Below are 54146 nucleotides of genomic sequence, written 5' to 3'. Positions count from 1 at the left end.
AGACTCTTTCGTGTCCGATTCCCGGTCGAAGCGGGTTTCGCTTTCCAGTTCTTCGCTTTCGCGTTTCCCTTTCCGGCGATTCCGACTCTATCAGATCCTTTCGGGCCTGACTCCCAGTCAGCGGGATGTGCTGCTTGGGCTGTTGGGCCCTTGCGGCGAGTGAGACAGTAGCGGATTCCTTGCCCCCGAACCTAATCGGCGGCTGCGTCCGTGGACGCGGATTCCTCATTCGCAAATACGCATGAAAACGAGACGACACAGTGCGTCGTTCGTTCGAAGTGAGTAGTGCGGGATGGTTGTCCGGGGACCGACCGGGGTCGGCGCTCACTTCGGACAACTCGAAGAACCTTACGGATCGGGCACAGGTGTGTCAACCCCTGCCTCGGCGTCACCCGGGAGTGCACACGCAGCCGGTCTACCTGCTGGAGTGCACGGCCTCGGCGGCCCCGGACGGGCCGGGTGTCAGCTGTTGCCGGAGGCGAGTTCGCGGCTGCGGTCGCGGGCCGCTTCGAGCGCGGCGATCAGGGCGGCGCGGACGCCGTGCTTCTCCAGCTCCACGATCGCGTTGATGGTGGTGCCGGCCGGGGAGGTGACGGCCTCGCGGAGCTTGACCGGGTGTTCGCCGCTGTCGCGGAGCATCACGGCGGCGCCGATGGCGGCCTGGACGATGAGGTCGTGGGCTTGGGCGCGGGGCAGGCCGAGGAGGATGCCGGCGTCGGTCATGGCTTCGACGAGGAAGTAGAAGTAGGCCGGGCCCGAGCCGGACAGGGCGGTCGCCGCGTCCTGCTGGGACTCGGGGACGCGCAGGGTCTTGCCGACGCCGCCGAAGATCTCCTCGGTGTGGGCGAGGTGCTCGGCGGTGGCGTGGCTGCCGGCCGAGATGACGGACATGGCCTCGTCGACGAGCGCGGGGGTGTTCGTCATGACGCGGACCACGGGCGTGCCGGGAGCGAGCCGTTCCTCGAAGAAGGAGGTCGGGACGCCGGCCGCGCCGCTGATGACCAGGCGGTCCGCGGGGACGTGCGGGGCGAGCTCTTCGAGGAGCTTGCCCATGTCCTGGGGCTTCACCGTGAGGATGAGGGTGTCGGCGCGCTTGGCGGCCTCGGCGTTGGAGACGGCCTCGACGCCGTAGCGGGCGACGAGCTCCGCCGCGCGCTCGGGGCGGCGGGCGGTGACCAGGAGTTTCGAGGCGGGCCGGCCGCCGCGGATCATCCCGCTGAGGAGGGCCTCGCCGATCTTGCCGGTACCGAGGACTGCGACTGTCTGGGTCATGCCCGATTCACCTCGCCGAACTGTTGGTGCGTGTACGCGTACCGCGTGTGCGTCTCATCCTTGCACCCGGGCGGGGCCCGGCGGCGTGGTGTCCACGGGCCGGTCAGGGGTGGGGTCAAGGGGTGCGGCGGCGGAGGGTGGCGGCGCCCAGGGCCAGGACGAGGAGCGCGCAGCCGGCGACGACGACGACGTCGCGGACGAAGTCGGCGGTCATGTCGGTGTGGGTGAGGACCTGGGACATGCCGTCGACCGCGTAGGACATGGGCAGGACGTCGGAGATGCCTTCGAGGACCGGCTGCATGGTGTCGCGTGCGGCGAAGAGCCCGCACAGCAGGAGCTGGGGGAAGATCACGGCCGGCATGAACTGGACGGCCTGGAACTCGGACGCGGCGAAGGCGGAGACGAAGAGGCCCAGCGCGGTGCCGAGGAGCGCGTCGAGCAGGGCGACGAGCATGAGCAGCCACGGGGACCCGACGACGTCGAGGCCCAGGACCCAGAGGGCGACGCCGGTGGCGAGCACGGACTGGATGACCGCCATGGCTCCGAAGGCGAGGGCGTAGCCGGCGATGAGGTCGCCCTTGCCGAGGGGCATGGCGAGGAGGCGTTCGAGCGTGCCGGAGGTTCGCTCGCGCAGGGTTGCGATGGAGGTGATGAGGAACATCGTGATCAGCGGGAAGATGCCGAGGAGGCTGGCGCCGATGCTGTCGAAGGTCTGCGGGCTGCCGTCGAAGACGTAGCGGAGCAGGATCAGCATCAGTACGGGGACCAGCAGCATCAGGGCGATCGAGCGGGGGTCGTGGCGGAGCTGGCGCAGGACGCGGGCCGCGGTGGCGGTGGTGCGGGCGGTGTTCATCGGGTGCTCCCCTGGTCGGCGGCGGCCTCGGCGTGGGCGGATGCGTGGGCGTCGGCTTCGTCGACGAGGCGCAGGAAGCCCTCCTCGACGGTGTCGGCGTGGGTTCGGTCGCGCAGGGCGTCGGGAGTGTCCTGGGCGAGGATGCGGCCCTCGCGCATGAGGAGCAGGTCGTGGCAGCGCTCGGCTTCGTCCATGACGTGGGAGGAGACGAGGAGGGTGGCGCCGCGGGTGGCCGCGATGTCGTGGAAGAGGGTCCACAGGTCGCGGCGCAGGACGGGGTCGAGGCCGACGGTGGGCTCGTCGAGGACGAGGAGTTCGGGGCTGCCGAGGAGGGCGACGGCGAGGGAGACGCGGCTGCGCTGGCCGCCGGAGAGGTTTCCGGCGAGGGCGGTGGCGTGGGTGGCGAGGTCGACGTCGGCAATGGTGCGGGTGACGGTCTCGCGGCGGCGGTCGGCGGCGGCCCGGCCGGGGTCGAGGATCGCGGCGAAGTAGTCGAGGTTCTGCCGGACGGTGAGGTCGTCGTAGACGGAGGGTGCCTGGGTGACGTAGCCGATGCGGGAGCGGAGCTCGGGGTGGCCGGCGGGGCGGCCGAGGACGTCGAGGGTGCCGGTGACGTGGGCCTGGGTGGCGACGATGGAGCGCATGAGGGTGGATTTTCCGCAGCCGGAGGGGCCGAGGAGGCCGGTGATGCGGGCGCGGGGGACGTCGAAGGCGAGGGCGTCGAGGACGGTTCGGGGGTTGCGGCCCGTGCCGCGGCGGACGGTCAGGCCGTGGGCGTGCACGGCGGGTGCCGCCGCGGCCGCTCGATTATTCATCATGTGATGAATAATGCTCCCGGGGGTGCCGGAGCGCAAGCGTCGGACGGTCGGAGAGGGTGCCGGTCCTCGGCTACTTCTTGCGCTTGGGGCGGCGGGTCGCCGGGTTGCCCGTACGGGTGCTGCGCCGGCGGGCGAACTCGGCCGAGGCGCGCTCGTACTCGGCGCGGCGCAGCTTCTCGCCGGGGGCCTCGATGAGGCAGCGCAGGAAGTAGGCGATGAGGCCGCCGATGAAACCGATCGCCTTCAGGCCCTTGAGGGCCGCTTCGTCGGAGGACGGGGCCGGGCGGCGACTGAAGGAGTCCCAGGCCTTGACGAAGGCGATCGAGCTCGCGATGGCGAAGAGGACGACGACCGAGATGCTGAGGAACGGGCCGACGTCGCCGAGCTGCAGACCCTCGTAGGAGAAGCGGAGCAGGAAGGCGCTGACGACCGCGGCGGCCAGCGCGCCGACGGCGACCGCGACGCGGCGCAGGGCGTACGTACCGTCGTGGTTGACCCAGGTGGTGCCGAAGAACCTGATCGGTTCGGGCTCGGGGCCGACGGGCACCGGGGCCTGGGCCGCCGCGGGGGCCGGGGGCCGGGCCTGGGCGGCCGGCTCGGCGGGGGTCTGGTCTCGCTGGTCGTCGCTCACACTAGCGAGTATCCCCCGCCGGCCGGTGCGGGCCCGGGGTGTCTCACGGGTCAGACCGCGCGGACGGTCCGGACGGGCTTGGACTCAGGCGCAGTGGTTGGCGACGTAGCCGTCGCTGCCCGTCCTCACGTAGGCGTCCGAGACGAAGAGGCCGTTGCCGATGCAGTCCCAGATGTCCGTGGTGCCGTACGGCCCGCTGACCCACTCGCCGGGGGTCTGGCAGCGGATGGTCACGCTCGCGCCGTAGGGCAGCACCTTCTCGACGGAGAAGTTGGTGCCGGGGCCGCTGCGGACGTTCACCCGGTAGCCCGGGGCGACCGGGAACGTCTGGTAGCCGGAGCCTGCGGTGAGGCCGGCCACCGGGCTTGATTCGTGCTCGACGGACATGTCTGATTTCCCCCCCATGGGTGCTGCCCTGCGCAACTCGCGCAGGGTAGCAGGACCTTGGAGATTCGCACGGGCCATCGACTAGGCTCCGGCGGGGGTGGTGAGCGGTGCATTCGCTGCGCGCGGACTACGTGGGGTTTCCGGAGTATGCCGGGCAGTACCGGCTCGAATCCGTGCTCGGCTCGGGCGGCATGGGCGTCGTCCACCTGGCCACCTCCGAGTCGGGGCTGAAACTCGCCGTCAAGATCGTGCACGCCGAGCACGCCGTGGATCCGGAGTTCCGGGCGCGGTTCCGGCAGGAGGTCGCGGCCGCCCGCCGTGTGAGCGGGGCCTTCACCGCGCCCGTCGTGGACGCGGACCCCGACGCCGAGCGCCCCTGGATGGCGACCTCGTTCATCGATGCCCCGACGCTCGCCGAGCGGGTGCGCGAACGGGTGCTGGAGCCGAGGGAGCTGGCCCGGCTCGCCGCCGGACTGGCGGAGGCGCTGCGGGACATCCACCGGGCGGGCGTGGTGCACCGGGACCTGAAGCCCAGCAACGTGCTGATGGCTCCGGACGGTGTCCGGGTCATCGACTTCGGCATCTCGCGGCCGGCCGACAGCGATCTGCGGACCGAGACCGGGAAGCTGATCGGGACCCCGCCGTTCATGGCGCCGGAGCAGTTCCAGCGGCCCCGCGAGGTCGGGACCGCGGCCGACGTGTTCGCCCTGGGAGCGGTGCTGGTGCACGCGGCGACCGGGCGGGGCCCCTTCGACTCCGACAGCCACTACCTCGTGGCCTATCAGGTGGTCCACAGCGAGCCCGACCTGACCGGCCTGCCGGAGCGGCTCGTACCGCTCGTCGCGCAGTGCCTGGCGAAGGATCCGGCGCAGCGGCCGAGCGCCGGCGCGCTGATCGCGGCGCTGCGGGCAGTGGCGTACCCGACGGACCTGGACACCCAGACCTTCGTCCCGAGGCCGAGGCTGCCGTCCGAGGCGGAGGAGGTCACGCACCGGCGGGACCGCGTCACGGGGCCGGACCCGGCGCCCGCGCCCCGGCGCGGACGGCTGACGCGGGTGGCCGCCCTGGCGGGGATCGGGCTGCTCCTCGCGGGCGGGGCCGCCGGTACGTACCTGCTGACCGGCTCGGACGGTGGTCCGCCCGCGCCCGCGCGGCGGACGGACCCGCCGGTGGCGGTCCCGGTCGCCGCTCCGTGGCAGATGTCGCTGGGCGACCGGGCCGCGGCGTGCTCCTGGCAGGCGGCGGCGCTGTACTGCTCGGGGGCCGGTCTCACGGCGGCCCGGATCGACCCGGCGAACGGGGCGGTCCTGTGGTCGGTGAACTCCGCGCAGGGCGCCGCGAGGACCGCGGCTCCGCTGTACGGCGGCGGGCTCGTCCTCACGGCGCCCGCGGGCGGCCGGCTGCTCCAGGCGCTGGATCCGGGGACGGGCGCGGAGCGGTGGCGGCGGAACCTGCCGTCGGGGGCGAAGGCCGTGTCCGCCGGGACCCTGGTCGTCGTCGCGGGGGCGGACGGGAAGGCGACCGCGCTGGACGCGGCCACCGGGACGGTGCGGTGGGCCAAGGACATCGGCGGGCTCGGTTCCGTCTGGTGCGCGGGACCCCAGGAGGCGGACGGTGCGGTCGGCGCGCTGTACGTCTCCACCCCGGCCGGGGACGGGAAGTCCACGCAGGTGGTGGAGGTCGACCCGGCGAGCGGGGCGCCGCGCGGGCAGGTGCGGGTGGCCGGGACGGTGGAGCCGTTCGCGGTGGCGGGCGGCAGCCTGCACCTGCTGGACAGCGACGCTGAGCTGATGACGCACGCGGTCGTACGCGTCGACCTGCGCTCCCGGGCGGTACGGACGACCCGGCTGCTGGCTCCGCTGCTCCAGGCGCAGGCGGCGGCGGGACCCGACGGGGAGGTGTACGTCTTCGGCACGTCGGGCGCGCTGGCCGCCGTGGGCGTCGAGCGGGAGGAGTGGCGGCTGGAGACCGGGGTCAGTGCGGCCTCGCGTCCCGTGCCGGGCGAGGGCCGGGTCTACCTCACCGCGCTGGACGGACGGCTGCTGGCCGTGGACACGGCGACCAAGCGGCTCGCCGGGCAGACGAAGCCCCGTATGGGCAGCGACAAGCAGGCGGCGAACCTGCCCGCGCCCGTGGTCGGGGGCGGGCGGGTGTACGCGTCGGCGCCGGACGGCAGCGTCTTCGCCGCACCGGCCGGGGATCCGGCCGGCTGGTGAAACGCGGCCGCCCCGCCCGAGAGGTCGGGCGGGGCGGCTGTCGTACGGGGGCGGGCCCGCCGGTCGGCGTCCGGCGCGGGCGGCGGGAGGCCCGCCGGGCCGGCGCGGGCGCGGGTGTCAGCCCAGGCGGGAGACGTCGCGGACCGCGCCCTTGTCGGCGCTCGTCGCCATCGCGGCGTAGGCGCGCAGGGCCGCCGAGACCGTGCGCTCGCGGTTCTTCGGGGCGTAGACGCCGCCGAGGGCCGCGTGCCGGGCCGCCAGCGTGGCGTCGTCGACGAGGAGCTCGATGGAGCGGTTCGGGATGTCGATGCGGATCCGGTCGCCGTCCTCGACGACCGCGATGTCACCGCCCGAGGCCGCCTCCGGGGAGGCGTGGCCGATGGACAGGCCGGAGGTGCCGCCGGAGAAGCGGCCGTCCGTGACCAGGGCGCAGACCTTGCCGAGGCCGCGGCCCTTGAGGAAGGACGTCGGGTAGAGCATCTCCTGCATGCCGGGGCCGCCGCGCGGGCCCTCGTAGCGGATGACGACGACGTCGCCCTCCTTGATCTCCTTGCGGAGGATCTTGTCGACGGCCTCGTCCTGCGACTCGCAGACCACGGCCGGGCCCTCGAAGGTCCAGATCGACTCGTCGACGCCCGCGGTCTTCACGACGCACCCGTCGGCCGCGATGTTGCCGCGCAGGACGGCGAGGCCGCCGTCCTTGGAGTACGCGTGCTGGACGGAGCGGATGCAGCCGCCCTCGGCGTCGAGGTCGAGGGTCTCCCAGCGCTCGGACTGGGAGAAGGCGGTGGCGGAGCGCTTGCAGCCGGGGGCCGCGTGCCACAGCTCCATCGCCTTGGCGGAGGCCGTTCCGGAGCGGGCGTCCCACTGGGCCAGCCAGTCCTCCAGGCCGTCGGAGTGGACCGAGGTGACGTCCTTGTTCAGGAGGCCGCCGCGGTGCAGCTCGCCGAGGATGGCGGGGATGCCGCCGGCCCGGTGGATGTCCTCCATGTAGTACGTGCCGCCGGGCGCCACGTTCGGCGCGACCTTGGAGAGGCAGGGGACCCGGCGCGAGACCTCGTCGATGTCGTGGAGGTCGTAGTCGAGGCCGGCTTCCTGCGCGGCGGCGAGGAGGTGCAGGATCGTGTTCGTGGAGCCGCCCATGGCGATGTCGAGGGCCATGGCGTTCTCGAAGGCCTGGCGGGTGGCGATGTTGCGCGGCAGGACCGAGTGGTCGTCCTGCTCGTAGTACCGCTTGGTGATCTCGACGACCGTGCGGCCGGCGTCCTCGTAGAGGGCTCGGCGGGCGGTGTGGGTGGCGAGGACGGAGCCGTTGCCGGGCAGGGCCAGGCCGATGGCCTCGGCCAGGCAGTTCATCGAGTTGGCGGTGAACATGCCGGAACAGGAGCCGCAGGTGGGGCAGGCGTTCTCCTCGATGCGCAGGACGTCCTCGTCGGAGACGTTCTCGTTCGAGGCGTCGACCATCGCGTCGATCAGGTCGAGCTTGCGGACGGTGCCGTCGACGAGGGTGGCCTGGCCGGCCTCCATCGGGCCGCCGGAGACGAAGACCACGGGGATGTTCAGGCGCATCGCGGCCATGAGCATGCCGGGGGTGATCTTGTCGCAGTTGGAGATGCAGATCAGGGCGTCGGCGCAGTGGGCCTCGACCATGTACTCGACCGAGTCCGCGATCAGGTCGCGGGAGGGCAGCGAGTACAGCATTCCGGCGTGGCCCATCGCGATGCCGTCGTCGACGGCGATGGTGTTGAACTCGCGGGGGATCGCGCCGGCGGCGCGGACGGCGTCGGAGACGATGCGGCCGACCGGCGCCAGGTGGGTGTGGCCGGGGACGAACTCGGTGAAGGAGTTGGCGACCGCGATGATCGGCTTCCCGATGTCCTCGCTCGCTACGCCCGACGCACGCATAAGGGCGCGTGCGCCCGCCATGTTGCGGCCGTGGGTGACGGTGCGGGACCTCAGCTCGGGCATCGGGTTCACTCCCCATGAGTGCGGTGGCGGGTGAACGCCTGCCGCGACTGTGGATATGGCTCGGTTACGAGGCTACGCCCCTCGCCCGCGATACGGACACCGTGTCCGCATGACGGGACGGTCGGCTCAGTACTCGGTCACTCTCCGGTGAGGTAGCGCTGGAGGGTGGGGGCCACCAGTTCGATGATGGTCTCCGGGTCCGCGGACGCGAGGGGCTCGACCTGGACGACGTAGCGCAGGACCGCGATGCCGACCATGTGGGAGGCGGCGAGCTCGGCGCGGAAGGTCGGGTCGGGGACGTCGAGGTCGGCGGCGATCCGCTCCAGGAGCCGGTGCAGGATCAGCCGGCGCAGCACCTTGGCGGCGGCCTCGTGGGTGAGGGCCGAGCGCATCACGGCGAGGAGCGGGGTCCGGGTGACCGGGTTCTCCCAGATGCCGAGGAAGTAGCGGGCGAGGCGCTCGCCGATGCCGTCGGCGCCCTCCGCGAGGAGCCCCGGGACCAGGAGGGCGGGCTCCATGCTGAGCTCGATCGCGGCGGCGAAGAGGTCGTCCTTGCTGCCGAAGTAGTGGTGCACCAGGGCCGGGTCCACGCCGGCGGCCTTGGCGATCCCGCGCACGGAGGTCTTGTCGTAGCCGCGGGCCGCGAACTCGGCGCGGGCCGCGAGGCGGATGCGCTCCTGGGTGCCGGGGCCGTCGTCGGCCTCGTCCTGGCGGGGGCGGCCGGGGCCGCGGCGGGGGCGGGGAGCCTCGGCGGCGGTCACGGGCGCGCCGGGGTGGTGGGGGACGCCGGGGAGGCGGGGGACGGCGGAGTCGTGGGGGCCGCCGAGGGGGCCGCGGACGTCGCGAGGTGGAGGCGGGTGAAGGCCAGGGCCTCGGCGAGGTCGGCCTCGCGCTCGGCGGAGGACATCGCGCGGCGGGTGTTGACCTCGATGACGACGTGCCCGTCGAAGGAGGTGGCGGCGAGCCGCTCCAGCAGCTCGGCGCAGGGCTGGCTGCCGCGGCCGGGGACGAGGTGCTCGTCCTTCGCGGAACCGTTCCCGTCGGCGAGGTGGATGTGGGAGAGCCGCTCGCCCATCCGGTCGATCATCGCCATCGCGTCGGTGCGGGCCGTCGCAGTGTGGGAGAGGTCGACCGTGAAGTGGCGGTAGTCGTCCTTGGTGACGTCCCACTCGGGCGCGTAGGCGAGCATCTCGCGGTCGCGGTAGCGCCAGGGGTACATGTTCTCGACGGCGAACCGGACGTCGGTCTCGTCCGCCATCCGCCAGATGCCGGTGACGAAGTCGCGGGAGTACTGGCGCTGCCAGCGGAACGGCGGGTGCACGACGACCGTGGACGCCCCGAGCCGCTCGGCCGCCGCCTGGGCCCGCTGGAGTTTGGTCCACGGATCGGTCGACCAGACGCGCTGCGTGATCAGGAGGCAGGGGGCGTGGACGGCCAGGATCGGGACCCCGTGGTGGTCGGAGAGCCGGCGCAGGGCGTCGACGTCCTGGCTCACCGGGTCCGTCCAGACCATGACCTCCACACCGTCGTAGCCGAGGCGCGCGGCGATCTCGAATGCGGTCGCCGTCGACTCCGGATAGACGGAGGCGGTGGAGAGGGCGACTTTCGCGGTCGGGACCCGGACTGGTTTTGCCACGGGGACAGGGTATCGGGGGCGCGGTGGCGGGGGCGCGCCCCCGCCGTCCCTCACGCTCCGGGCGCGGGCAGGTGGTCCAGGCGACGCAGGATGACGCCCTCGCGCAGGGCCCACGGGCAGATTTCGAGGGACTCCACGCCCAGCAGGTCCATCGCGCCCTCCGCGACCAGCGCGCCCGCGAGGAGCTGGGAGGAGCGCCCCTCGGAAACCCCGGGGAGCGCGGACCGCTGGTCGGTGGTCATCGCCGCCAGCCGGGGCACCCACACCTCCAGGGACTTGCGGGTCAGGTCGCGCTGGACGTACAGGCCGTCCCCCGACCGGGCCGCGCCCGCGATCCGGGCCAGCTGCTTGAACGTCTTCGACGTCCCCACCACCCGGTCCGGGATCCCGAAGCGGCTGAACTCGCCGACCGTCCGCGCGATCTGCGCCCGGACGTGGCGCCGGAGCGCGCGGACGGCGTCCGGGCCGGGCGGGTCGCCCGGCAGCCAGGCCGCCGTCAGTCGCCCGGCTCCCAGGGGCAGGGAGACGGCCTTGTCCGGGTCCTCGTCTATGCCGTACGCGATCTCCAGCGAGCCGCCGCCGATGTCCAGCATGAGGAGCTTGCCCGCCGACCAGCCGAGCCAGCGGCGCGCCGCCAGGAAGGTCAGGCGGGCCTCGTCGTCGCCGCTCAGCACCGGGAGGTCGATGCCGGTCTCCGCCTTGACCCGGCTCAGGACCTCGTCCGCGTTCGTGGCCTCCCGTACCGCGCTCGTGGCGAAGGGGAGTACGTCCTCGCACCCCTTGTCCTCGGCGGCATGTACGGCTCCCGCGATGACGCGGACCAGTCGCTCGACGCCCTCCGGCGTCACCGCGCCGTGCTCGTCGAGGAGCTCCGCCAGGCGCAGTTCCACCTTGTGCGAGTGCGCCGGCAGCGGGCGCGCGCCGGGGTGCGCGTCCACCACCAGCAGATGGATCGTGTTCGAACCCACATCAAGGACACCGAGTCTCATGGGGGGAAACGCTACTGGGCCCATGACGTGGCGATGGAGTAAGGGGCGCTTAGGCTTGAGTTTGTGCCAAATACGAAGAAGGCCAACAAGTCCAAGCCGCGGTCGGACGAGCAGTCGGGCGAGCAGTCGAACGGGCGGGCGGACAAGGCGAAGTCCTCGAAGTCCCCGAAGTCCCCGAAGGCCTCCCCGGCGACGAAGGACGTCGTCGGCGACGAGAAGGGGCTCGACTTCCCCCGGGCGTGGGTGGAGTTTCCCGACCCCGCCGACGAGGAGCAGGTCTTCCGCTGCGACCTCACCTGGCTGACCTCGCGCTGGACCTGCATCTTCGGCAGTGGCTGCCAAGGCATCCAGGCCGGCCGGGCGGACGACGGGTGCTGCACGCTCGGCGCGCACTTCTCCGACGAGGACGACGAGAAGCGGGTCGCGGAGAACGTGGCGCGGCTCACGCCGGAGCTGTGGCAGTTCCACGACGTCGGCAGCGAGACCGGCTGGACCCAGCACGACGACGACGGGGAGAAGCAGACCCGCCGCTGGGACGGCGCCTGCATCTTCCTGAACCGGCCCGGCTTCCCGGCCGGCGCCGGCTGCTCCCTGCACATCCTGGCGCTCAAGAGCGGCCAGGAGCCGCTGGAGACCAAGCCGGACGTGTGCTGGCAGCTGCCGATCCGGCGCACCTACGACTGGATCGAGCGGCCCGACGACACCCGCGTGCTGCAGGTGTCCATCGGGGAGTACGACCGGCGCGGCTGGGGCCCCGGCGGCCACGACCTGCACTGGTGGTGCACGTCGGCCACGTCCGCGCACGGCGCCGGGGACCCGGTGTACGTGTCGTACCGCGCCGAGCTGACGGAGCTCATGGGCAAGGAGGGGTACGCGGAACTCGTGCGGCTGTGCGAAGCGCGGCTCGCCTCGCTGCTGCCGATGGCTCCGCACCCCGCGGACCCGGTCGGTCCGGCCCAGGCCTGACCCGCGCCGCGCCCGGGCCCGTCGCGAGGAGCCCTGGCCCGTCGCGAGGAGCCCGGGCGGCGCGGCCCGCGGGGCGGCCCTCAGCCCAGGCCCAGCATTCCCAGGATCGCGGTGACCAGTTCGGCCACGGGCCGGCCGATCTCGCCGGCCAGGGTCGCGATGCCGAGTACGGCCATCAGGGCACTGTGCCGGGCTTCCGGCGGGCTCTCCTCCGCGATGATCACGGACAGGTTGCTCTCGATGGCTCCGGCGCTCGCGGGCGCGACCTGGGCCCGCAGCGCGTCGAGCAGGACGGCGAGCTGCCGGACGGCTTCCTGCGGGGTGGGGGGCGCCTGCGGGGTCCCCGCTCCCACGGTCGGGGACTGGATCTTGACGATGCCGATGTTGCGCGTCCCGTCGTTCATGTGGACCACGTCGCCGTAGTGGTACGGGGCCTCGCCGCCGCTCATCACGCCACCTTTCCGGTGTTGCCCATGCCGCCGGTCATGTTCACGCTGTCGCCGAAGTGGTAGCGCCTGAGATCCACGTCCAGCCGCTCCACCCGCACGGAGAACTCCGCCTCCGGGTGTTCGATGGCGTGGACGATGTGCCCGACCAGCTCGCGCAGCGCCGCCCGCTGCTCCAGGGTCACGACGGCGACGGCCGCGCCGGCGGTCTCCACGGTCAGGGCGTAGCGGTCGGGCCGGGTCAGCCGGAACACGAGCTGCGAGAGGAGGGCGACCGCCGCCACGACGACGAGGGGCCCGGCGGCCGCTAGCGGGTCGCCCCGCGACTCCCCCATGACGGCCTGGAGCACGAAGAGGATCACGGCCGCGATCGCGAGCCACTTCAGGAAGTCCAGGAGGATCTGCCCGCGGTCGGGTTTGAGCACGAAGGTCCGTACCCGGACGATGTTGCTCAGGGGGTACGCCGCCTCGCCCACCCACAAGAGGCGGCTGCTGACCCGCAGGTACACACCGGATCCGTTGTAGGCCGGTGGCGGTGGGGACGCCGCGGAGGCCGGGGGCGGGGCGGACGGCGGCCGGTGCGGCGGCCGCGGTGGCGGTGTCGGTGCGGGCGCTGTCGGTTCGGGCGCTGTCGGTGCGGGCGGTGGCGGTGCGGGCGGTGGCGAGACCCCGTTCGGCTCCATGACTCCCCCATGCGGATGCCCAGGTCGTGCGTGGAGACCATTAAGGCATCCAGCGGCTGACGTGCGGCCATCACATTCTTGCCAACTTGCCCGAGAAGCACGGAAGTTGGCGCAAGCCGGACCGCACCGCCCCGCTGGGGCGATCCCTACGCCGGGCTCGACTCCGGGCCCGGATCCGGCGGGCCGGCCGTCTGCGACGGTGTCGGGCCCGGCGATTCGGTCGGGGTGGGCGTCGGGGTCGGAGTCGGCGTGGGGGTGGGAGTGGGCGTCGGAGTGGGAGTCGGGACCGGGTCGGTCGGTGTCGGCGTGGGGGTCGGGGCGGTGCGGCCCCGACCCTGGATGGAGACCACCGCACCGGCCGGGTCCACCCCGACCCGGGCGCTCCAGGCCCCGACGGGCTGCGCCTCGGAGTCCACGACGATCCGCAGGGTGACCGATTCTCCTGGCGAGAGTCGGCCAGAGGTCCGGCTCGCGCGCAGCCACGGGGCGTCGGACCACAGCCGCCAGTCGACGGGGCCTCCGCCCGACGCGGCCAGCGTCAGCAGCGTGGTCGAACCGTGCGAGGAGGCGGCCACGGTCAGCCGGCCGGGGGCTCCGGGTCCGCCGGGGGTGGCGGCGGGGGCGCCGCTGCTGATGACCTCGACGGAGACGTCGGGGGCGGCGGCGCCCGGGGCGAAGTCGGGGCCGTCGGCGACGACGGCGGCGTTGCCCGCGTTCTCGTACGCCGCCAGCGGGCGGCCGTCGGTGCCCGTCAGCGGAAGCTGCTCCTCGCTCGCCGAGATGCGGGTGGAGCCGTTGCCGACGGATTCCCCGGTGCTCGGTGCGCCCCGGTACGCCGCCCACAGGGCCAGCACCGGGGCCGCGACGACGGTGGCGACGACGGTGGTGGTCACGGCGCGGGCGCGCAGCCGTTCGCGGCGGGCCGCGCGGTCCCTGGGGTCCATCGGGAAGCCGGTGCGGTCGAAGCGCGGGCCGGGCCCGCCGCCCCGGCGGCTCCCGGAGCGGAGCATCGCGGCGCGGACGGCGGTGCGCGGGGCCGGGACCAGCGGGAGGGGCGCGGTGTTGATGCCGCCCGAGCCGGGCCAGGGCGCGCCGACGCCGACGCGTTCGGCGACGCGGCGGCAGCGCGGGCAGTCGTCGACGTGCCGGACGAGTTCGGCGCGCAGGGAGGAGGACAGCAGGACGTTCCCGTCTCCGCCCTCCCCGTCGTCGCCGGTGAGCCGGGACACGGTCGTGCAGCTGCCGGTCTCCACGACGGCGAGGGCGGCACGGGTGCGCTCGACCTCGCACGCGGCGCCGGAGAGCAGCTCGCGTGCGGCGGCCGGGGGCGTGCCGAGGACGGCGGCGAGCTCGGGGACGCCGAGGCGGTGGCGGACGGCGAGTTCGAGGGCTTCGCGCTGCTCGGGCGAGGTCCCGGCGGCCTCGGGCCAGGCGAGGCGGGCGAGCTCCGTGCGGTGGTGGGCCGATGCGTCGGGCGTGTCCGTACGGGGCCGCGCGCCGGCGGGGCCCGGCGGGCCGTCGGCGGAAGCGGCGTCCGGCTCCGGGCATCCCGGCGCTCCCGCCGAGCCCACTGGTCGCGCCGATCCCGGGGAGGACACGGAGGCCGGCGCCCGGGACGCGGCGTTCGCGGCCGCGTTCACGTCGGCGGCCGCGGATCGCGGGCCACGGCCCGGACCCGCGTGCTCCGTCGTACGCCGGGCGGAATGCGCTCCCCGGTAGCCGTGGCGCGTACGCCGTCGCTCGGCCAGCCGTCGCAGGCAGGCCCAGCGCGCGAGTGCGTACAGCCAGGCGCGCCGGTCCCCCTCGTCGGGACAGCGGCCGGGGTGCCGTTCGGCGACGGCGAGGACGTCGCCGAGTACGTCGGTGGCGGTGTCGTGGTCGCACAGGACCGAGAGGCAGTACGTGAACAGTCCGTCCAGGTAGGGCTCGTGCCGGAACGGTGGCGGCTGCTCCACCCTGGTCCCCTCGGGGGGCGTGCGCCCGTGCGCCCGGTGTGCGCCGGTGCGCGGTGCGGGGTTTCCCTGGTTGCTGCTCGTCACTCGGCGACCGTAGGCGGCGCGCCGGTGGCACTCCGGAAGCCTTCACCGCTTTTAGCCCTTATGGGTGAACAGATCGGCAACGTGCTGACAGCGCCCCTGACGGTGCACGCCACGGCGGTCGGACCGGGAGCGCGGGAGCAGCGCCCGCCGGGGCTGTCGGTGGGTGCGGCTACGGTGGGCCGCATGGCTGCCCGTACATCTCGTTCATCCGCCAAGGACCGGCCGTCCTACCGTTGTACCGAGTGCGGGTACTCCACCGCCAAGTGGCTCGGCCGGTGCCCCGAGTGCCAGGCCTGGGGCACCGTCGAGGAGCTGGGCGGCGCGCCCGCCGTGCGGACCACCGCGGCCGGCCGGGTCACCACGGCCGCCGTGCCGATCGGGCAGGTCGACGGCCGGACCGCGACCGCGCGCAGCACCGGCGTGGACGAGCTGGACCGGGTCCTGGGGGGCGGGCTGGTGCCCGGGGCGGTCGTGCTCCTGGCGGGCGAGCCGGGCGTCGGCAAGTCGACGCTGCTGCTCGACGTCGCGGCGAAGGCGGCCAGCGACGAGCACCGCACGCTGTACGTCACGGGCGAGGAGTCGGCGAGCCAGGTGCGGCTGCGGGCCGACCGGATCAAGGCCCTCAGCGACCACCTGTACCTCGCGGCCGAGACCGACCTGTCCGCCGTCCTCGCGCACCTCGACGCGGTGAAGCCCTCGCTGCTGATCCTGGACTCCGTGCAGACCATCGCCTCCCCCGAGATCGACGGCGCGCCCGGCGGCATGGCGCAGGTCCGGGAGGTGGCCGGGGCGCTGATCCGGGCGTCCAAGGACCGCGGGATGTCCACCCTGCTCGTCGGCCACGTCACCAAGGACGGGGCGATCGCCGGTCCCCGGCTGCTGGAGCACCTCGTCGATGTCGTACTGAGCTTCGAGGGCGACCGGCACGCGCGCCTGCGCCTCGTGCGCGGTGTGAAGAACCGGTACGGCGCGACGGACGAGGTCGGCTGCTTCGAACTCCACGACGAGGGCATCACCGGGCTCGCCGACCCGAGCGGGCTCTTCCTGACCCGGCGCGCCGAGGCCGTCCCCGGCACCTGCCTGACGGTGACGCTGGAGGGCAAGCGGCCCCTGGTCGCCGAGGTCCAGGCGCTGACGGTGGACTCGCAGATCCCCTCGCCGCGCCGGACCACTTCGGGGCTTGAGACCTCGCGCGTGTCGATGATGCTGGCGGTCCTGGAGCAGCGCGGCCGGATCACCGCGCTCGGCAAGCGGGACATCTACTCCGCCACCGTGGGCGGGGTGAAGCTGACCGAGCCGGCCGCCGACCTGGCGATCGCGCTGGCCCTGGCCTCGGCCGCCAGCGACGTACCGCTCCCGAAGAACCTGGTCGCCATCGGCGAGGTCGGCCTCGCGGGCGAGGTCCGCCGCGTGACGGGCGTGCAGCGGCGGCTCGCGGAAGCGCACCGGCTGGGCTTCACGCACGCGCTGGTGCCGGGGGATCCGGGGAAGGTGCCGGCCGGGATGAAGGTGACGGAGGTCGCCGACATGGGCGACGCGCTACGGGTCCTGCCGCGCGGGCGGTCGCGCACGCCGGCGAAGGACCGCGACGCCGGCTAGGGGTCCGGGGTCGCGGCGTCCGGCATGCGGGCCGGCGGCCGGCCGGAACGGGCTTCGAACCGCAGGTCAGGGGGCCTGGAGGGGGTGCTCCTCGGCCCGGCCGCGTCAAGGCACGGCGGCGGCGCGGGCCGCGCCGGTAGACTTTGGCCCGGTCCGCCCGGCCGTACGCAGGCGGCACAACCCGCGACCGGAGGAGTGCAGTGGCAGCCAAGGACGGGGCAGCAGCATCCGGAAAGTCGGGCGCGAGCTCCAAGCAGGAGGCCATGATGCGTGCCTCCCTGAGCGCGGTCGCACCTGGTCAGCCGCTGCGTGACGGGCTCGAACGGATCGTCCGCGGCAACACCGGAGGCCTCATCGTCCTCGGCATGGACAAGTCCGTCGAGGCGATGTGCACGGGCGGCTTCGTCCTGGACGTGGAGTTCACGGCGACCCGGCTGCGCGAACTGTGCAAGCTCGACGGCGCGCTGATCCTGGACAAGGACATCACCAAGATCCTGCGGGCGGGCGTCCAGCTGGTGCCGGACGCCTCGATCCACACGGAGGAGACGGGCACCCGGCACCGGACCGCGGACCGGGTCTCGAAGCAGTGCGGCTTCCCGGTGGTGTCGGTGTCGCAGTCGATGCGGCTGATCGCGCTGTACGTGGACGGCGAGCGGCGCGTGCTGGAGGAGTCCGGGGCGATCCTGTCGCGGGCGAACCAGGCGCTGGCCACGCTGGAGCGGTACAAGCTCCGCCTGGACGAGGTGGCGGGAACGCTGTCGGCGCTGGAGATCGAGGACCTGGTCACGGTGCGCGACGTGACGGCGGTCGCGCAGCGGCTGGAAATGGTCCGGCGCATCGCGACGGAGATCGCGGAATACGTGGTCGAGCTGGGCACCGACGGACGACTGCTGTCGCTCCAGCTGGACGAACTCACGGTCGGGATCGAGCAGGAGCGGGAGCTGGTGATCCGGGACTACGTTCCGGAGCCGACGGCGAAGCGTTCCCGCACGGTCGAGGAGGCGCTCCCGGCGCTGGACGCGCTGACGCATCCGGAGCTGCTGGAGCTGGCGATCGTGGCGAAGGCGCTGGGGTACACGGGGTCGCCGGAGACGCTGGACTCGGCGGTGTCCCCGCGCGGGTACCGGCTGCTGGCGAAGGTGCCGCGGCTGCCCGGGGCGATCATCGAGCGGCTGGTGGAGCACTTCGGCGGACTGCAGAAGCTGCTGGCCGCCAGCGTGGACGACCTGCAGACGGTAGACGGCGTGGGCGAGGCCCGCGCCCGCAGCGTCCGCGAGGGCCTGTCCCGCCTGGCGGAGTCCTCGATCCTGGAGCGGTACGTCTAGGCCGTCTCTTTCGGATCTTGCCGGGACCGCGACGCCCGTCCCGCAATCCCCCGGCGGGCCGGATCCGGCGGAGCCTCCCGGCTCCGCCGGCGGCCGCGTCAGTCCTGCTTCAGGACGAACGAGGTCCGGGCCACCGGCATGCCCGGCGACTTGACCTCGACCACGTACGTGTCCGCCGCCGCCACCCCTGCCGGAGGCGCCTGGCACTGGGCGGCCGCGCTGAAGTGCCGGTCCCATTCGAGGGATTGCTTGGTCTCCCCCTGCGAGGGCACCCGGAAGAACACGTTGTCCGCGCCCGTCGGGCAGTCCGCCGAGGACCAGACCGGCTTGGCGTTGCTCGCCTGAGTGATGGTCAGCACCGCCTGCTTCGGGCCGAGATCGACCTTGCAGGTCGTGCCGGAGACGTTGCGGGCGATGAGTTCGAGGCGGGGCTTCTCGCTCGCCTCGTACTCGTTCTTCACGCTCTTGACCTCCCACTGGAGCGCGTTCGGCGCGCAGGTGGGCACCGGCGAGTCCGCCGGTACGGTCTGGTTCGGGGCCGAGCCGCCGGCGCCGCCCGGGTCGGTCCCGCCCGGCTCGCCGTTCTTGCCCGCTCCGGGGCTCGCGCCGCCGCCGGAGCCCGCGGCGGCGCCGCCGCCGCCGCCCGAGCCCGACCCGCCCCGCCCGCCCGGGGCCTGACTGATCGCCGGACCCGATCCGGAGGGTCCGGGGGTGATCTGGGTGACGGGGTCGGAGCCGCCCTGGCCCTTGCCGTTGTCGCTCGTCTTCCCCCCGTCGGAACTGACGGTCCATACGGCGAGGAGCGCGAGGAGCGCGGCGACGGACGCCAGCACGGCCCTCCGTCGCCAGTAGATGGAGGAGGGGAGCGGCCCGACCGGATTGCGCAGAGATCCCACGGACGGAACTTTACGAGAGTTCGGGGCGCGATCCGTGCCCCACATGCCGCGTACCGGGCTTGTTTTGCCGATGATCATCCTGCGGAAGGAGATGGAGGCGCCGAAAATCAGCCACGCGTCTGATGAATGCATTATTCCGTTTTGAGTACCGTGAGTGACCATGGACAGCTCCGGGCTCTACCTCGACGTCACCGGTTTCGCGCGCTCCACCCCCGCCTGGGTGCAATCGGCCTTCGAGGTCTGGACGAAGTACGGGCTGCTCGTCTTCGGCGCCCTCTTCATCGCCGTGTGGTGGCGTGCGCGCGGGCGGGAGCACCCCCGGGCCGTCGCCCTGGCCGTCCTCGCGCCGCTCGTCACCGCACTGGCCTACGTCGCCTCGGAGCTGGTCAAGACCCTCGTGTACGAGGAGCGCCCCTGCCGGGCCGTGGCCGGGGCGGCGGCCTCGCTCATCACCTGCCCGGCCTCCGGCGACTGGTCCTTCCCCAGCAACCACTCCGTCATCGCGGGCGCCGCCGCCGTCACGCTCGCCCTGGCCGTGCCCCGCCTCGGGCTGCTGACCGTTCCGCTCGCGCTGTTCATGGCCTACTCCCGCGTCTTCGTCGGGGTGCACTACCCGCACGACGTGGCCATGGGCCTGCTGCTGGGCGCGAGCCTGGCCGCGCTCGCCGTACTGGCGCTCACCGGGCCCACGACCAGGGCCGTCTGCGCCGTACGGGCGGGCGGTGGACGCGCCGCCGTCCTGATCACCGGCCCGGACCCAGCGCAGCGGGGACGAAACGTGTCAGGATGCCGTCTGCCATGACTGCATCCCCCGCTTCTCCCGCCGCGCTGCACGCCCCCGTCATCGCGTGGTTCGACGCACACGCCCGCGATCTGCCCTGGCGCCGCCCCGAGGCCGGGCCCTGGGGGGTGATGGTCAGCGAGTTCATGCTCCAGCAGACCCCCGTCAACCGGGTCCTGCCGGTCTACGAGCACTGGCTCGCACGCTGGCCCCGGCCCGCCGACCTGGCCGCCGAGGCCCCCGGCGAGGCCGTGCGGGCCTGGGGGCGGCTCGGCTACCCGCGCCGGGCCCTGCGCCTGCACGGCGCCGCCGCCGCCATAACGGAACGGCACGGGGGCGACGTACCGCGCGATCACGCGCAGCTGCTGGCCCTGCCCGGGGTCGGCGAGTACACGGCGGCCGCCGTGGCCTCCTTCGCGTACGGGCAGCGCCACGCGGTCCTCGACACGAACGTGCGCCGGGTCTTCGCGCGCACCGCGACCGGGGTCGAGTACCCGCCGAACGCCACGACCGCCGCCGAACGGCGCCTCGCGCGGGCCCTGCTGCCCGAGGACGAGGACACGGCGGCCCGCTGGGCGGCCGCCTCCATGGAGCTCGGGGCGCTCGTGTGCACGGCCAAGAGCCCGGACTGCGGGCGCTGCCCGGTGGCCGGGCTGTGCGCGTGGCGGCTCGCCGGCAAGCCCGCGCACGAGGGACCGCCGAGACGGGGGCAGACGTACGCCGGGACGGACCGGCAGGTGCGCGGCAAGCTCCTCGCGGTGCTGCGGGAGGCGGTCGGCGCGGTGCCGCAGTCCGTGCTCGACACCGTCTGGGACGAGCCCGTGCAGCGGGCCCGCGCACTGGACGGGCTGGTCTCGGACGGGCTGGTGGAGCCGCTGGCCGGGCGGATGTACCGGCTGCCGGCCGGCCCGGCCGAAGTTGACTCGCAGATTCCGCTTGGATCGGAGAAACCGCAGCTCACGGCCACTGTTACACAACCTATGGGTGTCCGTGCGCCCACCGAAGGCTGACCCGCACAGGCCCGTGACAACGCCTCCGTACCTTCGAACCCGTAAGGCAGCGGATCAGCGGTTGAACGTCAGCGGAGGCGGTCTGAGATGGCGCACGGCGAGGTACTCGGTTTCGAGGAGTACGTACGCACCCGGCAGGACGCGCTGCTGCGCAGTGCCCGGCGCCTGGTACCGGACCCCACCGACGCCCAGGACCTCCTGCAGACCGCCCTCGTCCGCACCTACGGCCGCTGGGACGGCATCGCCGACAAGTCCCTCGCCGACGCCTACCTGCGGCGCGTCATGATCAACACCCGTACCGAGTGGTGGCGTGCCCGCAAGCTCGAAGAGGTCCCCACCGAGCAGCTCCCCGACGCCTCCGTCGAGGACGGCTCCGACCAGCGCGCCGACCGCGCCCTGCTGATGGACATCCTCAAGGTGCTCGCGCCCAAGCAGCGCAGCGTGGTCGTGCTGCGACACTGGGAGCAGATGAGCACCGAGGAGACGGCCGCGGCGCTCGGCATGTCGGCGGGAACCGTGAAGAGCACTCTGCACCGCGCCTTGGCCCGCCTCCGGCAGGAGCTGGAGAGCCGGGACCTGGACATGCGCGCGCTGGAACGCGGGGACCACACCATCCGGTACGAGGGGCGTGAGCGGTGCGCGGCCTGAATGGCCAATGCCTGAACGGCAAGAGCTCGGTCGTACTGATGTCGGCGGGGACCATCGTCCTCGCCGGCACGGCGCTGTTCGCGGCCGGCTGCACCACCGGGGGTACGGGGCTGCGTGACGGCGGCCCGGCCCGTACCGAGTCGGTGGCCAAGACCGCCCCGCCGCCGTCCTCCGCGCCCTCCGGGCACGGGTCGGCCGCACCCGCCAGCCCCCTCGTACCGCACGCCTCGGGCACGCCGGCCAGGATCGACCCGGTCGCGCTGCTCCTGGCGGACCCGAAGGTCGGCGCGGAGGTCAAGCGGGACCTGAAGCCCTGCACGGGCAAGGAGTACCCGGTCGACGTCAGCTACGGGAAGGTCACCGGCGGCCCGGAGGCCGACGTCGTGGTCAACGTGCTGTCCTGCGCCGACGCCCTGGGCCGCGCCTCCTACGTGTACCGGGCGGACGACGGGAAGTACGAGAACGTCTTCGCGGACGAGCAGCCGCCCGTCTACGCCGAGATCGACCGGGGCGACCTGGTCGTGACCAAGCCCGTCTACGGGAAGAGCGACGCCCTCTCCTATCCTTCGGGCGAGGACCTGATCACGTACCGCTGGGACGGGGAGAAGTTCACCGAGCAGGACCGGGTGCACACCGATTACAGCAACGTGGTCGACGGCGGGGTGGCCCCCGGCCCGGCCGTCACCCAGAAGAACTGAGCCGGAAGAACCGAGTACCGAGGCGAGGCGAGGCTCCCGCATGGCAGACACGCATGTCCTGTTCGTGGAGGACGACGACGTCATCCGTGAGGCCACGACCCTGGCGCTGGAGCGCGACGGGTTCGTGGTCACCGCCATGCCCGACGGCCTGTCCGGCCTGGAGTCCTTCCGCGCGGACCGGCCCGACATCGCCCTGCTCGACGTGATGGTGCCCGGCATGGACGGCGTGAGCCTGTGCCGCCGCATCCGCGACGAGTCCACCGTCCCCGTCATCATGCTGTCGGCGCGCGCCGACTCCATCGACGTCGTCCTGGGACTGGAGGCGGGCGCCGACGACTACGTCACCAAGCCCTTCGACGGCTCCGTGCTGGTCGCCCGGATCCGCGCGGTGCTGCGCCGCTTCGGCCACGCCGGCGGCCCGCAGGGCGGCGGGGCCGACGACGGCGACTCCGGCGAGCGGGGGGTACTGGCCTTCGGGGACCTGGAGGTCGACACGGAGGGCATGGAGGTGCGCAAGGCCGGCGCCCCGGTGGCGCTCACGCCCACCGAGATGCGGCTGCTGCTGGAGTTCTCCACCTCCCCCGGCACCGTGCTCTCGCGCGACCGGCTGCTGGAGCGGGTCTGGGACTACGACTGGGGTGGCGACACCCGCGTCGTGGACGTCCACGTCCAACGGCTGCGCACCAAGATCGGGCAGGACCGGATCGAGACGGTCCGGGGTTTCGGATACAAACTGAAGGCCTGATGCCTTGAGAAGACTGAGCGCGGGAGCGAACGCGGGGATGAAGCCTGAATGAAGCGGTTCACCCTGCGGACCGGAATCCGCTGGAAGATCACGCTCGCCATCGCTTCCGTGGGCGCGCTCACCGCCATCGCACTGAGCCTGGTGGTGCACAGCGCTGCCCGCGTGTCGATGCTGGAGAGCGCCCGCGAGGTGCAGCTGGACCGGGTGCAGTTCATCTCCCGCAACGCCGAAGCCGGCCGCAAGCCCCCCATGGGCGCCAAGCTCAACGACCCCGACCTGCCCGCGGACCTGCGCGAGAAGGCCCGGTCCGGGCGGCGCGGCACCTACATCCAGGAGAAGCCCCACGGACTGCCCGAGGTGTGGGCCGCCGTACCGCTCGGCAACGGGCAGGTGCTCTCGCTCCACACCCAGTTCCGGGAGAGCGCCAACATGGTCCGCGACCTGGACCGGGCGCTGGTCGTCGGGTCCCTCGCCGTGGTCATCGGCGGTTCGGCGCTCGGCGTGCTCATCGGCGGCCTGTTCTCGCGGCGGCTGCGCAAGGCCGCGGCCGCCGCGCAGCGGGTGGCGCACGGAGACCCCGAGGCACGGGTGCGGGACGCCGTCGGGGGCGTCGTGCGCGACGAGACCGACGACCTCGCGCGGGCCGTCGACGCGATGGCGGACGCGCTCCAGCAGCGGCTGGAGGCCGAGCGGCGGGTGACCGCCGACATCGCACACGAGCTGCGCACCCCGGTGACAGGTCTGCTCACGGCGGCGGAACTGCTGCCTCCGGGACGGCCGACCGAGCTCGTACGGGACCGCGCGCAGGCCCTGCGGGCACTGGTCGAGGACGTACTGGAGGTGGCCCGGCTGGACAGCGCGTCCGAGCGGGCGGAGCTCCAGGAGGTGGCGCTCGGCGAGTTCGTGAGCCGCCGGGTCACCTCCCTGATGCCGGAGGCGAGCGTACGGATCGTCGCGGACGAGATCGTGAGCACCGATCCGCGCCGCCTGGAGCGGATCCTCGGCAACCTCCTCGCCAATGCCTCGCGCTACGGGCGGGCGCCGGTCCAGGTCGACGTCGAAGGCCGGGTCGTACGGGTCCGCGACCACGGGCCGGGCTTCCCCGAGGCACTGCTGCGCGAGGGACCGAGCCGGTTCAGGACCGGGTCGACGGACCGGGCCGGAGTCGGGCACGGGCTGGGGCTGACCATCGCGGAGGGGCAGGCGCGGGTGCTGGGCGCCAGGCTGACGTTCCGCAACGTGGCCGCCCCGGGCGGCTTCGCCCGCGAGGGCGCGGCGGCCGGGGCGGTGGCGGTGCTGTGGCTGCCCGAGCACGCGCCGACGGCGTCGGGGAGCTATCCGGTCCTGCCGCCTTCGGCGTGAGCGGGGCGGGGCGGGGCGGGGCGGGGCGGGGCGGGGAACGGCCCGGTACAGGGGCGGGGAACGGCCGCGAAGGGCCGCGAAGGGCCGGGATCAGCCGGGATCGGCCGGGATCGGTTCCGTATCGCGACCATCGGCTGTTCGATTGCGGACGCCGATGTTTTAGCATCCGATCCATGACTGACGGTACGGATCGCCCGCACAGCCCCCAGCCCGAGCCCAACGACCAGAACCCCGGCGGCTACGGCTACCCCCAAGGGCAGATACCCGCCGGCGGCGGATACGGCTATCCGCAAGCCGGGCAGCCCGGGGGCTACGGCTACCCGCAGGCCCCGGCCGGGCCCGGCGCGTTCGGCCCGCCGCCCGGCGGTCCCGCGGAGACCCCCTCCGGCTACGGCTTCCCGCAGGCGGGCCCGTACCAGCAGGGACCGGGCGCCCCGCAGCCCGGAGACTTCCAGGCCCAGGCCCCGTTCCCGCCGTCGTCCGACGAGCCGGACTGGGGAGCGCTGGCCGACGGCGCCGCGCGGGAGCGGCGCAGGAAGCGGCTGTGGGCGATCGGCGGCGCGGTGACCGTACTGGCCGTGCTGGCCGGTGGCGGCGCCTACCTGCTGCTGGGCGGCGGCGGCTCCGGCGACGACGCGAAGGCGAGCGAATCGCCGTCGGCCTCGCCCTCGCCCTCGGTGAGCGGCTCCAAGGCGGCGGTGGACAACACGCCGACCGTGGCGGATGACCCGACGAAGCTGCGGGACCGCAGCGGCAAGTCACATCTGAAGATGGGCCCGGAGGCCGCCGTGGCCCCGGTCGACAAGCGGTTCGAGTTCCGCACGACGGGCACCGCGAACTCGTACGCCGAGTCCGAGAAGGCCCTCGTCGACGTGTCCAAGAGCTTCACCGTCACGGCCCGCGTCTCGAACAGCGCCCCGAAGGGGCGGCAGATCGCCGTCAGCCAGGGCAACGGGAAGACGTTCTCCTTCGAGCTGGGCTCGGACGAGGTGAACGGCAAGCCGGCGTGGATCTTCCGGATCCAGACGGACGCGGCGGGCGCGGACGCCACGGCCAAGACCGTCGTGGCCGAGGGCCGCAAGATGGACAACACCATGACGGAACTGACCGGCACCTACAACGACACGACCAAGATGATCACGCTGTTCGTCGACGGCAAGCAGATCAACGAGGCCAAGGTGCCGGCCGTCTACAAGGCGGCCGGACCGCTGCAGCTGGGCCGCACCCGCGCGCAGGACGCCTGGGCCGGCGCGTGGAGCGGCGCCATGGACAGCGTCCGGATCTACCGGATCGCGCTGTCGCCGGAGCAGGTCAACGACCAGAAGCCGGGCAAGCTCGACGCGTCGATCAGGCCCGTCGCTTCCTGGATGCTGTATTGATCCCGGACGGGATCAGACGCTGACGCCGAACTGGCGCAGGAAGGCGACCGGGTTCACGGCCGAGCCGTAGTTCGGGGTGTTCCGGATCTCGAAGTGGAGGTGCGGGCCGCTCGAATTGCCGGTGTTGCCGGACAGGGCGATCCGGGTGCCCTTGGCGACCTTCTGGCCGGGCTTGACCTGGATCTTCGAGAGGTGCGCGTACTGCGAGTACGTGTTGTTCGCGTGCTTGATCACGATGGCGTTGCCGTAGGCCGGGCCGTCGCCGCCGCCGTTGGGTCCGGCCTTGACGACGACGCCCGCCGAGACGGCGTTGACCGGGGTGCCGACGGGGACGGCGAAGTCCTGGCCGGAGTGCTTGTGCGACCACATGGTGCCGCCCTTGCCGAAGGTCGCCGAGAGCGTGTAGTTCGACACGGGCTTCTCCCACGCCGGGGCCGGCTTCACGGCGGCCGGGGCCGCGCTGGCGAAGGCGGCGGTCGTCCCGGCCCCGACTGCCAGGGCCGCACCGAGAGCGGTGGCGCCGAGGGCGATACGGATACGACGGGTGCTGACGCGCTTCGCGGACATGAAGTGGACCTCCGGGGCCGGGGACTGGGACGGTGCTTCTGGCAAGAAGCGACCCGGAACTCCGCAGGGGGTGCCGGGCTAGCTCGCCATCCTTGGTAACCCGACCCCCCGAACTTCCCCAAACCACCCCATTACTACCCGAGCTCGTAGGTGAGGGGAGGGCCTACAGCCCTGTTGACCGCCTCATTACTGGGGCAGGGGTGGGGCAAAACGGACATCGATCTCTACGGATGTTCCTAGTAGGTCCGATTTGCCCTGTGCGGCTTGTCACCGGCGTGGGACCTCCGGCGGCCCTTCTTCGGGACCAAAGCCCTGCGTGCGGTTGCGCGTGGAGCTACGCTCACGCCTCGTGGACGCATCCGTGGTGGGGATCCGGCTGGCCTCGGGGGTCGTGACCCCCCTCGTGAAGAAGCTCCTGCGCGGGGAGGGCGCCGGCGCGGGCCTCGTCGACCATCCCGTGCGGATCTCCGCCTACGTCTCCCCGCGCGAGCAACGCACCCTGTCCCGGGACGACCTGCGCCGGCTCGCCGAGAAGCTCGTCGCCCAGGCCCTGCGGGCCCCCGGCGAGCAGCCGCTGCCCCCGGGCGAGGAGGCGGGCGTCGCGACCGCACTGGCCGTCACCCTCCACGCCCTGGGGGACCTGACCCTGCAGGACGCGCAGGCCGTCGAGATGGGCCCCCGCGCCTTCGCCGCCGCGCTGCGCCGGGCGGCGCCCGCGACGGGCCTGGGACGGGACGCGGAGCTCTTCCACGACCGGCTGCTGGAAGTCACCTGTCTGCACATCCTGCACTTCTTCACCACCCGCTCCACCTACATCCCGCGCCAGCTGGTCGAGAGCGCCCGCCGCCAGGCGGAGACGATCGCCAAGATCGACGCCCTGCTGGCCCGGATCCCCCGCCAGGACGGCCGGGACGCGGACTTCGAGGCCGGGTACCTGGAGTACCTCGTCAAACGGCACAGCAGCCTGACGATCTTCGGACTCGACCTGCCCCCGGGCTCGGCCCGCTGGCCGCTGGACGCGGCGTACGTGAGCCTGGAGGCGACCTCCCTCCCCCGGCACACCGGCGGCGGCAGCGCCGGTGCGGACGGCGGCCCCGACGGGGGCCCCACGGGGCCGGCGCACGGGCACGGGGCCCACGGCGCTCCGGCCACCGCCGAGAAGTTACTGGCCCACGAGCCCCGCGTCCTGCTGCGCGGCGAGGCCGGCTCCGGCAAGACCACGCTGATCAAGTGGCTGGCCGTCTCCGCCTCCCGGGACGGCAGCGAGGGCGGCCCCGTCCCGTACGTCCTGCCCCTGCGGACCCTGACCCGCTACGGGGAGCGGCTGCCCGCCCCCGAGGACTTCCTGGTCGCCACCGCCCTGAAGGGGCAGGCGCCCGAAGGGTGGGAGAGCCGGGTCCTGAGCGCGGGGCGCGGCCTGATCCTCGTGGACGGCATCGACGAGGTCCCGGAGGCCGAGCGGGCCCGCGCCCACGACTGGCTCACCGACCTGCTCGTCGCCTACCCGGGCAACCGCTGGCTGGTGACCTCCCGCCCCTCGGCGGTGCGGCAGGACTGGCTCGCCGCCGAGGAGTTCACCGAGCTGACCCTCTCCCCCATGAACCGGGCCGACGTGACCGCCTTCGTCACGCGCTGGCACCGGGCGACCGGCGCCGGCGAAGAGCTCCGCGAGCAGCTCCTGGAATCCCTGCGCACCAAGGGGGAGCTCGCCCGGCTCGCCACGAACCCGCTGCTGTGCGGGCTGATCTGCGCCCTGCACCGCGAGCGCCGGGGCTTCCTGCCCTCGGGCCGCAAGGAGCTCTACACGGCCGCCCTGTCGATGCTGCTGCACCGCCGCGACCGGGAGCGGGAGCTGCGCCTCCCCGAGCTCGCCGAGGAACCCCAGCTGCAGCTGCTCCAGCGGCTCGCCTACTGGCTCATCCGCAACGGCCGCACCGTCCTCGGCCGGGCGCGGGCCCTCTCCCTGATCGCCGACGCGCTGCCGGCCGTACCGGCCGCCGCGCAGGCGCTCGGAGAGGCTCCGGCCGTCCTCACGCACTTCGTCGAGCGCAGCGGCCTCCTGCGGGCCCCCACGGAGGACACGGTCGAGTTCGTCCACCGCACCTTCCAGGACTTCCTGGGGGCCCGGGCGGCCCTGGACGAGGGCAGCCTCGGCGAACTGACCCGCCACGCGGACGACGACCAGTGGGAGGACGTCATCCGCATGGCGGTCGCCCAGGGCCGCCCCCGCGACCGCGCGGCGATCATCGGCGACCTGCTCGTACGCGACTCCGACCGGGCGGTGCTGCTGGCCTTCGCGTCCCTGGAGTACGCGGCCGAGCTGGAACCCGCGCTGCGCGAGGACGTCCGTGCGGCCGCCCGCCGGCTCATACCGCCCAAGGACGAGGAGGCGGCGCGCGCACTGGGCCGGATCGGGCCGCTGGTCCTGGATCTGCTGCCCCGCGCCGAGAAGGCCCGCGGCAAGGACGCCCACCTGTCCGTGCTCGCGGCCGCCTCGACGGGCTCCGAGGCCGCCGTCGAGTACCTCGCCGGCTACTGCCGCCACCCCGACGAGCGGGTCCGCGAGACGCTCACCCGCTCGTGGAAGCTGTTCGACACCCGCCGGTACGCCGCCGAGGTGCTCGCGCGCATGGAACCGCCGCCCCGCGACCTCGTCGTGGAATCGGATGCCGAGCTCGCGGAGCTGTCGGGCTTCACCGGCCCGCCCGGCCTGTTCGTCCGCCACGAGGTGACCCGGGGCGCCCTGACGCGCTTCCTGGCCCGCCAGCCGGTGGCGGGACTGACCCTGTGGAGCTTCCGGGGCGGGGACGACGTGGAGTTCCTGCGCGGCCAGAGCTCGCTGCGGCGCCTCACCATCAACGCCTGGTCGCCGCGGGACCTGCGGGCGCTGTACGGGCTGCCCCTGGAGGAGGTCACCCTCTACCTCGGCAACTCCACGCCGCTCGGCCCGGCCCTCGCGTCCTGGCCCCGGCTGCGCTCCCTCACCCTGTACGAGGAGCACGGCCCGTGGTCCTTCGACGACTTGCCCCCGGAAGCCCGCTTGGAGGAGCTCGTCCTGCCCAACCCCGACCCGGACCTGGCGGGCCTCGGACGGCTGGACACCCTGCGGCGGCTGTGGCTCGGCTACAAGTGGCGCCCGGGCGGACCGGCCGCCGGGGCGGAGCTCTCGGCGCTGAGGGACCTGCGGGAGCTGTCCCTGCACCCCGCGGCGATGGCGGCCCTCGCCGAGTTCGCGGACCTGCCCTCGCTCAGGACCTTGCTGTTGCACGACGAGAAGGAGTGGGACGACGCCCTCGAGGAGCAGGTGCGCCGCCGCTTCCCGCTGGCGCAGCTGGAGATGCTGTCGCAGACGGAGATCTGACCGGCCGCACGGCACGGCGAAGGGGCGGCCCCGGAACCTTTCGGTCCCGGGGCCGCCCCTGTGTTCCGCTACGGGTTACGCACCCTTGCTCAGGTCCGGGCCGGAGCCCGTGGCCTCGATCGGAGGAAGGTCCGAGATCGGAGTCTTCTCCTCGCCGCGGAAGGTGAACTTGGCTTCGTCGCCCTCACCCTCCTTGCCGACGACCACGATGTGACCGGGGCGCAGCTCGCCGAAGAGGATCTTCTCCGACAGGATGTCCTCGATCTCACGCTGGATCGTGCGGCGCAGCGGGCGGGCACCCATGATCGGGTCGTAGCCGCGCTTGGCCAGCAGGGCCTTCGCGTCCGCGCTGAGCTCGATGCCCATGTCGCGGTCCTTCAGGCGGTCGTCGACCTTGGCGATCATGAGGTCGACGATCTGGACGATGTCTTCCTCCGTGAGCTGGTGGAAGACGACCGTGTCGTCGACGCGGTTGAGGAACTCGGGCCGGAAGTGCTGCTTGAGCTCTTCGTTGACCTTCGCCTTCATCCGGTCGTATCCGGTCTTGGTGTCGCCCACGGCCGCGAAGCCGAGGTTGAACCCCTTCGAGATGTCCCGCGTACCCAGGTTGGTCGTCATGATGATGACCGTGTTCTTGAAGTCCACGACCCGGCCCTGGGAGTCGGTCAGACGACCGTCTTCCAGGATCTGGAGAAGGGAATTGAAGATATCCGGGTGCGCCTTCTCGACCTCGTCGAAGAGGACGACGGAGAACGGCTTCCGGCGGACCTTCTCGGTCAGCTGGCCGCCCTCTTCGTAGCCCACGTAGCCGGGAGGCGAACCGAAGAGACGGGAAACCGTGTGCTTCTCGCTGAACTCCGACATGTCGAGGGAGATCAGCGCGTCCTCGTCGCCGAAGAGGAATTCGGCGAGCGTCTTGGAGAGCTCGGTCTTACCGACACCGGACGGGCCGGCGAAGATGAACGAGCCGCCGGGGCGCTTCGGGTCCTTCAGACCCGCACGGGTACGGCGGATCGCCTGGGAGAGCGCCTTGATGGCGTCCTTCTGGCCGATGACGCGACGGTGGAGCTCGTCCTCCATGCGCAGGAGCCGCGAGGACTCCTCCTCGGTCAGCTTGAACACCGGAATGCCGGTCGCGGTCGCCAGGACTTCGGCGATGAGCTCGCCGTCGACCTCGGCGACGACGTCCATGTCGCCGGCCTTCCATTCCTTCTCGCGCTTGGCCTTCGCCGCCAGCAGCTGCTTCTCCGAATCACGGAGGGAAGCCGCCTTCTCGAAGTCCTGGGAGTCGATGGCCGACTCCTTGTCGCGACGCACGTTCGCGATCTTCTCGTCGAACTCGCGGAGGTCCGGCGGCGCGGTCATCCGGCGGATGCGCATCCGGGAGCCGGCCTCGTCGATCAGGTCGATCGCCTTGTCCGGGAGGAAGCGGTCCGAGATGTACCGGTCGGCCAGGGTGGCCGCCTGCACGAGGGCCTCGTCCGTGATGGAGACGCGGTGGTGGGCCTCGTAGCGGTCGCGCAGGCCCTTGAGGATCTCGATGGTGTGCTGGAGGGAAGGCTCCGCCACCTGGATCGGCTGGAAACGGCGCTCGAGAGCGGCGTCCTTCTCAAGGTGCTTGCGGTACTCGTCGAGCGTCGTGGCACCGATGGTCTGGAGCTCACCACGGGCCAGCATGGGCTTCAGGATGCTCGCGGCGTCGATCGCGCCCTCGGCGGCGCCCGCACCCACGAGGGTGTGGAGCTCGTCGATGAACAGGATGATGTCGCCGCGGGTGCGGATCTCCTTGAGCACCTTCTTGAGGCGCTCCTCGAAGTCACCGCGGTAGCGGGAACCGGCGACCAGTGCACCCAGGTCGAGGGTGTAGAGGTGCTTGTCCTTGAGGGTCTCGGGCACCTCGCCCTTGACGATCGCCTGGGCGAGGCCCTCGACGACGGCGGTCTTGCCGACGCCGGGCTCGCCGATGAGGACCGGGTTGTTCTTGGTCCGGCGGGACAGGACCTGCATGACCCGCTCGATCTCCTTCTCGCGCCCGATGACCGGGTCGAGCTTGGATTCGCGGGCCGCCTGCGTGAGGTTGCGGCCGAACTGGTCCAGGACGAGCGAGGTCGAGGGCGTGCCCTCGGCCGGGCCGCCGGCCGTGGCCGACTCCTTGCCTCCGCCGGAGTAGCCGGAGAGCAGCTGGATGACCTGCTGCCGGACTCGGTTGAGATCGGCGCCCAGCTTCACCAGGACCTGGGCGGCGACGCCCTCGCCCTCGCGAATGAGGCCGAGCAGGATGTGCTCGGTGCCGATGTAGTTGTGGCCGAGCTGGAGGGCCTCTCGGAGCGAAAGCTCCAGGACCTTCTTCGCCCGCGGGGTGAAGGGGATGTGGCCGGACGGGGCCTGCTGCCCCTGGCCGATGATCTCCTCAACCTGCTGGCGAACAGCCTCGAGCGAAATCCCGAGGCTCTCCAAGGCCTTAGCGGCGACACCCTCACCCTCGTGGATCAAGCCCAGGAGGATGTGCTCGGTGCCGATGTAGTTGTGGTTGAGCATCCGGGCTTCTTCCTGAGCCAGGACGACAACCCGCCGCGCGCGGTCGGTGAACCTCTCGAACATCGTTTATCGCTCCTCAGAGCGGTCGGGCAGTTCGGGGTCGGTCCCCGCCCTGTCCTTCCGCATGCTAGTCCCGCGGGGCGGGACAGCTCATTCCAACTGCCGACATCCGTCCGCGGCTCACCCTCACGTCCGTGGGAAAACCCGGCTGTAAGTGCCGACAACTGCTCCAACCCGATGGTGCGAGACGATGTTCCCGCAGGCCAGGCAGATACCCGTCACACGTGTACGCCGATGGCGAACGGAAGACGGTCGCAGACCCGGCAAATCAGCGTGTCGCCCCGATCCACTAGGAATGTCTTACCCCGTAAGCACGGAGAGTTCACGCCAGTGACGGCGGATCCCTCCGCTACGGGCGAACACGACTCCGTCCCGAATGTGGGACCCGGCCCCACCGGATGTTTACGTTCCGCATTGGTGTGGGTGCGGAACGTCACATCACGCGTAACCCCGGAGCGATTCGGGAGTTGCTCCGGACATGGCTCTCACCGCCCGGCCCGTCACCGTCCCGCTCCCCCGCATCCCGTTCGGACATCCCGGGGCCGGGGGCGACCCGGACTCCTGGACGGCTTCCTGGTACGAGCGCGAGCTCGGCTGGAGCGTCGTCGGCGGGCCCCCGGTCCAGCTCGCGACCGGGGAGCGGTTCGACGTGCTGGAGCTCCCGGCCGACGCCGGGACCGCGGTGCTGCGCCGACGCGTCGCCACCGGTCCGGTGGCGGTGATGGGGCGCAGGATGCGGTTCCTGGTGGCCGCCGGGAGCGCGGACGAGCTGGAGGGGCTGCTCGTCTGGCTGGAATGGGGCGGGGTCGCCCTGGATCTCGCCGCCCTGGGTGCGGGTGGCCGGATCACGGCTCCGGTGCCCCCGGGGCGTCCCGCGGGTGCGGAACCGCAGGGGAGTCCTCGGGGGACCGCCGTGTGGCTGCGGCCCCCCGAGCAGGGGTGTGAGGCACTGCTTCCCGCCCTGCCCGCTCCCGGGCAGGGCCCTTCCGGGTCCGCGCGCGGACCCGATCTCGTACGCCTGGTCGCGGCGGCGGCGACGGAATGCCACCGGGCCCGCCTGCGCCGGCGTACGGCCCCCGCGGAGCGTGCCGGTGTGGTGGACCGGCCCGCCGCGGGTCAGACCTTGCGGTCCTCGAACGCCTGACGGATTTCCGCGGGAACGCGGCCGCGGTCATTCACGCTGTAGCCGTTTTCCTTGGCCCACGCGCGAATGACGGCGGTGTCCGGGTTTCCGGCCGAAGCGGCGACGGCGCGCCCCTTGGTACGGCCGGTCGCGGCGCCGCGGCCACCGGTACGGCGTCCGCCCTTGGTGTACGGGTCGAGCAGGCCGCGGAGCTTTTCAGCGTTGGCGGTGGTGAGGTCGATCTCGTAGGTCTTGCCATCCAGAGCGAACGTCACCGTCTCGTCCGCCTCGCCGCCGTCGAGGTCGTCGACAAGAAGGACCTGAACCTTCTGTGCCACCGGGATTTCCTTTCATCGAAAAGCAGTACGCGGAAAGGAAACCGCTTTTGCCTGGAAAACACAAACCCCCGGTGAGGGGTTCGGGTCCGCAACGGGTCGGGAAACATGCGCGATTCGGACATAGGCCACAGGCACGGTGGTGCCGGGAAATCCCGCTGTGATCGTTCAGAGGTGCAGAAGCATCCGACTGTTGCCCAAGGTGTTCGGCTTCACTCGTTCGAGACCGAGGAACTCGGCGACACCCTCGTCATAGGAACGCAGCAGCTCCATGTAGACATCGGTCTCCACCGCCGTCTCGCCGATCTCGACGAAGCCGTGCTTCGCGAAGAAGTCGACTTCGAAGGTCAGGCAGAAAACCCGGCTCACACCGACCCGACGGGCCGTCTCCAACAACTTGTCGAGCACCAGATGACCGACTCCGGCGCCCTTCAGCCCGCGGTCGACGGCGAGGGTGCGGACTTCGGCCAGGTCTTCCCACATCACGTGGAGCGCGCCGCAGCCGACGACCTGACCGTCGGCGTCGCGTTCCGCGACCCAGAACTCCTGGATGTCCTCATAAAGGACGACCGGCGCTTTGTCGAGCAGGATGCGCTGCTGCACGTACTGGTCGAGCAGGCGGCGCAGCGCGGGAACATCGCCGGTGCGCGCACGGCGGATCGTCACTGTTTTTGCATGTGCAGCGGAAAACTCACCCATGCCCGGACGTTATCGCCCCGGCTCGCTCCCCCGCCCGCCGGAGTCGTCTGCGGCGTCGGCGGCGGGCGCCTGGGTCCCGGCGGACTCCGCCGACTCTTCGGGGGCGGCCGGCTGAACGATCCGTACGGCGTCCCGCAGGGCCTCGCGCTGCTCGGCGGACATCATGCCGAAGAAGGCCACGAGGGCGGCGGCCGGGTTGTCGCTCGTCGACCATGCCTCGTTCATCAGGGCGGCCGAGTAGGCGGCGCGGGTGGAGACCGCCGTATATCTATAGGCGCGGCCTTCCGCTTCTCGGCGGACCCAGCCCTTCTGGTGAAGATTGTCCATAACGGTCATCACGGTGGTGTAGGCGATGGACCGTTCCTGCTGGAGGTCTTCCAGGACTTCGCGAACGGTGACCGGGCGGTTCCACTGCCACACCCGCGTCATCACTGCGTCTTCGAGTTCTCCCAAGGGGCGAGGCACAGCAGCACGATAGTGCGGGATGCGATGAATTGCCCGGCTATTCGGGCGGCAAGGCGCGCCGGAATCGGGGCTGTGCCGGTGACGTCGCAGGGCGTACGGCCCTTGGAGCCGTACGCCCTGCGACGTGCCGGGTTACTGCTGCGGCCGGGTCTGGCGGGTGGCCTCGGCGCGGGCGAGCACGGCGTCCACCGCCGCGTCCTCCTTGGCCTTGTTGGCGCCGCCCTGGCTCTTCACGATCGTCACGACGAGCGCGATGAAGAACACGGCCATCACGAAGGGGGGCACGAGCGCGGAAACGTAGTCCATGGCCCCAGCCTAGCTACCCCGCCGCGCGTCCGGCCTCCGGGGGCGCCGCGGGCTTGCGGCGCGGCGGGAAGACCTCGCCCGGGGTGGGGACCGGGCGCGCGGGCCGCTCGTCGGGCCCGGGTTCCTGCGGGCGCGGCGGCTCCTTCTCCTTGCCGGAGCCGGAGCCGGAGCCAGGGCCGGAACCGGGGCCGGTCCCCGAGCCGGCGGGGCCTGAGACCACCCCGGCGCCGCCCGCGATGGCAAGCAGCCGGGTCCGCGGGGCGGGGGCGGTGGACAGCCTGCGGCGTACGGAGCGTTCCGCGACCCCCCGTGCCCGCTCCAGCAGGGCGGCCGCGACCGCGTTGGCGCGCAGGGCCCGCAGGGCGGTGAGGTCGTCGGGGACGGGCTCGTAGCCGGCGGCCAGGGCGTCCTGGAGCAGCTCCAGGTAGCCGGTGAGGCTCCCCGGCAGTGCGGCTCTGTACCGGGCCAGGTCGGCGAGGAGGAAGGCTCTGAGCCGCCCCGCCTCCTGGTCCGCTTCGTCCACCGACTGCGCGAGGCGCAGGCAGTCCTGGACCTCGGCGGCCGTCAGAGGGGCCGTGGAGGATTGGAGGGCGTGAGCGAGCGAACGCCTGAGCACGTGAAGCTCAACAGCGCTGAACGCCATGCCGCCGCGGGATCCGTAGGGCGTGGGCATGGGCCGAAGATACGCGCTAATCGGACAAAATCCCCTGAGCGAACCTGGGCGCGGCGCGGCGGATCCCCGGTCCGGCCCTGAGCCCGGTCCTCGTCCGGCCCTCAGGCCGGTCCTCGGTCCGTCTCCTTGATCACGCGCAGGAAGTCGGCCCAGGCGGCCTGCGTGGTGGCGAGGACGAGGTGGGCCGGATCGGCGCGGTCCGCCACGCGGACCAGGGTGCCGGGGGCCGCGCTGACGTGCACGCAGTTGTCCCCCTCACCGCAGAACGACGATTTCTGCCAGGCGGTCCGAGTGGTCATGGTGTCTCCTCCGCTCACAGGCGCTCGCGGCGCCGTGGACGAGCTCCCGGTACTTCTCGTGGGGCGACCGTATCTCCGCGGCGGCCGCACTCCGGCCATTTCCGGGGAAACGGCCCGCCGGACCTCAGGGGCCGCTATGGCCGGGCGGATCCGCCGGGGGCACCGGGATCTCGTAGGCGATCTCCGTGTGCCGGTCGGCGACCACGATGTCGGCGGTCTCCACGGCGCGCCCGTCCGCCGCGTAGTGCGTGCGCTCGATCCCGGTGATCAGGTCGCCGACGCCGATGCCGAGCAGGCCGGCTTGGCGCCGGTCCGCGCGCGCCGGGCGCGGGACCTCCAGCACCGAGGTGACCGTGATGCCGATCGCGCGCATCCGTGGCGCGACTCCGGCGCCCCGGTGCGGGCCCATCTCGGGCAGGACGACCGGGGTGCCGCCGGTGAGGGCCATCGGCTCCCAGGACTCGCAGACCTCGAAGGTTCCGCCCTCGCCCGAGAACGCGTAGGTGGTGACGACGCACGGGTCTCCGGGGGCGATGCCCAGGCGCGCGGCGATGCCCGCGGTGGCCTCGACCCGGGCCTTGGTGTGGGACTCGGCGCGGACCCCCGCGGACGCGCCGGGCGCACGGCGGTGGGGGCGGACGACGCGCAGCCGCTGTCGCGGGACGCGGACGTAGGTGCCGGCGCCGGGCCTGCCTTCGAGGAGGCCCTCGATGATCAGGAGTTCCAGCGCCCGTTGGGCGACGGACTGCCCTACGGAGTACTCGGCGGCGAGCCGGGCACGCGAGGGGAGCTTCGCGCCGACGGGCCATTCCGGGGCCGCGATCCGGGTCCGCAGCGCGTCGGCCACCTTCGAGTACGCCGTGTCGCGGGGCATTTCGGGCCGTCCTGTGCTCGTCGGGTACGCGCCGCCTGGGCTGCCCAAGGTAACCCGGCGGCCGGACGCGAACGGTCCCGGCCCCCAGGGGACCGGGACCGTTCGCGGCGCCCGGGGGCCGGGCGCCGGGCGCCGGGCGCCGGCGTCAGTCGAAGTTGGGCGCGTTGCGCTCGTAGACCAGCCGCAGGCCGATCAGGGTGAGCCACGGCTCGTGGTCGTCGATCACCGAGGCCTCCCCGAGGACGATCGGGGCCAGGCCGCCCGTGGCGATGACGCGGACGTCGTCCGGTGCGCCGTTCGGGCCGGCCAGTTCCTTGGCCATCCGGGTCACGATCCCGTCGACCTGGCCCGCGAACCCGTAGACCACGCCCGACTGCATCGCCTCGACCGTGGACTTGCCGATGACGTTGCGCGGGCGGGCCAGCTCGATCTTGCGGAGCTGGGCGCCCCGGACACCGAGGGCTTCCATGGAGATCTCGATGCCCGGGGAGATCACCCCGCCCACGTACTCGCCCTTCGCGGACACCGCGTCGAAGGTGGTCGCCGTGCCGAAGTCGACGACGATCGCCGGACCTCCGTAGAGCTCGACGGCGGCGACCGCGTTGATGATGCGGTCCGCGCCGACCTCCTTCGGGTTGTCCATGAGGATCGGGACGCCCGTCTTGATGCCGGGCTCCACCAGGACGGCCGGGACGTCCCCGTAGTAGCGGCGGGTCACCTCGCGCAGTTCGTGCAGCACCGACGGGACCGTCGAGCAGATCGCGATGCCGTGGATGCCGTCGCCGAGCTCGCTGCCGAGCATCGGGTGCATGCCCATCAGGCCCTGCATCAGCACGGCCATCTCGTCGGCCGTGCGGCGCGGGTCGGTCGAGATGCGCCAGTGCTCGACGATCTCGTCACCGTCGAACAGGCCAAGGACCGTATGGGTGTTGCCCACGTCGATGGTGAGGAGCATCGGTTACACCGCCTCGCGCAGATCGAGGCCGATGTCCAGGATCGGGGAGGAGTGGGTGAGGCCGCCGACCGCGAGGTAGTCGACACCGGTCTCGGCGTAGGCGCGGGCGTTGTGCACGGTGAGGCGGCCCGAGGACTCCAGCACCGCGCGGCCGTGCACCAGGGCCACGGCCTCCTCGGTCTCGATCGGCGTGAAGTTGTCGAGCAGGATCAGGTCCGCGCCCGCGTCCAGGGCCTCGCGGACCTGCTGCAGGGTGTCGACCTCGACCTCGATGGGCAGGTCGGGGAACTGCTCGCGCACGGCCTTGAAGGCCTCGCGGACACCGCCCGCCGCGATCACGTGGTTGTCCTTGACCAGCGCCGCGTCGGACAGGGACATCCGGTGGTTGACGCCGCCGCCGCAGCGGACCGCGTACTTCTCCAGGCAGCGCAGGCCGGGCGTGGTCTTGCGGGTGTCGCGGACCTTGGCCTTGGTGCCCTCCAGCTCGTCGGCCCACGCGCGGGTCGCCGTGGCGATGCCCGACATCAGGCAGAGCAGGTTCAGCGCGCTGCGCTCGCCGGTGAGCAGGTCCCGGGTGCGGGCCCGTACCGACAGCAGGACCTGGCCGGGCTCGACGCGCTCGCCGTCCTCGACGTGCCGCTCCACCTCGAACTCGTCGGTGCAGACGACGGACAGGACGGCCTCGGCGACGCGCAGGCCGGCGACCGTGCCCGCCTCGCGGGCGGTGAAGTCGGCGGTCGCGACGGCGTCCTCGGGGACGGTGGCGACGGTGGTGACGTCGACCCCGCCGTCGAGGTCCTCCGAGATCGCCATGTGCGCGATGTCCTCGACCTCGACCGGGTCCAGGCCCGCGTCCGCGAGGAGCTGGGCGAGCGCCGGGTCGAGGCCGGTCTCCTCGCCCTCGCCGCAGGCGCAGTCGTCGCCGCAGCCGCCGCCCTCGCTCTGGTCGAGGAGGGGAAGCTCTTCGTGGTCGTGGTCGTGGTCGTGCTCGTGCGTGCTCACGGTTACCGCTCCAGGCTGTCGGGGCTCAGGGGGATCTGTACGGACGGGAAGTCCGCCGAGTCGGTGGGGGTGACGACCAGTGCCCGCCGCTCGGTCGCCGACACGCGTACGACGAGGTGGCGGCGCCAGTGGGCGTCATCCCGGTCGGGGTGGTCCTCGCGCCAGTGGCAGCCGCGGGTCTCCGCGCGCCGCTGGGCGGCGGCGACCAGGACGCGGGCCACACAGAGCAGGTTGGTGGCTTCCCAGGTCTCGGTGCCGGGGACGGCCGTCTTGCCCTGGGTCTCCAGCTCCGTCAGCGCCCTCGCGTAGAGGTCCTCGAGCGCGGCGGCGGCCGTGCGCAGCGATTCGGCGGAGCGGAGCACGCCCGCGCCGTCGGTCATGATGCGCTGGATCTCGTAGCGCGCCTCGGCGGGCTGGAGGGGGCCGGTGGCCGGTACGGGTATGCCGGGGCCGTTGCCGGCGGGCAGACCCGCGGCGGCGACGATGTCGTCGGCGATGCGCTCGGCGAAGACCAGGCCTTCGAGAAGGGAGTTGGAGGCGAGGCGGTTCGCGCCGTGCACGCCCGTGCAGGCGACCTCGCCGCACGCGTACAGGCCGGGCACGGTGGTGCGGCCGTGCAGGTCGGTGCGTACGCCGCCGGAGGCGTAGTGCGCGGCCGGGGCGACGGGGACGGGCTCGGTGACCGGGTCGATGCCGTGCGAGCGGCAGGCGGCGAGGATGTTCGGGAATCGCTGCTCCCACATCCGGGCGCCGAAGTGCCGGGCGTCCAAGTACATGTGCTCGGCGCCCTGTTCCTGCATGCGGCGCATGATGCCCTTGGCGACGATGTCGCGGGGCGCGAGCTCGGCGAGCTCGTGCTGACCGGTCATGAAGCGGACGCCGTCGGCGTCGACGAGGTACGCGCCCTCGCCGCGCACGGCCTCCGACACCAGGGGCTGCTGGCCCTCGGCGTCGGCGCCGAGGAAGAGCACGGTGGGGTGGAACTGGACGAATTCGAGGTCGGAGACCTCGGCGCCGGCCCGCAGCGCGAGGGCCACGCCGTCGCCGGTGGAGACGGACGGGTTGGTCGTCGCGGAGAAGACCTGGCCCATGCCGCCGGTCGCGAGGATCACGGCGGGCGCGTGGACGGCGCCGACCCCGTCGTGCTGGCCCTCGCCCATGACGTGCAGGGTGACGCCGGCGGTACGCCCCTGCGCGTCCTGGAGGAGGTCCAGGACCAGGGCGTTCTCGACGGTCTCGATGCCGGCCGCCTGGACGGCCTCGACGAGCGCCCGGGAGATCTCGGCGCCGGTGGCGTCGCCGCCGGCGTGCGCGATGCGGCGGCGGTGGTGGCCGCCCTCGCGGGTCAGCTCGATCTCGCCGGTCTCGGCGGAGGTGTCGAAGACGGCGCCGGTGGCGATCAGCCGGCGTACGGCGTCGGGGCCCTCGGTGACCAGGAGCCGGACGGCGGCCTCGTCGCACAGGCCCGCGCCCGCGACGAGGGTGTCGTCGAGGTGCTGTTCGGGGGTGTCTCCGTCACCGAGGGCGGCGGCGATGCCGCCCTGGGCCCAGCGGGTGGAGCCGTCGTCGAGCCGCGCCTTGGTGACCACGACGGTACGGCGGCCCGCGGCGGCGCAGCGCAGTGCGGCGGTCAGTCCCGCGACGCCGGATCCGACGACCACGACATCGGCGTCGACGGACCAGCCGGGAGCCGGGGCGTGCAGCCGTATGCCGGTGCTGGTGCCCGCCGTCGCGGGGCCTCTGCCTGGGGTAGTCACGCGTGTGCTCCGAACTCCAATGGGATGTTGTCGATCAGCCGGGTCGCGCCCACCTTCGCGGCGACGGCCAGCACGGCCCGGCCGGTGAAGCCGGGGCCGAGCTCGGTGAAGTCCTGGGGGTCGACCAGCGCCAGGTAGTCAAGTACGAGGGGCGGGTCGTGGCGGCCCGCCTCGTCCAGGACGTGCCGCGCGGCGGCCCGTACGGCGTCCGGCAGCCCGGCGCCCGCAGCCGATACGGCGTGGGCGTCGGCCGAGGCGCGGATCTCGCCGAGCCGGGCCAGGCCGGTGGCCCGCTCGTCGCCGGCCGGGGGCGCCTGGGCCTCGGCGCGGGCGCGCAGCGCGGCCTGCGCGGCGAGGCGGTCGCGGCCGGCGAACAGGGCGCGCGACAGGGCGAGGGCGGTGCGCCGCTCGGTGCCGGAGAGGTAGCGGTTGCGCGAGGACAGCGCGAGCCCGTCCTCCTCGCGGACGGTCGGTACGCCGACCACGCCCACGGGGAAGTTCAGGTCGGTGACCATCCGCTGGATCAGGGCCAGTTGCTGCGCGTCCTTCTGGCCGAAGAAGGCCAGGTCGGGGCGGGTGAGGTGGAGCAGCTTGGCGACGACGGTCAGCATGCCGTCGAAGTGGCCGGGCCGGGTGGCGCCTTCGAGGAGCCCGCCCATCGGGCCGGCGCTGATCCTGACTTGGGGGTCCCCGCCGGGGTAGACCTCTTCGACGGCCGGGGCGAACACGGCGTCGGCGCCGGCCTCTTCGGCGATGAGCAGGTCGGCGTCGAGGGTGCGGGGGTAGCGGTCGAGGTCCTCGTTCGCCCCGAACTGGAGGGGGTTGACGAAGACCGTGACCACGACCTGGCCGGCGGGGCCGACGTGCGCGCGGGCGGTGCGGACCAGGGTGGCGTGGCCCTCGTGGAGGGCGCCCATGGTCATGACGACGGCGCGGCGGCCCGCGGCCCGCGGGTTCGCGTCCGCGGCCGGGGGGGCCGCGGCGCGGGGAAGGCCGTGCAGCTCGTCGGCGGTGTCGAGGAGGATCACCGGTCGCCGCCTTCGGGGTCGCGGGTGTCGTAGCCGGTTACGCCCGCGCCGTCGGCGAGTACGCCGAGCAGGTCCTCGGCGAGTTCGGGCTTGAGCAGACCGTGCGCGAGGGCCCGGTCGGCGGTCGTACGGGCCATCGCGAGGTAGCCGGCGACGGTGGCCGGGGCGTGCTTGCGCAGCTCCGAGACGTGCGCGGCGACCGTACCGGCGTCGCCGCGGGCCACCGGGCCGGTCAGGGCGGCGTCACCGGAGCGCAGGGCGTTGTCGAGGGCCGCGCCGAGCAGCGGGCCGAGCATCCGGTCGGGTCGCTCGACGCCCGCCTTGCCCAGCAGCTCCATGGACTGGGCGACCAGGGTGACCAGGTGGTTCGCGCCGAGGGCGAGGGCCGCGTGGTAGAGCGGGCGGTTCCCCTCGGCGATCCACTCGGGCTCCCCGCCCATCTCGATGACCAGGGCCTCGGCGGCGAGCCGCAGCTCGTCGGGGGCGGTCACCCCGAAGGAGCAGCCGGCCAGCCGCTGCACGTCGACCTCGGTGCCGGTGAAGGTCATCGCGGGGTGCAGGGCCAGCGGGAGCGCGCCCGCGCGGCGGGCCGGGTCCAGCACGGCGACCCCGTACCGGCCCGACGTGTGCACGAGGAGCTGGCCGGGCCGGACCGCGCCGGTCTCGGCGAGCCCCTGCACCAGGGTCGGCAGGGCGTCGTCGGGGACGGTGAGCAGGACCAGGTCGGCGGCCTGCAGCACCTGCGCGGGCGTGACGACCGGCACGTCGGGCAGCATCCGCTCGGCGCGGCGGCGCGAGGCGTCGGAGACCCCGGACACGGCGACGGGGCGGTGCCCGGTCTGTTGCAGGGCGCGGGCCAGCGCGGGGCCGACCCGGCCGGCTCCGACGACACCGACGGTGAGCCTGGCGGGGCGCTCCGCCTGAGGGGATGTGTTCACGCGGGGAAGGCCTTCCGTTCCAGTCCGCGGGGGGTACCGGACGATACGTCGCCATGCTAGCTCCTGGCGTGTCGCCCGGTCGGCGATGATCGGGGGATGAGCGAGGACACGGTACGGGTGGCGGAGCGGGCGGCGGACGGGGCGGCCGGGCGGGCGGATGACGGGCCGGACGCGGCGGACGAGGCGGCCCGGCGGGCGGAGCTCGTGGCCGAGCGGCTGGTGGCCGCGGGGCGGGCGGCACGGCGCAAGCTGTCGCACAGTCTGCGGGAGGCGACGGTCGGCGAGCTGATGGCGGACCTGGGCGGCCTCGCCCCCGACCCGGACGAGCCGGGCGACATCTACGGCGACGGCGTCGTGGCACGGCTGGAGCAGCGGGTCGCGGACCTGCTGGGCACCGAGGACGCGGCGTTCTTCCCGACCGGGACCATGGCCCAGCAGATCGCCCTGCGCTGCTGGGCCGGCCGGACCGGGAACCCGGTCGTCGCCCTGCACCCGATGAGCCACCCGGAACGGTGGGAGGGCGGCGCGCTGTCGGCCGTCTCGGGGCTCCGGACGGTCCACCCGACGGGCGAACCGCGCCAGCCGACCGCTTCGGAGGTCGCCGAGCTGCCCGAGCCGTTCGGAACGCTGATGGTGGAGCTGCCGCTGCGCGACGCGGGCTTCCTGCTGCCGACGTGGGACGAGCTGTCGGCGCTGGTGGCGACCGCCCGGGAACGGGACGCGGCCGTCCACTTCGACGGCGCCCGGCTGTGGGAGACGACGGTCCACTTCGGCCGCTCCCTGCCCGAGATCGCGGCGCTCGCGGACTCGGTGTACGTCTCCTTCTACAAGTCGCTGGGCGGCATCAGCGGGGCGGCCCTCGCCGGATCGCGCTCGCTCGTGGCGGAGGCCAGGGTCTGGCGCCACCGGTACGGGGGCCAGGTCTTCCGCCAGTTCCCGGCCGCGCTGTCCGCCCTGGCCGGGCTGGACCGGGAGCTGGCGAAGCTCCCGTCCTACGTCCGCGGGGCGCGGACGGTGGCGGCCGCCCTGTCCTCGGCGCTGGCCGCCTCCCCCGAGGTCCCCTGGTTCCGGGTCCACCCGGAGGTGCCCCACACCCACCAGTTCCAGGTGTGGCTCCCGTACGACGCGGACCGCCTCAACGAGGCCGGAGTCCGCCTGGCGGAGGACACGGGCACCGTCCTCTTCCGCCGCTGGTCCCCCGACGGCCCGCCGGGCCTGTCGGTGACGGAACTGGAGGTCACGGAGCCGGGCCTGTCCTGGACGGAGGCGGACGTCGCCACGGCGGTGTCGGATTTCGTGGCCCGCCTGTAGACGGGGCGGCCCGGCGCGGGCGCCCGCAGCTCCGTCCCCACGCACCGGTGCCTTGCGACGCCGAAACGGCAGACGTACAATTTCCTGTACAGCTGGAAGGAGAGCCGTGAAGACAATGACGTACTCCGAGTCCCGCGCCCGGTACGCCGAGGTGCTCGACGCGGTCAACGACGACCGCGAAGAGATCGTGATCACGCGTGCCGGACACGACCCGGTGGTCATCGTCTCGCTGGAGGACTACCAGTCCTTGAAGGAGACGGCGTACCTGCTGCGAAGCCCGGCGAACGCCCGGCGGCTGCTGGCCTCGATCGACCGGCTCGAGAACGGCGGGGGCACCGTGCGGGAGCCGGCGGCGGAATGAAGCTGGTCTGGGACGAGTCCGCATGGGACGACTACCTGTGGTGGCAGGCCCAGGACCGCAGACTCCTGAAGAGGATCAACACGTTGATCGCGGACGTGGTGCGCAACGGCAACGAGGGCATCGGCAAGCCCGAACCCCTCAAGCACGGCTTCCAGGGCTACTGGTCGCGCCGGATCAACGACGAGCACCGCCTCGTCTACAAGGTCGCTGACGACGAGGTCCGCGTCGCCGCGTGCCGCTACCACTACGAGAGCTGAGCGAGGAGCGGCGCTCGTGTGCCCGCCCTCACCCCCTCGGACGCACCGGGCGCGGGCGATCGGCGGACCCCGCCGATCGCCGGCGCGCCCGGCCCGCCGTACGGCGGCGGCGCGGGCGCCCCTCACCCGTCCGGGTGGGGCTCTGGGGGACCTCGGCCGCCTGCCCGTCAACCGGGCGGCCGGCGCCGGGCAGAATGATGCGATGAGCGTCACCATCGACATCACCGGGCTCCCGCCGGAGCGGATCGGCTTCTCGCCGTCCCCGCTCGCGGAGCTGTGCATGGCGTTGCACGCGCTCTCCCAGCCCGGTCACCACCCCGGGCTGGCCTCCTGGTCCGCCGCCACCGCGGCCGCGCTCGATCCGTGCCTAGCGGACCGGCTGCTGGAGGGGGAGTTCATGTGGCGCAGCTCCTTCGCCGACATCTTCATGCCGTTCGCCGGGATTCCCGGCGGCTCCGGCCGGCCCGGCGCGACGCTGGCCGAGGAGCTCGACGTACTGGACCGGCTGGACGACGAGCGGTTCGTGTCGGCGGCGCTGGAGCACTGCCGGCTGGCGATGTACGACGGCGGCGGCGGGCCGTCGCCGCTCGCGGACCCGCTCGCCCGGGCCAGGGCGCTGGAGACGGCCTCCGCGCGCGGCCCGCAGCAACTGGCCTTCGCCGTACGGGTGCTCGATGACACCGCCGGTGTCCGGGTGTGGCTGCGCCGACTACTGGAGGACTGCGACGAGGCGTTCTTCGCCGAGACCTGGCGGGGTATCGAGCCCCGGCAGAGCGCCGACGCCCGGCACAAGACGGAGCTGCTGCGCCGCAAGGGGCTGGCGGCCGCGCTCAAGGAGGTCTCGGCGGCCCTGAGCGTCGACGAGGAGCTGACCACCGTCGCGGTGGACAAGATGATGCGCGGTTCCACGACGGCCACCGATCCGCGAATAGGCGACGGCCTGCTGTTCGTGCCGACGAACTTCGGCTGGCCGCACCTGCTGGTGCTGCACGCCCCCGGCTGGCGCCCGGTCGTCCACTACCCGCTCTGCGCTCCCGAACCGGCCTCCTCCCCGGGGTCGGTGGAGCTGCTGCAGCGACGCATGGAGGCGCTCGCCCATCCGATGCGGATGATGCTGTGCCGCAGCCTGGCGCGCGCTCCGTACACGACGGGCGAGCTGGCGTCGGCGTACGGGATCACGGCGCCGGAGGTGTCCCGCCACCTGGCGGTGATGAAGAAGGCCGGCCTGCTCCACACGCGCCGCCAAGGGCGTTATGTCCAGCACCAGTTGGACCTGGCGGCCGTGGCCCGGATCGGCTCCGACTTCATCGAGGGCATCCTCCGCTAGACACGGCGGCAGGCTCCGGCACCGCACGGAACGGGCATTGTCCGGTTTCCGGCGGCACCGAAATACCGATATCCGGATTTCACGAACCGGAAGCAGCGAAAACTCTGGCCATGGCGGCTCCTTGGTGTCTAACGTGCGTCCACCGCTCTCCCCCCGCGCAACGCACCCGCCCTGCACCTGTCGTGGAAGGACTTTCATGCCCTCACGCCGTATAGCAGCAGCCACCGCCGCCCTCGCGGCGGCGGCCCTCGTCTCCCCGCTGCTCCTCGCGGGGCCCGCCGGTGCCACCGGCAGCCCGCAGAGCGATGCCGCCAGGGGCGACGCGTTGGCAAGGAAGCTGGTCAAGGACTCGACCGGCAAGGGTGCCAACAACCACCTGAAGGTGTTCCAGGCGATCGCCGACTACAACAAGGGCACCCGCGTGGCGGGTTCCCGCGGTCACGTGCAGTCGGCCCTGTACGTCGAGGCCGTCATGCGGGCGGCCGGGTACAAGGTCACGAAGAACGAGTTCGGGTTCGTGTACGTGGAGACGATCGCCGAGACCCTGAAGGTCAACGGCCCGGCCGGCCGCGACGTCCCGATCAAGCTGATGACCTACACCGCCAGCGGCCCGGCGACCGGCGTGACGGCACCGATCGCCGTCGCCCCGGTCGACGCCGACGGTACGAACGGCTGCGAGCCCGGCGACTTCGCCGCCGGCGCCTTCACCGGCAGGATCGCGCTGGTCAAGCGCGGCGGCTGCGCCTTCGCGGTCAAGCAGCAGAACGCGGCGACGGCCGGCGCGGTCGGCGCGGTCGTCTACAACAACACAGAGGGCGCCCTGAACGGCACCCTCGGCTCGGCGGACGCCGGCAGGATCCCGACCGGCGGTGTCACGCTCGCGGAGGGCGAGCGGCTCGCCGCCGACGCCGCGGCCGGGCCGGTCGAGGTCACCCTCGACATCCGCGAGTTCCGGGAGGACCGCAAGACGTACAACGTCGTCGCGGAGACGCGTGGCGGTGACGAGGACAACACCGTCTTCCTCGGCGCTCACCTCGACTCCGTCGCGGCCGGTCCGGGCATCAACGACAACGGCTCCGGCTCGGCCGGCATCCTCCAGGTCGCGCAGCGCCTCGCGAGCAGCCAGTCGAAGATCAAGAACAAGGTCAAGTTCGCCTGGTGGTCGGCGGAGGAGTTCGGCCTGCTCGGCTCCGAGGCGTACGTCGACGGTCTGAGCGAGGCGCAGAAGAAGCAGATCAAGCTCTACCTGAACTTCGACATGATCGCCTCGCCGAACGCCGCCTACTTCGTCTACGACGGCGACGACTCGGACAAGGTCGGGTCGGGCCCCGGCCCGGAGGGCTCGGCACAGCTGGAGAAGGGGATCAACGACTTCCTGGACTCCAAGAAGGTCCCGCGCGAGGGCACCGACTTCTCGGGCCGCTCGGACTACGGCCCGTTCATCGCGGTCGGCATCCCGTCGGGCGGTACGTTCACGGGCGCCGAGGGCATCAAGACGCCGGAGCAGGCCGCGAAGTTCGGCGGGCAGGCGGGTGTCGCGTACGACGTGAACTACCACGGCAAGGGCGACACCATCGCGAACATCGACCAGAAGGCGCTCGACATCAACGTCGACGTCATCGCGGACGCGGTCGGCCACTACGCCTACGACCTGGCCCCGCTGTCGCGGCCGGTCGCCTCGCAGCCGAGCACCGGCTCGGGCAGCGGCGGCGGCCTCCACGAGGGCCACGACGAGGTCACCCGGTAGCACCCGGACCCTCCCGGCCCCCGGTCACCTTCCCGGGGCGGCCGGGAGGGCCCGCGCCTCGCGGCCGGGGCCGGCCCCGGCCGCGGCGCCGCACACCACAGCGGCCGGTGTCATCCCGGCCAGGGGACGACGCCCACCGGCTGGACCAGCCAGCCGAAGTCGCCGAGGCCGCCGCGGGCGGTGAGCTCCGCCGCCTCCCCGGCGGAGCTCAGCGCCCGGACGTACGCCGCCGGGTCCTGCGAGGCCAGCGCGAGCGGGGGCCGGCCGCCCCTGACGCCGAGGGCCGTCAGGGCCTCCCGCTGGGTGAGCATGGCCGCCCCCGGCCCCGCGCACGCGTCCAGCGCCACGTGCGCGGTGACGTCGCAGCTGCCGTCCGGCACCGGTGCGACCTCCCGGCCGGCCCGGAATCCGGTCAGCGTCCCGTACGGGGGCCTGGTGTCCCGGGTGTGGGCGTAGTCGACCGCCACCGCGAGCCCCCGCTCGACGGTCCGGACGGCCGCCGCCCAGGCCTCGTCGCGGGGCCGCCCGATCTCCGCGCGGCCCGCGCCGGGCCACCACCGCTCCAGCCAGGCCAGGTCCCGCCCCTCCAGGGGGCCGCCCGGGCTCTGCGTCCCGTCCCGCGCGACCTCCACGTAACGCCCGTCCTCGGCGAGGTCCAGCGGCACGTTGTCGAGCCATTCGTTGGCGAAGAGCAGCCCGCGCGTCCCGCCCGGCGGCTCGTCGGTCCACCGGATCCGCGGGTCCAGCCCGTCCGGCCGCCCGGCGCGCTCCACCCCGTACGGCCGCACCCGCGCGGCGGTCTCCGGCGGCAGCTCGGCCAGTACTCCGGTCAGCAGCTCCCCGCGTCCGGCCCCCACGTCGACCAGGTCCAGCTCCTCCGGACGGCCGAGGGCCCCGTCCACCCACAGGAGCAGCCGGGCCACGGCCCGCGCGTAGAGCGGCGAGGCGTGCACGGAGGTGCGGAAGTGCCCGGCGGGGCCGGGCCCGCCGGGGCGTACGTAGAAACCGTCGGGCCCGTAGAGCGCGCTCTCCATCGCCGTCCGCCACCGGACCGGACCCGCCGCCGTCGTGCCTTCACCCTGAGTGCTCACCGCAGACAGGTTATGTTCGCCTCCACCTTCGGGAGTACTCCCCCGGGATGCGGATCGGACCTGTGGTTGACTCCAGCACCTATCTCCTTTCCCTACTCTGGGTTACGTGCAGCGCCTCTACGACTTCCTCCGCAGACACCCGACGGGCGTCGACAGCTTCTGGGCTGTCCTCTTCTTCGGGTTCTCGATGGCCGTCGTCGCCTCCACGCACCAGAGCACGAGCGCCGCGCTGCTCGCCACGCCCAGCGTGGTGGCGCTGAGCACCGCCGTCGCGCTGCGCCGCAAGTGGCCCGTGCCGATGTTCTGGCTCACCCTCGCCGCGGGTCTCTACCAGCTGGCCCTGGGATCCGTCGCGAGCTTCTACGACTTCGCGATGCTCGCCGTCCTCTTCACGGTCGCCGCCTCCGACGTGCCGCGCTGGGTCTCGCGCACGGCCCTCGGCTGGGGGCTGCTCGCCTCCCCCCTGTACTTCCTGCGCGTCGGCGTCGACAAGGGGACCACCGTCGTCGACAGCGTCTTCTTCGTGCTGTTCATGATGGTTCCCTTCGCGCTCGCCTGGGTGATGGGCGACTCCCTGCGCACCCGCCGCGCCTACTACGCCCAGCTCGTCGAGCGGAACGAGCGCCTGGAGAAGGAGCGCGCGGCCCAGGCCAAGGTGGCCGTCGCCGCCGAGCGCGCCCGGATCGCCCGCGAGCTGCACGACGTCGTCGCGCACAACGTCTCGGTGATGGTCGTCCAGGCCGACGGCGCCGCCTACGTCATGGACGCGGCCCCGGAGCAGGCCAAGGAGGCCCTGCAGACCATCTCCGGCACCGGCCGCCTCGCGCTGGCCGAGATGCGCCGGCTGCTAGGCGTACTGCGCACCGGCGAGCCGCAGGAGTCCGAGGACTACGTGCCGCAGCCCGACGTCGAGCAGATCGAGGTGCTGATCGAGCAGGTGCGGGCGGCCGGGCTCACGGTCGACTTCGAGGTCGAGGGCGCCCCGCGCAAGCTGCCCAGCGGCGTCGAGCTGACCGCGTACCGGATCGTGCAGGAGGCGCTGACGAACACGCGCAAGCACGGCGGCCCGGCGGCGAGGGCCAGCGTGCGGCTCGTCTACTTCGACGACGGGCTCGGCCTGCTCGTCGAGGACGACGGCCGGGGCGCGGCCCACGAGTTGTACGAGGACGGCGGCGCGGACGGCGCCGGACACGGACTCATCGGCATGCGCGAGCGCATCGGTATGGTCGGGGGCACCCTGGACGCGGGCCCCCGGCCCGGTGGCGGTTTCCGGATCAGCGCCCTGCTCCCCCTCAAGAAACGGTGATCGATGTCCTTCCCCTCCAGCCCCTCCATCCGCGTGATGCTGGTCGACGACCAGGTGCTGCTGCGCACCGGCTTCCGGATGGTGCTCGCCGCGCAGCCCGACATGGAGGTCGTCGCCGAGGCGGGCGACGGCCTGGAGGCGCTGGAGGTGCTGCGGGCCACCAAGGTGGACGTGGTGCTGATGGACGTCCGCATGCCCCGGCTCGACGGGGTCGAGGCGACGCGGCGCATCTGTCTGCCCGACGAGCACCCCAAGGTGATCATCTTGACCACCTTCGACCTGGACGAGTACGCCTTCTCGGGTCTGAAGGCGGGCGCGAGCGGATTCATGCTGAAGGACGTCCCGCCGGGTGAGCTGCTGGCGGCGATCCGCTCGGTGCACAGCGGCGACGCGGTCGTCGCCCCGTCCACCACGCGCCGACTGCTCGACCGCTTCGCGCCGATGCTGCCGACGACTTCCGCGGAGCCGCGCAACAAGGACGTCGACCGGCTGACGGAGCGCGAGCGCGAGGTGATGCTGCTGGTCGCGCAGGGTCTGTCGAACGGCGAGATCGCCGCCCGGCTGGTCCTGTCGGAGGCCACGGTCAAGACCCATGTGGGCCGCATCCTGACCAAGCTGGAGCTGCGCGACCGCGTCCAGGTCGTCGTCCTCGCCTACGAGACCGGGCTGGTCCGCGCGGGCGGCGGGGCGTAGCCGCCACGGCGGTGATCGGGAGGTCCCCCCGGGGAGGGCCGTCGGGGCCGTCGGGTCGAAGCCGACGGCCGCGCCGGCCGGTCCTCAGGTCATCCAGCGGTCCGGCCGCGCCGAGGCCCGGGAGGTACGGGAGCGGGCCGCTTGGGCGGACAGCAGGGCGGACGCCTCGGACGCCGCGCGGAGCCGGGCCGTGACCGTGCCGTTCGCGCCGGTGTCCACATGGACGTCGGCCACGCCGCGAGCCCGCTCCCAGGGTCCCTGGGAGCGGCGCACGCTCTGCACCTTGGCGTGCGGGACGATCTCCGTACGCCGGCACAGGCGGCCCCGCCGGGCGGCGAACACGTCCTCGGAGACGGCCAACCCGTACCCCTTCCACCACACCGGCACCACCCAGCGGGATCCGGAGGAGGGCGACGGCGTGAAGACGAGGCCCGCGAGGTCGACGCCCGGCAGGACCCGGGCGACGACGGCGTAGGCGGCGGCCCGGGTGGCCACCGGGACCAGGACGTCGTTCTTCGAGCCGGCCACCGCCAGCTCGACCCGGACCCAGCCGCGCCGACGCCACAGCAGCGGCTCGACGATCCGTACGGTCTGCACGCGCCCCGGCGGCACCGTCTCGTGGGCGCGGTCCAGCAGTCCGTGGTCCAGGCGCAGCCCGTCCGGCGACTCGGCGACCGTCCAGTCGTACTCGGTGAGGAACCGGCCCCCGGTGCCCTTCCAGACCGCGCCGAGGACCGGGAGCAGGGCGACGGCGGCCGCCCAGGGGTTGGAGCTGAACCACCACACCGCGACCGGGGCGGCGAGCCCGCCGGCGACGACCGCCCAGGCGGACAGGGTGAGCAGCAGCGACACGGCCAAGTCCCGGGGGCCCACCCGCAGCAGCTCCCGCTCGGGAGCCTCGCCCAGGACGACGGCCTGCTCCGGAGCGAAGCCGGCCGCACGGGCCAGCAGTTCGGCGCGGAGCGCGACGGCGTCCCGCTCGCCCAGGAAGGCCAGCTCGTCCTTGTCCTCGGCGCCGATCACGTCGAGGCGGAGCTTGGCCACGCCGGCGATCCGGGCCAGCAGCGGGCGGGTGACGTCGACCGCCTGGATGCGGTCGAGGCGGATGTGTGCGGTGCGCCGGAAGAGGAGCCCGCTGCGGATGCGCAGTTCGCTGTCGGTGACGGCGTAGTGCGTAACCCACCAGCTGAGGAAGCCGTACACGCCGAAGACCAGGATCAGCGCGGTGAGCGCCACGAGCCGCAGGAGCGCGGAGAGGGCGCTCACCCACTCCGTGACGTTCTCGCCCTGCTGGGCGAGGATGCCGACGGTCGCGGCGATCGGCACCCAGGCACGGCGCAGGGGCGTGAGGAAGTGCAGCCGCCGCTCGGACGCGCTCACCGCGCCCGGGGACCCGACCGCGGCCGCCCCGGGCACGGTCGTGGGCACGGCCCCGGCCCCGGGGGCTCCGGCCGCGGGCGCTCGGACGGCGGGCTGCTCGGACTCGGCGCTCACAGGCCCGCCGACCTTGCCTCGCCGAGCTCGGTCAGCCGGTCGCGCAGCCGCTCCGCCTCCTCGGGCGCGAGCCCGGGGATCTTCGCGTCCGTCGCCGCCGCGGCCGTGTGCAGTTGGAGGGAGGCCAGTCCGAAGCGGCGTTCCAGCGGCCCCGAGGCGACCTCGACGAGCTGCATCCGGCCGTAGGGGACCACCGTCTCCTCGCGCCACAGCACGCCCCGGCTGATCAGCAGGTCGTCCGCGCGCTCGGCGTAGCGCCAGGAGCGCCAGTTCCGTCCGAGCACCACCCAGCCCCAGCCCAGGACACCCAGCCACAGCGCGCCGCCCGCCGCCCACACCGGGCCGGCCGTCAGCCCCAGCACGAGGGCCGTCACCAGGGCGAACAGCCCCGTCCACATCACCAGCAGGAGCCGCCGCAAGGTGAGCAGCCCGCCCGGCAGCCCCACCCACTCGGGTCGGCTCGTCTCACCCGTCGTCCCGGTTTCCATTCCCCCAGGGTAGGACTGCGACAATGCCGCCATGACGGAGACCACGGTCGGCATCGGCGGCGCGGCGGAGAGCACCGACATGGTGCTGAACATCGGCCCCCAGCACCCTTCCACGCACGGCGTGCTGCGCCTGCGCCTCGTCCTGGACGGCGAGCGGATCGTCAGCGCCGAGCCGGTGGTCGGCTACATGCACCGGGGCGCCGAGAAACTCTTCGAAGCGCGGGACTACCGGCAGATCGTGATGCTCGCGAACCGCCACGACTGGCTGTCCGCGTTCTCCAACGAACTGGGCGTGGTCATGGCCGTCGAGCGGATGCTCGGCATGGAGGTCCCCGAGCGGGCGGTGTGGATGCGCACGCTGCTCGCCGAGCTGAACCGGATACTGAACCACCTGATGTTCCTCGGCTCGTACCCCCTCGAACTGGGCGGCATCACCCCGATCTTCCACGCGTTCCGCGAGCGCGAGGAGCTCCAGGCCGTGATGGAGGAGATCTCCGGCGGCCGCATGCACTACATGTTCAATCGGGTCGGCGGCCTCAAGGAGGACCTGCCGGCCGGCTGGCTGGGCCGCGCCCGCGCCGCCGTCGCCGACGTCCGCACCCGCATGGACGTCTACGACAAGCTGGTCCACGGCAACGAGATCTTCCGCGCCCGCACGCGCGCGGTCGGCGTCCTGTCCGCCGAGGCGGTGCACGCGTACGGGGTCTCCGGCCCCATCGCCCGCGCCTCCGGCGTCGACTTCGACCTGCGCCGCGACGAGCCGTACCTCGCCTACGGCGAGCTCCAGGACGTGCTGAAGGTCGTCACCCGCACCGAGGGCGACTGCCTGGCCCGCTTCGAGGTGCTGCTGGAGCAGACCCACAACGCGCTGGACCTGGCGGTCGCCTGCCTGGACCGGATGGCGGAACTGGCGCCCGGCCCGATCAACCAGCGCCTCCCGAAGGTGCTGAAGGCCCCCGAGGGCGAGACGTACGCGTGGACCGAGAACCCGCTGGGGATCAACGGCTACTACCTGGTCTCCCGGGGCGAGAAGACCCCGTACCGCCTCAAGCTGCGCTCGGCGTCCTACAACAACATCCAGGCCCTGGCGGTCCTCCTGCCGGGACAGCTGGTCGCGGACATGGTCGCGATCCTCGGCTCGCTCTTCTTCGTGGTCGGCGACATCGACAAGTGAGGCCGGCGCTCGTACCGCCCCCTGATGCGAACTGGCGTTCTAGGGTGGGCGGATGACTTCCGCTACCTACCTCGACTACCTGCGGCGGCTCGGCGTCACCCATCCCGGTACGCCCAGCGCCGAGGGGCTGTTCGCGCTGCAGCGCGCCCATCTGGAGCGCGTCCCCTACGAGAACATCGACATCCAGCTCGGCCGGCCGGCCGGCATAGACCCGGAGCTGTCCGTACGCCGCTTCGCCGCCGGACGCGGCGGCTACTGCTTCCACCTCAACGGCGCCTTCGCCGCGCTGCTGGAGCACCTCGGCTACGACGTGACCCGCCACGCCGGCGGCGTGAACACCGATCCCGCGGACCGCGGGATCAACGGCGGACACCTCGCCCTGACCGTCCGGGTCGACGGGGCCGAGTACTACGTCGACGCCGGGCTCGGCGACGGCCCGTACGAGCCGCTGCCGCTGCGCGAGGGCACGTACGAGCAGGGCGCGTTCCGGTACGGGATGGAACGGCTGGCCCCGCTGGACGGCGAGGGGCCGGGGTGGACCCTGCGCACTCCGGAGGGCCACATCGCGAG

The 54146-nt window shown here is 72.9% G+C and carries 52 protein-coding genes (1 of these 52 only partly in view); 22 read left to right on the top strand and 30 right to left on the bottom strand.

Annotation, left to right across the window (positions count from 1 at the left end):
- Window positions 1-462 precede the first annotated feature (462 nt).
- From proC to ACFWBY_RS28640, 5 genes are all read right to left on the bottom strand, one after another.
- The gene (gene proC / locus ACFWBY_RS28660) at window positions 463-1272 is read right to left on the bottom strand and encodes a pyrroline-5-carboxylate reductase (RefSeq protein WP_385331311.1); all 810 of its coding nucleotides are present in this window, start codon (window positions 1270-1272) and stop codon (window positions 463-465) included.
- A 115-nt stretch (window positions 1273-1387) separates the two neighbouring features.
- Window positions 1388-2125, bottom strand: coding sequence for an ABC transporter permease (locus tag ACFWBY_RS28655; RefSeq protein WP_385331308.1), 738 nt, complete (start codon window positions 2123-2125; stop codon window positions 1388-1390).
- Window positions 2122-2943: an ABC transporter ATP-binding protein gene (locus ACFWBY_RS28650; protein WP_385331306.1), complete on the bottom strand. Its 822-nt coding sequence runs from the start codon at window positions 2941-2943 to the stop codon at window positions 2122-2124. Before ACFWBY_RS28650 ends, ACFWBY_RS28655 begins: the two co-directional genes overlap by 4 nt.
- A gap of 70 nt (window positions 2944-3013) precedes the next feature.
- Window positions 3014-3574 (bottom strand): hypothetical protein, encoded by a 561-nt coding sequence (locus ACFWBY_RS28645; RefSeq protein ID WP_385331304.1) that lies wholly within the window; start codon window positions 3572-3574, stop codon window positions 3014-3016.
- A gap of 84 nt (window positions 3575-3658) precedes the next feature.
- On the bottom strand, window positions 3659-3961 hold the full coding sequence (locus ACFWBY_RS28640) for a peptidase (RefSeq protein WP_385331302.1): 303 nt from the start codon (window positions 3959-3961) through the stop codon (window positions 3659-3661).
- 107 nt (window positions 3962-4068) lie between these two features.
- On the opposite strand from ACFWBY_RS28640, the gene ACFWBY_RS28635 reads away from it, so the two are divergent.
- Window positions 4069-6177: a serine/threonine-protein kinase gene (locus ACFWBY_RS28635; RefSeq protein WP_385331299.1), complete on the top strand. Its 2109-nt coding sequence runs from the start codon at window positions 4069-4071 to the stop codon at window positions 6175-6177.
- A gap of 117 nt (window positions 6178-6294) precedes the next feature.
- Here the strand turns inward: ACFWBY_RS28635 and ilvD are convergent, their stop codons facing one another.
- The 4 genes from ilvD to ACFWBY_RS28615 all read right to left on the bottom strand — a co-directional run bounded on the left by ilvD (window position 6295) and on the right by ACFWBY_RS28615 (window position 10770).
- Complete coding sequence (ilvD, locus tag ACFWBY_RS28630; protein WP_385331296.1) at window positions 6295-8145, bottom strand: dihydroxy-acid dehydratase; 1851 nt, start codon at window positions 8143-8145, stop codon at window positions 6295-6297.
- Between the two features lie 137 nt (window positions 8146-8282).
- Window positions 8283-8906 carry a TetR family transcriptional regulator gene (locus ACFWBY_RS28625; protein ID WP_385331293.1) on the bottom strand — a complete coding sequence of 208 codons (624 nt, stop codon included), beginning with the start codon at window positions 8904-8906 and terminating at the stop codon, window positions 8283-8285.
- Window positions 8903-9781 (bottom strand): sugar phosphate isomerase/epimerase family protein, encoded by an 879-nt coding sequence (locus tag ACFWBY_RS28620; protein ID WP_385331291.1) that lies wholly within the window; start codon window positions 9779-9781, stop codon window positions 8903-8905. Before ACFWBY_RS28620 ends, ACFWBY_RS28625 begins: the two co-directional genes overlap by 4 nt.
- Window positions 9782-9831: 50 nt before the next feature.
- Window positions 9832-10770, bottom strand: coding sequence for a Ppx/GppA family phosphatase (locus tag ACFWBY_RS28615; RefSeq protein ID WP_385331289.1), 939 nt, complete (start codon window positions 10768-10770; stop codon window positions 9832-9834).
- 63 nt (window positions 10771-10833) lie between these two features.
- Here ACFWBY_RS28615 and ACFWBY_RS28610 point away from each other — a divergent pair, with 63 nt between their 5' ends.
- Complete coding sequence (locus ACFWBY_RS28610) at window positions 10834-11736, top strand: hypothetical protein (protein ID WP_385331286.1); 903 nt, start codon at window positions 10834-10836, stop codon at window positions 11734-11736.
- An 80-nt stretch (window positions 11737-11816) separates the two neighbouring features.
- Here ACFWBY_RS28610 and ACFWBY_RS28605 read toward each other — a convergent pair whose 3' ends face one another.
- The 3 genes from ACFWBY_RS28605 to ACFWBY_RS28595 form a co-directional block, all read right to left on the bottom strand.
- A complete protein-coding gene (locus ACFWBY_RS28605) occupies window positions 11817-12185 on the bottom strand; it encodes a hypothetical protein (protein ID WP_385331284.1) in 369 nt (122 codons plus the stop codon).
- On the bottom strand, window positions 12185-12691 hold the full coding sequence (locus ACFWBY_RS28600) for a DUF6232 family protein (protein WP_385331281.1): 507 nt from the start codon (window positions 12689-12691) through the stop codon (window positions 12185-12187). The genes ACFWBY_RS28605 and ACFWBY_RS28600 overlap by 1 nt, the downstream gene beginning before the upstream one ends.
- Window positions 12692-13011: 320 nt before the next feature.
- On the bottom strand, window positions 13012-14904 hold the full coding sequence (locus tag ACFWBY_RS28595) for a hypothetical protein (RefSeq protein WP_385331279.1): 1893 nt from the start codon (window positions 14902-14904) through the stop codon (window positions 13012-13014).
- A gap of 183 nt (window positions 14905-15087) precedes the next feature.
- Between ACFWBY_RS28595 and radA the strand changes: the two genes are divergently transcribed.
- Both radA and disA read left to right on the top strand, forming a co-directional pair.
- A complete protein-coding gene (gene radA, locus ACFWBY_RS28590; protein WP_385331277.1) occupies window positions 15088-16503 on the top strand; it encodes a DNA repair protein RadA in 1416 nt (471 codons plus the stop codon).
- A 200-nt stretch (window positions 16504-16703) separates the two neighbouring features.
- Window positions 16704-17828: a DNA integrity scanning diadenylate cyclase DisA gene (gene disA, locus ACFWBY_RS28585; protein WP_274548915.1), complete on the top strand. Its 1125-nt coding sequence runs from the start codon at window positions 16704-16706 to the stop codon at window positions 17826-17828.
- A gap of 98 nt (window positions 17829-17926) precedes the next feature.
- Here the strand turns inward: disA and ACFWBY_RS28580 are convergent, their stop codons facing one another.
- The gene (locus ACFWBY_RS28580; RefSeq protein ID WP_385331273.1) at window positions 17927-18724 is read right to left on the bottom strand and encodes a hypothetical protein; all 798 of its coding nucleotides are present in this window, start codon (window positions 18722-18724) and stop codon (window positions 17927-17929) included.
- A 160-nt stretch (window positions 18725-18884) separates the two neighbouring features.
- On the opposite strand from ACFWBY_RS28580, the gene ACFWBY_RS28575 reads away from it, so the two are divergent.
- The 7 genes from ACFWBY_RS28575 (at window position 18885) to ACFWBY_RS28545 (ending at window position 25347) form a co-directional block, all read left to right on the top strand.
- Entirely contained in the window at window positions 18885-19526 is a 642-nt protein-coding gene (locus ACFWBY_RS28575; RefSeq protein ID WP_385331271.1) for a phosphatase PAP2 family protein, read from the top strand.
- Window positions 19523-20515, top strand: coding sequence for an A/G-specific adenine glycosylase (locus ACFWBY_RS28570; protein WP_385331269.1), 993 nt, complete (start codon window positions 19523-19525; stop codon window positions 20513-20515). Before ACFWBY_RS28575 ends, ACFWBY_RS28570 begins: the two co-directional genes overlap by 4 nt.
- An 87-nt stretch (window positions 20516-20602) precedes the next feature.
- Window positions 20603-21163, top strand: a complete 561-nt coding sequence (locus ACFWBY_RS28565) for a SigE family RNA polymerase sigma factor (RefSeq protein WP_385331266.1) — start codon at window positions 20603-20605, stop codon at window positions 21161-21163.
- 38 nt (window positions 21164-21201) lie between these two features.
- A complete protein-coding gene (locus ACFWBY_RS28560; RefSeq protein WP_385331335.1) occupies window positions 21202-21861 on the top strand; it encodes a hypothetical protein in 660 nt (219 codons plus the stop codon).
- Window positions 21862-21901: 40 nt separating this feature from the next.
- The gene (cseB, locus tag ACFWBY_RS28555) at window positions 21902-22606 is read left to right on the top strand and encodes a two-component system response regulator CseB (RefSeq protein WP_385331264.1); all 705 of its coding nucleotides are present in this window, start codon (window positions 21902-21904) and stop codon (window positions 22604-22606) included.
- A 48-nt stretch (window positions 22607-22654) separates the two neighbouring features.
- On the top strand, window positions 22655-23968 hold the full coding sequence (cseC, locus tag ACFWBY_RS28550) for a two-component system sensor histidine kinase CseC (protein WP_385331261.1): 1314 nt from the start codon (window positions 22655-22657) through the stop codon (window positions 23966-23968).
- 173 nt (window positions 23969-24141) lie between these two features.
- On the top strand, window positions 24142-25347 hold the full coding sequence (locus ACFWBY_RS28545) for a LamG domain-containing protein (RefSeq protein WP_385331259.1): 1206 nt from the start codon (window positions 24142-24144) through the stop codon (window positions 25345-25347).
- 12 nt (window positions 25348-25359) lie between these two features.
- Here ACFWBY_RS28545 and ACFWBY_RS28540 read toward each other — a convergent pair whose 3' ends face one another.
- Entirely contained in the window at window positions 25360-25914 is a 555-nt protein-coding gene (locus ACFWBY_RS28540) for a M23 family metallopeptidase (protein WP_385331257.1), read from the bottom strand.
- Between the two features lie 349 nt (window positions 25915-26263).
- Between ACFWBY_RS28540 and ACFWBY_RS28535 the strand changes: the two genes are divergently transcribed.
- Window positions 26264-29275 (top strand): NACHT domain-containing protein, encoded by a 3012-nt coding sequence (locus ACFWBY_RS28535; protein WP_385331254.1) that lies wholly within the window; start codon window positions 26264-26266, stop codon window positions 29273-29275.
- 75 nt (window positions 29276-29350) lie between these two features.
- On the opposite strand, the gene ACFWBY_RS28530 is transcribed toward ACFWBY_RS28535, so the two are convergent.
- Window positions 29351-31876: an ATP-dependent Clp protease ATP-binding subunit gene (locus tag ACFWBY_RS28530; protein ID WP_385331252.1), complete on the bottom strand. Its 2526-nt coding sequence runs from the start codon at window positions 31874-31876 to the stop codon at window positions 29351-29353.
- Between the two features lie 475 nt (window positions 31877-32351).
- Here ACFWBY_RS28530 and ACFWBY_RS28525 point away from each other — a divergent pair, with 475 nt between their 5' ends.
- On the top strand, window positions 32352-33017 hold the full coding sequence (locus ACFWBY_RS28525; RefSeq protein ID WP_385331248.1) for an SCO3374 family protein: 666 nt from the start codon (window positions 32352-32354) through the stop codon (window positions 33015-33017).
- On the opposite strand, the gene ACFWBY_RS28520 is transcribed toward ACFWBY_RS28525, so the two are convergent.
- From ACFWBY_RS28520 to ACFWBY_RS28465, 12 genes are all read right to left on the bottom strand, one after another.
- Window positions 32990-33334 (bottom strand): Lsr2 family protein, encoded by a 345-nt coding sequence (locus ACFWBY_RS28520; RefSeq protein ID WP_112448615.1) that lies wholly within the window; start codon window positions 33332-33334, stop codon window positions 32990-32992. The two genes, ACFWBY_RS28525 and ACFWBY_RS28520, sit on opposite strands and share 28 nt — an antisense overlap.
- 165 nt (window positions 33335-33499) lie before the next feature.
- On the bottom strand, window positions 33500-34030 hold the full coding sequence (locus ACFWBY_RS28515; RefSeq protein WP_385331245.1) for an amino-acid N-acetyltransferase: 531 nt from the start codon (window positions 34028-34030) through the stop codon (window positions 33500-33502).
- A gap of 9 nt (window positions 34031-34039) precedes the next feature.
- Window positions 34040-34495, bottom strand: a complete 456-nt coding sequence (locus tag ACFWBY_RS28510; RefSeq protein ID WP_385331242.1) for a BlaI/MecI/CopY family transcriptional regulator — start codon at window positions 34493-34495, stop codon at window positions 34040-34042.
- Window positions 34496-34627: 132 nt separating this feature from the next.
- Window positions 34628-34801, bottom strand: a complete 174-nt coding sequence (locus ACFWBY_RS28505; protein ID WP_385331240.1) for a hypothetical protein — start codon at window positions 34799-34801, stop codon at window positions 34628-34630.
- Between the two features lie 13 nt (window positions 34802-34814).
- The gene (locus ACFWBY_RS28500) at window positions 34815-35474 is read right to left on the bottom strand and encodes a hypothetical protein (protein ID WP_385331237.1); all 660 of its coding nucleotides are present in this window, start codon (window positions 35472-35474) and stop codon (window positions 34815-34817) included.
- A 101-nt stretch (window positions 35475-35575) separates the two neighbouring features.
- Window positions 35576-35773, bottom strand: a complete 198-nt coding sequence (locus tag ACFWBY_RS28495; protein ID WP_385331236.1) for a DUF397 domain-containing protein — start codon at window positions 35771-35773, stop codon at window positions 35576-35578.
- Window positions 35774-35897: 124 nt separating this feature from the next.
- Complete coding sequence (locus tag ACFWBY_RS28490; RefSeq protein WP_385331233.1) at window positions 35898-36647, bottom strand: GntR family transcriptional regulator; 750 nt, start codon at window positions 36645-36647, stop codon at window positions 35898-35900.
- 145 nt (window positions 36648-36792) lie between these two features.
- The gene (locus ACFWBY_RS28485) at window positions 36793-37602 is read right to left on the bottom strand and encodes a type III pantothenate kinase (RefSeq protein WP_385331230.1); all 810 of its coding nucleotides are present in this window, start codon (window positions 37600-37602) and stop codon (window positions 36793-36795) included.
- 3 nt (window positions 37603-37605) lie between these two features.
- Window positions 37606-38604, bottom strand: a complete 999-nt coding sequence (gene nadC / locus ACFWBY_RS28480; protein WP_385331227.1) for a carboxylating nicotinate-nucleotide diphosphorylase — start codon at window positions 38602-38604, stop codon at window positions 37606-37608.
- Window positions 38605-38606: 2 nt separating this feature from the next.
- The gene (locus ACFWBY_RS28475) at window positions 38607-40361 is read right to left on the bottom strand and encodes an L-aspartate oxidase (protein WP_385331224.1); all 1755 of its coding nucleotides are present in this window, start codon (window positions 40359-40361) and stop codon (window positions 38607-38609) included.
- Window positions 40358-41389: a pantoate--beta-alanine ligase gene (gene panC / locus ACFWBY_RS28470; protein ID WP_385331221.1), complete on the bottom strand. Its 1032-nt coding sequence runs from the start codon at window positions 41387-41389 to the stop codon at window positions 40358-40360. The genes ACFWBY_RS28475 and panC overlap by 4 nt, the downstream gene beginning before the upstream one ends.
- A complete protein-coding gene (locus ACFWBY_RS28465) occupies window positions 41386-42327 on the bottom strand; it encodes a Rossmann-like and DUF2520 domain-containing protein (RefSeq protein ID WP_385331218.1) in 942 nt (313 codons plus the stop codon). The genes panC and ACFWBY_RS28465 overlap by 4 nt, the downstream gene beginning before the upstream one ends.
- Before the next feature lie 96 nt (window positions 42328-42423).
- Here ACFWBY_RS28465 and ACFWBY_RS28460 point away from each other — a divergent pair, with 96 nt between their 5' ends.
- The 5 genes from ACFWBY_RS28460 (at window position 42424) to ACFWBY_RS28440 (ending at window position 47330) form a co-directional block, all read left to right on the top strand.
- Window positions 42424-43638, top strand: a complete 1215-nt coding sequence (locus ACFWBY_RS28460) for a threonine aldolase family protein (protein WP_385331215.1) — start codon at window positions 42424-42426, stop codon at window positions 43636-43638.
- Between the two features lie 106 nt (window positions 43639-43744).
- Entirely contained in the window at window positions 43745-43999 is a 255-nt protein-coding gene (locus ACFWBY_RS28455; RefSeq protein WP_385331212.1) for a type II toxin-antitoxin system Phd/YefM family antitoxin, read from the top strand.
- Complete coding sequence (locus tag ACFWBY_RS28450; RefSeq protein ID WP_385331209.1) at window positions 43996-44256, top strand: Txe/YoeB family addiction module toxin; 261 nt, start codon at window positions 43996-43998, stop codon at window positions 44254-44256. The genes ACFWBY_RS28455 and ACFWBY_RS28450 overlap by 4 nt, the downstream gene beginning before the upstream one ends.
- Window positions 44257-44458: 202 nt before the next feature.
- Window positions 44459-45583, top strand: coding sequence for a DUF5937 family protein (locus tag ACFWBY_RS28445; RefSeq protein WP_385331206.1), 1125 nt, complete (start codon window positions 44459-44461; stop codon window positions 45581-45583).
- A gap of 196 nt (window positions 45584-45779) precedes the next feature.
- Window positions 45780-47330, top strand: a complete 1551-nt coding sequence (locus tag ACFWBY_RS28440) for a M28 family metallopeptidase (protein ID WP_385331204.1) — start codon at window positions 45780-45782, stop codon at window positions 47328-47330.
- A gap of 110 nt (window positions 47331-47440) precedes the next feature.
- Here ACFWBY_RS28440 and ACFWBY_RS28435 read toward each other — a convergent pair whose 3' ends face one another.
- Window positions 47441-48364, bottom strand: a complete 924-nt coding sequence (locus ACFWBY_RS28435) for an SAM-dependent methyltransferase (protein WP_385331332.1) — start codon at window positions 48362-48364, stop codon at window positions 47441-47443.
- A gap of 163 nt (window positions 48365-48527) precedes the next feature.
- Here ACFWBY_RS28435 and ACFWBY_RS28430 point away from each other — a divergent pair, with 163 nt between their 5' ends.
- Both ACFWBY_RS28430 and ACFWBY_RS28425 read left to right on the top strand, forming a co-directional pair.
- On the top strand, window positions 48528-49727 hold the full coding sequence (locus ACFWBY_RS28430) for a sensor histidine kinase (protein ID WP_385331201.1): 1200 nt from the start codon (window positions 48528-48530) through the stop codon (window positions 49725-49727).
- A gap of 3 nt (window positions 49728-49730) precedes the next feature.
- Complete coding sequence (locus ACFWBY_RS28425) at window positions 49731-50420, top strand: response regulator (RefSeq protein ID WP_385331198.1); 690 nt, start codon at window positions 49731-49733, stop codon at window positions 50418-50420.
- 84 nt (window positions 50421-50504) lie between these two features.
- Here ACFWBY_RS28425 and ACFWBY_RS28420 read toward each other — a convergent pair whose 3' ends face one another.
- Window positions 50505-51914, bottom strand: coding sequence for a PH domain-containing protein (locus ACFWBY_RS28420; RefSeq protein WP_385331195.1), 1410 nt, complete (start codon window positions 51912-51914; stop codon window positions 50505-50507).
- Complete coding sequence (locus ACFWBY_RS28415; RefSeq protein WP_385331192.1) at window positions 51911-52402, bottom strand: PH domain-containing protein; 492 nt, start codon at window positions 52400-52402, stop codon at window positions 51911-51913. The genes ACFWBY_RS28420 and ACFWBY_RS28415 overlap by 4 nt, the downstream gene beginning before the upstream one ends.
- Before the next feature lie 31 nt (window positions 52403-52433).
- Between ACFWBY_RS28415 and ACFWBY_RS28410 the strand changes: the two genes are divergently transcribed.
- Together ACFWBY_RS28410 and ACFWBY_RS28405 are read left to right on the top strand one after the other, a co-directional pair.
- The gene (locus ACFWBY_RS28410; protein WP_385331189.1) at window positions 52434-53576 is read left to right on the top strand and encodes an NADH-quinone oxidoreductase subunit D; all 1143 of its coding nucleotides are present in this window, start codon (window positions 52434-52436) and stop codon (window positions 53574-53576) included.
- Window positions 53577-53628: 52 nt separating this feature from the next.
- Window positions 53629-54146: the 5' portion of an arylamine N-acetyltransferase gene (locus ACFWBY_RS28405; RefSeq protein ID WP_385331187.1), read on the top strand. The gene runs 334 nt beyond the window's last position; the window shows 518 of its 852 coding nt (coding positions 1-518); it begins with the start codon at window positions 53629-53631; its stop codon lies beyond the right edge, outside the window.

The sequence above is a fragment of the Streptomyces sp. NPDC060049 genome, assembly GCF_042736715.1.
Lineage (GTDB): Bacteria > Actinomycetota > Actinomycetes > Streptomycetales > Streptomycetaceae > Streptomyces.
This window is presented reverse-complemented; position numbering and strand designations above follow the sequence as displayed.

Bases quoted from the DNA above. Each gene is read 5' to 3' on its own strand.
- proC (WP_385331311.1), bottom strand. From the start codon at position 1,272: ATGACCCAGACAGTCGCAGTCCTCGGTACCGGCAAGATCGGCGAGGCC.
- ACFWBY_RS28655 (WP_385331308.1), bottom strand. From the start codon at position 2,125: ATGAACACCGCCCGCACCACCGCCACCGCGGCCCGCGTCCTGCGCCAG.
- ACFWBY_RS28650 (WP_385331306.1), bottom strand. From the start codon at position 2,943: ATGATGAATAATCGAGCGGCCGCGGCGGCACCCGCCGTGCACGCCCAC.
- ACFWBY_RS28640 (WP_385331302.1), bottom strand. From the start codon at position 3,961: ATGTCCGTCGAGCACGAATCAAGCCCGGTGGCCGGCCTCACCGCAGGC.
- ilvD (WP_385331296.1), bottom strand. From the start codon at position 8,145: ATGCCCGAGCTGAGGTCCCGCACCGTCACCCACGGCCGCAACATGGCG.
- ACFWBY_RS28615 (WP_385331289.1), bottom strand. From the start codon at position 10,770: ATGAGACTCGGTGTCCTTGATGTGGGTTCGAACACGATCCATCTGCTG.
- ACFWBY_RS28605 (WP_385331284.1), bottom strand. From the start codon at position 12,185: ATGAGCGGCGGCGAGGCCCCGTACCACTACGGCGACGTGGTCCACATG.
- radA (WP_385331277.1), top strand. From the start codon at position 15,088: ATGGCTGCCCGTACATCTCGTTCATCCGCCAAGGACCGGCCGTCCTAC.
- ACFWBY_RS28575 (WP_385331271.1), top strand. From the start codon at position 18,885: ATGGACAGCTCCGGGCTCTACCTCGACGTCACCGGTTTCGCGCGCTCC.
- ACFWBY_RS28570 (WP_385331269.1), top strand. From the start codon at position 19,523: ATGACTGCATCCCCCGCTTCTCCCGCCGCGCTGCACGCCCCCGTCATC.
- ACFWBY_RS28565 (WP_385331266.1), top strand. From the start codon at position 20,603: ATGGCGCACGGCGAGGTACTCGGTTTCGAGGAGTACGTACGCACCCGG.
- ACFWBY_RS28560 (WP_385331335.1), top strand. From the start codon at position 21,202: ATGTCGGCGGGGACCATCGTCCTCGCCGGCACGGCGCTGTTCGCGGCC.
- cseB (WP_385331264.1), top strand. From the start codon at position 21,902: ATGGCAGACACGCATGTCCTGTTCGTGGAGGACGACGACGTCATCCGT.
- cseC (WP_385331261.1), top strand. From the start codon at position 22,655: ATGAAGCGGTTCACCCTGCGGACCGGAATCCGCTGGAAGATCACGCTC.
- ACFWBY_RS28545 (WP_385331259.1), top strand. From the start codon at position 24,142: ATGACTGACGGTACGGATCGCCCGCACAGCCCCCAGCCCGAGCCCAAC.
- ACFWBY_RS28540 (WP_385331257.1), bottom strand. From the start codon at position 25,914: ATGTCCGCGAAGCGCGTCAGCACCCGTCGTATCCGTATCGCCCTCGGC.
- ACFWBY_RS28530 (WP_385331252.1), bottom strand. From the start codon at position 31,876: ATGTTCGAGAGGTTCACCGACCGCGCGCGGCGGGTTGTCGTCCTGGCT.
- ACFWBY_RS28525 (WP_385331248.1), top strand. From the start codon at position 32,352: ATGGCTCTCACCGCCCGGCCCGTCACCGTCCCGCTCCCCCGCATCCCG.
- ACFWBY_RS28515 (WP_385331245.1), bottom strand. From the start codon at position 34,030: ATGGGTGAGTTTTCCGCTGCACATGCAAAAACAGTGACGATCCGCCGT.
- ACFWBY_RS28505 (WP_385331240.1), bottom strand. From the start codon at position 34,801: ATGGACTACGTTTCCGCGCTCGTGCCCCCCTTCGTGATGGCCGTGTTC.
- ACFWBY_RS28500 (WP_385331237.1), bottom strand. From the start codon at position 35,474: ATGCCCACGCCCTACGGATCCCGCGGCGGCATGGCGTTCAGCGCTGTT.
- ACFWBY_RS28495 (WP_385331236.1), bottom strand. From the start codon at position 35,773: ATGACCACTCGGACCGCCTGGCAGAAATCGTCGTTCTGCGGTGAGGGG.
- ACFWBY_RS28490 (WP_385331233.1), bottom strand. From the start codon at position 36,647: ATGCCCCGCGACACGGCGTACTCGAAGGTGGCCGACGCGCTGCGGACC.
- ACFWBY_RS28485 (WP_385331230.1), bottom strand. From the start codon at position 37,602: ATGCTCCTCACCATCGACGTGGGCAACACCCATACGGTCCTTGGCCTG.
- ACFWBY_RS28460 (WP_385331215.1), top strand. From the start codon at position 42,424: ATGAGCGAGGACACGGTACGGGTGGCGGAGCGGGCGGCGGACGGGGCG.
- ACFWBY_RS28450 (WP_385331209.1), top strand. From the start codon at position 43,996: ATGAAGCTGGTCTGGGACGAGTCCGCATGGGACGACTACCTGTGGTGG.
- ACFWBY_RS28445 (WP_385331206.1), top strand. From the start codon at position 44,459: ATGAGCGTCACCATCGACATCACCGGGCTCCCGCCGGAGCGGATCGGC.
- ACFWBY_RS28440 (WP_385331204.1), top strand. From the start codon at position 45,780: ATGCCCTCACGCCGTATAGCAGCAGCCACCGCCGCCCTCGCGGCGGCG.
- ACFWBY_RS28435 (WP_385331332.1), bottom strand. From the start codon at position 48,364: ATGGAGAGCGCGCTCTACGGGCCCGACGGTTTCTACGTACGCCCCGGC.
- ACFWBY_RS28425 (WP_385331198.1), top strand. From the start codon at position 49,731: ATGTCCTTCCCCTCCAGCCCCTCCATCCGCGTGATGCTGGTCGACGAC.
- ACFWBY_RS28415 (WP_385331192.1), bottom strand. From the start codon at position 52,402: ATGGAAACCGGGACGACGGGTGAGACGAGCCGACCCGAGTGGGTGGGG.
- ACFWBY_RS28410 (WP_385331189.1), top strand. From the start codon at position 52,434: ATGACGGAGACCACGGTCGGCATCGGCGGCGCGGCGGAGAGCACCGAC.